Origin of the sequence: Pandoraea cepalis (assembly GCF_902459665.1) — a bacterium.
Classification (GTDB): domain Bacteria; phylum Pseudomonadota; class Gammaproteobacteria; order Burkholderiales; family Burkholderiaceae; genus Pandoraea; species Pandoraea cepalis.
The window spans coordinates 115,344-171,510 of the sequence record NZ_CABPSL010000005.1; the positions used below are offsets into that span (position 1 = coordinate 115,344).

Below are 56,167 nucleotides of genomic sequence, written 5' to 3' on the forward strand. Positions count from 1 at the left end.
GCGGCCTCGCGCCGGACGCATTCATGAAGCGCTACTGGCACAAGCGCCCGCTCCTCATCCGCCAGGCCATTCCCGGCTTCACGGCGCCGCTCTCGCGCGACGCGCTGTTCGCGCTGGCGGCGCGGGACGACGTTGAATCCCGATTGATCAGCCATGCCCGCAAACGTTGGCAACTCGAACATGGGCCGTTCGATGCCGATGATCTGCCCCCGTTGAGTCGCAAGCAATGGACGCTGCTCGTACAGGGGGCGAATCTCCACTCGCCGGCGGTCGACGCGCTCATGCAACAGTTTCGCTTCGTTCCCGACGCGCGTCTGGACGACGTAATGATCAGCTACGCCACCGACGGCGGCGGCGTCGGCCCGCACCTCGATTCCTACGACGTTTTTTTGCTGCAGGCGCATGGCAAGCGACGCTGGCGTATCGGACCGCAGCGCGACACCACGTGGCTCGATGGCGTGCCGTTGCGCATCCTGAAGCACTTCGAGGCCGAAGAGGAGTGGGTACTGGAACCGGGCGACATGCTGTATCTGCCGCCGGGCTATGCGCACGATGGCGTAGCGCAAGGCGAGTGCATGACCTACTCAATCGGCTTTCGCGCGCCGCTGGAGCAGGAAATGCTTCAGAACTTTCTGTACTACCTCGCGGAAAACGCGCCCGCACTACCGTTCGCCCGCCATTTTGCGGGCCGTTACGCCGACCCGGGACAATCGGCCGTCAAACATCCGGCTGCGCTACCCGATGCCATGATCGAGACGCTTGTGGCGCAGCTCGAAAAAGTGCGTTGGGGACAAAAAGAGGTCGAGGATTTCCTTGGGCGTTGGCTGAGTGAGCCCAAGTCGCATGTGTTTTTCGATCCGCCGGAAACCCCGCTTTCGGCAACAAGATTCGTGCGCGAAGCGGCCGCGCGCGGCTTGACCCTCTCGCCCAAGACGCAATTGTTGTATCGACGCAACCGATATTACGTCAACGGCGAGCCGCTCGACGTCCCTGTCGATGCGCGCGCGACCTTGCGGCGCCTCGCTGACCGTCGTCAGTTAAATGCAGGCGAATGTGCGAATTTGGGGCAAAAAGACCAAGAAATCGTCGAAATTCTGTACGATTGGTATGCTTCCGGGTGGCTGCAGGTGGAAAGTGACCGGAAGACCCCGCTAAAGTTGCGCGCCGTAAGGAAAAAAGCGGAGAAATGACGCGAGATTGACGTGACGGGTTGGGGAAAACCCAATATAATTTCTCGCCAAGCAGCTTGCATGACCAAGGGTAATCCTCAATTGCCAATGTCTCGCAATCGGCTTTGCGCTGGCAAGAGCGTATTACCGTAATTAATATTCATTCGCTTGTCTTCTACCATAAAAGGACGTGATCATGAAGAAGTCTCTCCTCGTCGCTTCGTTGTTGGCTATCGCCCTGACCGCCTGCGGCAAGAAGGAAGAAGCCGCTGCACCGGCCGCTGACACGGCTTCGGCTGCTGCCGCTGCTGTTGCTGATTCGGCTGCTTCGGCTGCTTCGGCTGTCGGCGCTGCTGCTGACTCGGCTGCTTCGGCTGCCGGTGCTGCTGCTGATGCCGTTGCTTCGGCTGCTGACGCTGCTGCCAGCAAGTAAGCGCTCGCTGCCGCAAGGCAGTTGAGAAAAAAGCCGGTCGAAAGACCGGCTTTTTTGTTTGTCGCAACGCTTCGCGCTCAACGCAGGCACCCTGCCTGCATCAAGGCACGTCCTGTATCGCTAGCACGTCAGCCAATCGAAGCCCCCCGCCTGCGTCGCCACGAGGATCTCGGTGCCCGCCGAGCCGATGACTGACGACATCGCCGCCATCGCCAGCTCGGGCGTATTGTTCTGCTCGCTCAAATGCGCACCGATCACGCGCTGCAGCTTCCTCCGGTCGATCGCTCCCAGAATCTCCGCCGCCGCGTCGTTCGCCAGATGGCCATAGGTGCCGCCAATGCGCGCCTTGAGCGATGCCGGATACTTGCTGTTCGCCAGCATGTCTCGGTCGTGGTTGCATTCGAGCACCAGCGCATCGCAGCCACCCAGTGCCGCGACCAGATGCGCCGTCGCGCACCCCGCATCCGTGAGCACACCCAAACGGCGTGCGCCGTCGGAAAACACGAACTGCAGCGGCTCGCGCGCGTCGTGAGGCACCGTGTAAGGATGAAGCTCGATAGCGCCCACGGCGAGCCGCTCATCGGCGCGGCACCAGCGCACGAGGGCCGCGTCGCCCTCGCCCTTGAGCGTGGCGTGAACTTTGACGGCCTGCCCCGTTCCCCAGCTCATGATGAGGGGAATCCGGTACTTGCGAGTGAGGGAAAGTGCGCTGCCGATGTGGTCGGCATGCTCGTGGGTGATGACAATGGCGTCGAGCGACGCCACGTCGATCGCGCGTGCCGTCAGGCGCCGCTCGACCTCCCGCATCGAGAAACCGCAATCGAGGAGAATGCGTGTCGTGGAGGCGCCTTCCGACGCCTCCACCAGCAGGGCATTGCCTTCGCTGCCACTGCCAAGACTGGCGAACCGCACGCCCCGCCTTAACGGAGTTGGTTGCCGATCACACTGATGATCGTCTGTGCGATCTGCGAGTTATCGACGTTACCCTTATCGTCGAGCACCTGCACACGAGTCTGGCTATCGCCGCGCCCCTGCACGTTCACGCTAAGCTTTTTGGCCTTCTTGCTGTCCTGCACTTCCTTCGCATGGAACAAGCTGTAGAAGAAACCGTTGTCCTTCGCCAGCGATGCCGGATCCACGTAGCTCACGAAGTAAATGCCCTTCGCGCGGTCGCGATCGTCCACGGTGAAGTTACCGCGGTCGAGCGCGACACCGACACGGCGCCAGGCCCGATCGAACGGCTCGTTGATGTCGAGATACGCCGCATCCGCCGTCTTCACGATCTGGCTCGACGGGCCGCCCGCCTTGGCGCCTTCGACTTGCGCCTGGGCTTGATCGGCCTGCACGCCGAAGCGCTGCATCAGCTTGGTCAGGAAGATCGCCTCGAGACCTGGATCGTTCGGCGCCGGTTCCCACTTGGTCGTGTCCTTCTGCGCGTTCGTGAACACTTCCACCATGCGACGGTGCGTGATGTAGATGTCCGTGCCACCGTTCGGATCACGCTCGACGCGAGTGCGGAAGCGGTCACGTTCGCCGGTCGAATACAGACCATCCAGCACCTTGCCGAGCAGATCGCGGATGATGTCCTGATTCAGCTTGGCGCGGTTTTCCGCCCAATCGGTTTCCATCACGCCCGTGTCCGGCGAATCGATCGTCAGCACAAAGCCGTTCTCTTGCCAGAATTCACGCAACGTCGGCCACAGGTCGCTCGGTGCCTTCTGAATCACCAGCCAGCGCTCGTTGCCGTCGCGCACGACCTTCATACCGGGCACCGCCGGCAGCACCGTGTCCGTCGGGTTGGCCGCGACGACCTTCTGCTGGTTCTCGTAGGTCGACAGCGTGGCGATGCCGGCCGGCGACACGTACTTCCGGTCGGTCGCCTGGACGTTCGTCAGATCCGGCGGGACGTCGAGCGAGGGGCCGGTCTTCGAGCTCTTGTAATCGACCTTGTCGGAGGACAAGGCGCTCGAGAGCGAACTGCATCCGGCGACGAGGGCCAACGAGGCAATAGCGGCCCATGCCAGCACGGGACGAGCTACGGAATTACTGACGATTCGTTTCATGAGTCGCAAAAAAAGGGGTGGGCAATCGAACCCGGGTGCCGGAACGACCGGTTAGACAACGGCGATGTTGGCCGACTTGAGGGCACCAAGCACCGTATCGTGGTAAGGCTGCGCCAGCGGCGTGAGCGGCAGGCGGATGCCCGACGCGATCATGCCCATCTGTTGCAGCGCCCACTTCACGGGGATCGGATTGGCTTCGACGAACATGGCGCGGTGCAGTTCGAACAACTGGAATTGCAGTTCCCGCGCCTTGGCCACATTGCCGGCCAGCGCAGCCACGCACAACTCGTGCATCGCACGCGGTGCCACGTTGGCAGTGACCGAGATATTACCCTGACCGCCCATGAGCATGAGCGCAACAGCCGTCAGGTCGTCGCCGCTGTACACGGCGAAGCTCTTCGGGGCACGCCGGATCAGGTCGATGCCGCGATCCAGATTGCCCGTGGCGTCTTTCACGCCAACGATGCCAGGCACTTGCGCCAGGCGCAGCAGCGTGTCGTTGCTGGCATCCGCCACGGTGCGGCCGGGCACATTATAAAGAATGACCGGCAGCTCGACGGCTTCGGCAATGGCGCGGAAGTGCTGGTACTGGCCTTCCTGCGTGGGCTTGTTGTAGTACGGCACGACCTGCAGCGACGCGTCGGCGCCCACCTGCTTTGCATGTTTCGTAAGTTCGATGGCTTCCGCCGTCGAGTTGCCGCCCGTGCCGGCAATCACCGGCAGTTTGCGACCGCGCGACTCGCCGGCTTGTGCGGCTTGCTGCACGGCGATCTCGATGAGTTCGCAGTGCTCCTCGACGTTGACCGTCGGCGATTCGCCCGACGTGCCGACGATCACGATGCCGTCGGTGCCTTCGTCGGCGTGCCAGTTGATCAGGTTGCGCAGTGCTTCACGGTCAAGGCTGCCGTCCTCTGCCATCGGGGTGACGATCGCGACGATACTGCCTTGCATCGGAGTTTGGGTAGTCATGGTTGATCGAACAATTCAGCGATAAGGGTGGATTGTAGCGGATTCCGCCGCCGGCTCGTACAGGGCGGCATTGCCGGGGTTTTCCCCGGGGGCGGCACGCGTGGCGCACACGCGCTGCACGCACGCCGCACGCGGCGCCGCCAACGTGACATCCTCGAACCCCGCCACACGCAAGCCGGCCTCGCGCGCCACGTCGAACAATTCACCGGGAGCCAACAGAAACTGCGGATTGGACGGCTTTCCGTACCGTTCGTTTCCCTGCGCAAAGGTTTCGTAAATCAGCACGCCGCCCGGCGCGACACTGGCCGCGATACGCGAGAAGAGCGGTCGATGCAAATAGTTCGTCACGATGACGGCATCGAAGCGCTCGCCCTCGGCCAACGGCCACGGCGCGCCTTCCAGGTCGGCCGTCAGCGCCGTCACGTTCGTCAGCATTGACATCGTGGCAAGCGCCGCCTCGTCGCGATCCACGGCGATGACATGCATGCCGCGAGACGCGAGCCAACGCGCGTGGCGTCCTTGACCGCAGGCCAGATCGAGTGCGCGGCCGCCCGACGGCATCAGATGCGCCCAGCGCACCAGCCACGGCGACGGCGCGCCAGTACCGTGCGCACTACCGCCGTGCAACACGCCGGGAGCGAGCGCCTTCGTCATGAATATTGCAGCCCCATCGCTTCACGCACGTCGCGCATGATCTCCTGCGCCGACCGTCGCGCCTTCTCACATCCATCGGCCACGATGGCGCGCAGCAGCGATGGATCGTCGACGTACTTCTGGGCGCGTTCGAGCATCGGTTGCTGCTCGCGCAGAATGCCTTCGATGACCGGCTGCTTGCACTCGATACACCCGATCCCTGCGCTGCGGCAGCCCTTCTGCACCCAGTCGCGCGTGTCGTTGTCGCAATAGACCTGATGCAGTTGCCACACCGGACACTTCTCCGGGTCGCCCGGATCGGTTCGACGCACGCGCGCGGGATCGGTCGGCATCGTGCGCACCTTCTTGGTGATCGATTCCGCGTCTTCGCGCAAGCCAATGGTGTTGTTATACGACTTCGACATCTTCTGGCCGTCGAGTCCCGGCATGCGCGACGCCGGCGTGAGCAGCGCCTGCGGCTCGACCAGAATCAGCTTGCGTGCGCCTTCGAGATAGCCGAAGAGTCGCTCGCGGTCGCCCATGGACAGCGACTGCGACTCGGAGAGCATCGCGCGTGCCTGTTCCAGCGCTTCGTCGTCGCCCTGCTCCTGGTACGCCGTACGGAGCTCGAGATACAGCTTCGCGCGCTTGCCGCCAAGCTTGCGTGCGGCGGCCAGCGCCTTTTCCTCGAAGCCGGTTTCACGGCCGTAGAGATAATTGAAGCGGCGCGCAATTTCGCGCGTCATTTCGACGTGCGGCACCTGGTCCTCCCCCACCGGCACGTGCAGCGCGCGGTAGAGCAGAATGTCGGCCGCCATCAGCACCGGATACCCGAGGAAGCCGTATGTCGAGAGATCCTTCTCCCTGAGCTTCTCGATCTGTTCCTTGTACGTCGGCACGCGCTCGAGCCAGCCCAGCGGCGTGCTCATGCCGATGAGCAGCGCCAGCTCGGCATGCTCGGGCACCTTGCTCTGGATGAAGAGCGTGGCCTGATTCGGATCGATCCCTGCGGCAAGCCAGTCGATCAGCACGTCCCATACGTTCTGTTCGATGACTTCCGGCGTCTCGTAGTGCGTGGTGAGCGCGTGCCAGTCGACCACACAGAAGTAGCACGGGTATTCCGACTGAAGCTGAATCCAGTTCTTGAGCACGCCATGATAATGGCCGAGGTGGAGACGACCGGTCGGTCGCATGCCGGAGAAAACGCGTTCGGGATACATGGTCTCGTTATGTTCTGCAAAAACTTCAGGAAATCAGCGACAACAGCGGCGTGAGCATCCAGACGATGAAGTCACGCCCCCACTGAATCAGCGGCCACAGCCAGACACGGCCGAGCACACCGCTCACCACCAGGGCCATCACGATGAAGAACCCATAGGGCTCGACGCGGGAGAGGCGATAGGCTGCGCGCGCCGGCAGCAGCGACACGAGCACGCGGCCGCCATCGAGCGGCGGTACCGGAAACAGGTTGAACATGCACATCACGAGGTTCACCAGGAGACCGGCCTGCGCCATCATCATGAAGAACGGCTCGTGAACGCCGGCGATTTGCAGCCCCACACCGAACACAGCCCACAGTATTGCCTGGACGAAGTTGCACAACGGACCGGCCAGCGCCACCCAGATCGTATCGACGCGCGGATTGCGCAGGCTGCCGAACGCCACCGGCACTGGCTTGGCATAGCCGAACAGAAACGCCCCGCTCGTCATGAAGTAGAGGGCAAGCGGCACGAGCACCGTGCCGATCGGATCAATGTGCTTGAGGGGATTGAGCGTCACGCGCCCCATCAGATAGGCCGTGGGGTCGCCAAAATACTTTGCGACATAGCCGTGCGCGGCCTCATGCAGCGTAATCGCGAAGAGGACGGGGAGCGCGTAGACCGCAACGGTCTGGATCAGGTCTGCATTCATAGCCGCGTATTGTAGCAAGCCGACCTGCGCGCCAGTATTACCGCGTATTGCAAGTCGGGCGACACGCGCCCGTTCACGACAGGCCGAACGGCGCCAGCGAGCCGCGACCGCGACGCAGCACCTCGGGCGGCGTCACCGTCAGGTCGACCACCGTGGACGGTTCTTTAGGACAGGCCCCGCCGTCGATCACCAGATCCAGTTGCTTTTCCAGGCGCTCACGAATCTCGTCGGGGTCGTTCAGCGGCTCGCTTTCGCCCGGCAGAATCAGGGTGGTGGCGAGCAACGGCTGCCCCAGCGCCTCGAGCAGCGCCAGCGTGATGGCATGATCCGGCACCCGCAGACCGATCGTCTTTCGCGACGGATGCGAGAGCCGGCGCGGCACCTCCTTCGTCGCTTCGAGAATGAACACGTAGGGCCCCGGCGTCGTCGCCTTGATCAACCGGTATTGCCGGTTATCCACCATGGCGAACTCGGCCAGCTCCGACAGATCGCGGACCAGGAGCGAGAGCAGTTGCTTGTCGTCGAGACCGCGAATACGACGCAGGCGTTCAACGGCCTGCCGGTCGTCGATATGACAGGCGATCGCGTAGCTGGAGTCGGTCGGCAACGCCACGATGCCGCCCTTATCGATGATCTGGGCGGCCTGCTTGATGAGTCGTGACTGCGGATTTTCCGGATGGATCTGGAAGAATTGCGACATAGCGTCGAAAAGTTACTGCCAGCGGCTCCAGACCGGGGTGAGATCGTCGGGCAGCGCAGGCAGCTTGCCGAGCAGCGCACGGCTCTCGGTCGGTCCATGGAAATCCGAGCCACGCGACGCCAGAAAATCGTAGCGGCGCGCGACGTCGGCATACTCGCGGTACTGATCCGGCGTATGGCTGCCGGTCACCACTTCGATGGCCTCTCCGCCCAGTTCGCGGAACTGATCGAACAGTACCCCGAATTCGAGCGGCGTGAATTTGTAGCGTCCCGGGTGTGCCACGACGGCAATGCCCCCCGCCCCGCGGATCCAGCTCACGGCATTCTCCAGCGTGGCCCAGCGGTGCGGCACATAACCCGGCCGCCCCTCCGCGAGATATTTCGAAAACACGTCGGAAACCGACGTGCATTTGCCGATTGCCACGAGATATCGGGCGAAGTGCGTACGCGAAATCAGATCGGGATTCCCGACGAAACGCAGCGCACCCTCGTAGGCGTGCGGAATGCCCGCGGCCGCCAATTGCTCGCTCATCTGCTGGGCTCGCAACGCCCGGCCACCGCGCGTGGCCGCCAGTCCATCGATCAGCGCGGGATTATCGGGATCGAGATTCAGCCCGACGATATGCACCGTGCGGTTGGCCCACGTAATGGAGATTTCCACACCGCTCACGTACCCCATGCCGAGCGCTTCGGCCGCCGCGCGCGCTTCGCGCTGGCCACCGATCTCGTCGTGGTCGGTCAGCGACCAGAGGTCGACACCGGCCTCAAACGCCACCTGCGCCACCTCCGACGGCGCTAGCGTGCCGTCGGACACTCGGGAATGACAATGAAGATCCGCGTTAAGCATGATGAGCCGCCGGGGGGGATGACATATCGCGTCCGCCCGGCACCGCCGTATGACGTGGTTGTGACGCCCTCATTCTACCGCTCAAGTGCCCGCGGCGCGAGTGACCCGCGGCCTCACTCCCGGCAGAAGTCGTCAATCAACCGGGCCACGACGTCGGGTTGGTCGTGATGCAGCATATGACCGGCATCCTCCACGAAAGCCTCCGTCAAATTCGGAAAGACCTCGAAGCGCTCCCGGAACGCCGCCGTGCCCTGCGCCCCGACGAAATGTCGCAGCACGTCCGAGTCCGTGGCTTCCACATGCAGGACGGGCGCGCTCACGTTGCCCCATACCGCCATCGCTTCATCGAGCCGGTACGGGTAGGGATTGGCAATCTTGTGCGCCGCATCGGCAAGCAAATGCCATTGTCCATCGGCGTCCTGGCGTGCCCATCGTTGTGCCAGCCAGTCCGCCCGCGCCTGCGTGAGGCGCGGATTGGTCTTGCGCAGCCGCGCCACCACCGCGTCGAGCGTGGCATAAGGACGCAACGTCGGCGCATGCTGCAAATCGTCGAGCCAACGGCCGAGCTGACGGATCGCCGCGATCGGCTGCGACGGCGGCAGACCGAAGCCCTCCAGATTCACGAGACGCCGAACCCGCGAGGGCCGCACCCCGGCATACAGGCACGCGACGTTGCCGCCCATGCTGTGGCCAATCAGGCGGACCGCTTCGCCGGGCTCCGTGTAGACGTCGAGCAGGGCGTCGAGATCGGCGAGGTAGTCTGGAAACCAGTAGCTGCCGCAGCGGCCTTGCGCCACCGGCCAGTCGGTGAGGCCGAAGCCGCGCCAGTCCGGGGCGAGCACATGCCAGCGCTGCGCCAGCGTTTGCGCGACGAACTGGAACGACGCCGACACGTCCATCCAGCCGTGCAGCGCGAACAGCTTCGGCGCACCGGGCGCGCCCCACTGCCGGACATGGTGGCGCAGGCCGCGCACCGTCAGAAATTCGGATCGCGAATCGGTCATGGCGCAGGCAGAAAGTGAAGATCGAAACGATTGAGGAACGCCGAGTCTATCAGCGTCAAAAATGACGAATCGGCCGCGCCGTTACGCGAGCGCCTGCAGCGCGGCCAGTTCGTCGTCGTCGAAGCCCGCCGCCCGGCGGGCCTCCAGGTTGAACGGCCCGCGCAGACGCGGCGCACCATATTGCGCCGCGAGCCGGGCATAGGTCTCGATGGGATCGCATCCGGCGCGCTCGCAGCCCCAGCGATACCAACGGTTCCCGATGGCGACATGCCCGATCTCGTCGCGCAGGATGATATCGAGAATGGCGGCCCCGGCGGCATCGCCCGCGCTCGCCAGCTTGGCCTTGATCGGTGGGCTGGCGTCGAGCCCGCGCGCCTCCAGGGTGCGGGGCACCAGCGCGAGGCGAGCCAGCCAGTCGCCGGACGTCCTGCGCGCCATCTCCCATAAGCCATCGTGCGCCGGGAAATAGCCGTAGCGGTAAGGCTCACCGAGCGTCTCCAAATGCTGGGCAAGCAGAGAGAAGTGATACGCCTCCTCCGCCGCGACCTGAAGCCAGTCGTCGTAATAACCGGTGGGCAGGCCGTTGAAGCGCCACAGGGCGTCGAGCGCAAGATTGATCGCGTTGAATTCGATGTGGGTGAGCGCGTGCAGCAAGGCGGCGCGGCCCTCGACGGACGTCGCGGCGCGGTGCTTCAACTCGCGCGGCGACACCAGCCGAGGCGCGGCGGGCCGACCGGGAATGCCGGCCTCCCCCGCGCGCGTCGGCGTCGCCGGCTCGGCCACCTCGAAGCGACGCTCGGGGTGCCAGCGCGCGCGGCCGTCTCGCACTGCGTCGCGAAGTGCTGTCACGCCGTGCGCCTTCTCATACGGATCGCACAGGCGCAGGAGCGCAAGCGTGTGCTCGCGGGCACACAACGCACCGGCGAATCCGGGATGCGCGTTGCCGGACGTGCACGCTTCGCTGGAATGGCCGGGGTCGGCGTTGCGCGCGGCACCGCCGCTGGGCGCGGGAGTGAAATCGGTCATGACGTTACAATAGCTAATTCATCGATTTTAACCGCGAACCGAAGCCGCCATGCCGATCTACAAACTTGGAGACAAGACCCCCCAGATCCACGAGAGTGCTTTCGTGGCCGACACCGCCAGCATCATCGGAGATGTGATCCTCGCCGAGAACAGCAGCGTGTGGCCGGGGGTCGCGATTCGCGGCGACAACGAGCCGATCAAGGTCGGCGTGGGGACCAACGTGCAGGAAGGTGCCGTTCTGCACGCCGATCCGGGGTACCCGCTCACGCTGGCCAGCGGCGTGAGTATCGGCCATCAGGCGATGCTGCACGGCTGCACCGTGGGCGAAAACTCGCTCATCGGCATTCAGGCGGTGCTACTCAATGGCGCGGTCATCGGCCGCGACTGTCTGGTCGGTGCGGGCGCGCTGGTCACCGAGCGCAAGACGTTCCCTGACCGCTCCCTGATTCTGGGTGTGCCCGCCAAGGTCGTGCGCGAACTGACCGACGAGGAAGTCGCGAACCTCAAGCGCAACGCCGAGGGCTATGCGGCACGCCGTCAGGTCTTCAAGGAACAGTTGGTGCGCATCGGCTGATCGCCCCGCCGGCGTGTTGAAAATGCGGTACGCGCCCCCAGATTACGCAGTATTGACGCGCCAACCACCGGCGTTCGTGCAGCATCCGGCGCGTATCTGCGCGGTCGTTACCGCGCAACGCGGCCCGCCACGACAACCGCCGTTGCCGCATTTTTCAGGAATTCAACCGTGTCCGATCAACTTCAGAAATTCATGTTCGACGCCGCCCCGGTACGCGGCGAATACGTCAGCCTCGACGCGACGTGGCGCGCCGTGCTCGAGCGTCACGACTACCCGGCGCCGGTACGTCATCTGCTCGGTGAAATGATGGCCGCGGCCGCGCTGCTCACGGCCAACGTCAAATTCGACGGCGCCCTGATCCTGCAACTGCACGGCGATGGACCGGTCGCCATGATCGTCGTCGAATGCAACGCCGACCTGACGATGCGCGCCACGGCAAAGTACAGCGGCGAGATCCCCGACGACGCGACCCTCAAAGCGCTCGTGAACGTCGACGGCCGCGCACGCTTCGCCATTACGCTCGACCCGCGCGTGAAGCAACCGGGCCAACAGCCTTACCAGGGCGTGGTGCCGCTGTCGGATGAACACGGCCCCCTGCCCGATCTGGCGTCGGTGCTCGAACACTACATGCATCACTCGGAGCAGCTCGACACACGCCTGTGGCTCGCGTCGGACGACCGCCACGCGGTGGGCATGCTGCTGCAGAAACTGCCCGGCCATGGCGGCACGGCCGGCACCGGTGCCGAGCGTGCGCCGGAGCAGGACGAGGACATGTGGAATCGCGTCTGCCAGCTCGGCAATACGCTCAAGCGAGACGAAATGCTGAGCGTCGATCGGGAAACGCTGCTGCAGCGCTTGTTTTGGGAAGAAACGGTGCGCGTGTTCGAGCCGGCGGTCACGGCGTTTCGCTGCACGTGCTCGCACGAGCGGGTCACCAACATGCTGCGCACGCTCGGCGAAGCAGAAGTCATGAGCGTATTCGACGAGCGTCCCGATCTTGAAGTGGCGTGTGAGTTCTGCCGCCAGACCTATCGTTTCGACAAGGTGGATGCGGCGCAGCTCTTTACGGAGCAACTGCACGCCGCGCCGTCCGCGCAACATTGAGCGACGCGGAGATCGCGGGCGTGCGCCGGACCGACCTCACCAGACACCGCATGCAGGATGTGGCGTGCGGTCGTTCGGCTCGCCACCCCGCTAGCGCGCTCGGCGCATCGCTCATGCCGCGACTCGCGTTCAACGCCAGCGCTACACGCTCCACGCGTGAACGCCCCCCTCGGCTTGTCGTCGGCGCCCTCGGTGTCCTCGGCGCGCTGCTCCTGATGCTCGCCGCAGGCTGTGCGCAACTGCCACCGCCTGACGCGCCTGCGGCACGTCTGCCGCAGACGCAAGACATCCCGGCAATGACCAATGCCCAGCAGCAGGACCTGACACGCTTGAACAAGCGCATCTACGACGAGCAGGAAGCGACCATTGAGCACGAACGCGCACAGCGTGCCATCGAGGCTGCGCTGCGCAGCAACGCCAACAACGCGTATTTCTACGGTGGTTGGGGCGGTCCTGCGTGGTATGGCCCGGGATGGTACGGACCGGGATGGTACGGACCGGGCGGATATGGCGGCTATGGCCCACGCGCATCGGTGGGTGTGGGCATCGGCTTCTAGTGGGCGGCACCGCGAGATGACATAAAAAATGGCGTTCCCATGGGAACGCCATTTTGTCGTACTGTCTGCGCGCCGTACCGGCGACGCATCAGTGATGCTGAGCCTTGTGCGCCGCCTGCGCCCCGCGCTTTGCTGGGGACGAAGTCGGCGGTGCCGGCGGCGCCGCCGCGACCGACTTGTGTGCCGGCTCGGTCGACGAGACCAGTGGAGCACCCGCGGCGGAAGCGGCCTGCGGACCGCCCGAGCCGTCCGGCGCCACGAACTGAACGAACACTTCGCCGTCCTTGACCATACCCAGCTCGAAACGCGCGCGCTCCTCGATCGCCGACGTACCGTCCTGCAGATCCTGCACTTCGCCGGCAAGACGATCGTTACGTTCTTTCAACTGCTCGTTCTTCTGCTGTTCGGCGCTCAACTCGTCGCGCAGTTCGTGCACGTAAAGCCAACCACCGTGGCCGAACCAGAGCGGATACTGGATCACCGCCAGCAGCAGCACCAGCAGCAAGGTCACCATTCGCATGCTTTCGCCTGGCAAGAATGCCGAGAAGCGCGCCTCGACAGCCGTCGGGGCGCAACCTCCCGGGAAACGGAATTAGCGCAGATTGTAAAACGCTTCCTTGCCCGGATACGAGGCGATATCGCCGAGATCCTCTTCGATGCGCAGAAGCTGGTTGTACTTGGCGATACGATCGCTGCGCGAGAGCGAGCCGGTCTTGATCTGGCCCGCGTTCGTGCCAACGGCGATATCGGCAATCGTCGAGTCTTCGGTTTCGCCCGAACGGTGCGACACGACGGCCGTGTAGCCGGCGCGCTTGGCCATTTCGATGGCGGCGAACGTTTCGGTGAGCGTACCGATCTGATTGATCTTGATGAGGATCGAGTTGGCGACGCCCTGCTCGATGCCTTGCTTCAGGATCTTGGTGTTGGTCACGAACAGATCGTCACCGACCAGTTGCACCTTGTGGCCGAGCTTTTCGGTCAGGACCTTCCAGCCGGCCCAGTCGTCTTCCGACATACCGTCTTCGATCGACACGATCGGGAACTTGTCGCACAGGTTGGCGAGGTAGTCGGCGAACGCTTCCGAGGTCAGCGACAGGCCTTCGCCGGCCAGCTCGTACTTGCCGTTCTTGAAGAATTCGGTCGAGGCGCAGTCCAGCGCCAGGAGCACGTCGTCGCCCATGCGGTAGCCGGCGTTCTCAACCGCCTGCTGAATGGTCGTCAGGCACTCTTCGTTCGACGCGAAGTTCGGTGCGAAGCCGCCTTCGTCGCCCACGGCCGTGCTCATCCCCTTCTCGGCGATGAGTTTCTTCAGCGCGTGGAAGATTTCGGCGCCGCAACGCAGGGCTTCGCGGAAGCTCGACTGGCCCACGGGCATCACCATGAATTCCTGGATGTCCAGGCTGTTGTTGGCGTGCGCGCCGCCGTTGACGATGTTCATCATCGGCACCGGCATTTGCATGGCGCCCGAACCGCCGAAGTAGCGGTACAGCGGCAGGCCGGCTTCTTCCGCCGCGGCCTTGGCCACGGCCATCGACACGGCCAGCATGGCGTTTGCACCGAGGCGCGACTTGTTGTCCGTGCCGTCGAGTTCGATCAGCGTCTTGTCCAGGAAGGCTTGTTCCGCCGCATCCAGGCCCATGATCGCTTCCGAAATCTCGGTATTGATGTGCTCGACGGCCTTCTGCACCCCCTTGCCGAGATAGCGACCCTTGTCGCCATCACGCAATTCGATCGCTTCGCGCGAACCGGTCGATGCGCCCGACGGCACTGCCGCACGGCCCATCACGCCCGACTCCAGCAGCACGTCGCACTCGACCGTCGGGTTGCCGCGCGAGTCCAGCACTTCGCGCCCGATGATATCTACGATTGCACTCATGTATTCCTCGGTATCTGTATGACAAAAACGCTAAAGGGAACCTGCTTCGCGCCGCGGCCCGTCACCTGCCCTGTTCACGTCGGGCGCTCGCGCCGAACCCTGACGTGGACGCCGGTGCGGCGCTCAAGCGCGCAACGACGGGGTACTGCATGGACGGGGAAACAACGGCACCTCGAAATAAGGTACGGCGGCCTGCGGGATGACATCGATGTCGACGGTGCGCTCGGCGTACCGCACGCGGGCATCTCCTTGTGGGCTTGCCCTCGCGGCGACTTCCGACGACCGCTGCGCGACAAGCTTAACGACTCGACGCCACGCTGCCAAGGCATCCGAGCGCTATACCCGTCCTGTGGGCGTGCTGATAGTGGCCCCAGGACGGCGTGAATCATTTCAATTGAAATTATTTTCCAGAAACTCGCCCTGCTTCACCGCCGCATCGATCGTCTTGAGCGTGGTGAGCAGTTCGCGCATGCGCCCGAGCGGCACGGCGTTGGGGCCGTCCGAAAGCGCACAGGCCGGATCCGGGTGCGTCTCCATGAACAGGCCCGACACGCCCACGGCCACGGCGGCACGCGAGAGGACCGGCACGAACTCGCGCTGACCGCCCGAGCTGGTGCCCTGGCCGCCGGGCAACTGCACCGAGTGCGTCGCGTCAAACACAACCGGCGCACGGGTCTCGCGCATGATCGCCAACGAGCGCATGTCCGAGACCAGATTGTTGTAGCCAAACGAAACGCCACGCTCGCAAGCCATGAACACGTCATCGGGCAGGCCGGCCTCGCGCGCGGCGTCGCGGGCCTTGTCGATGACGTTGATCATGTCGTGCGGGGCAAGAAACTGCCCCTTCTTGATGTTCACCGGCTTGCCCGACTGGGCGCAGGCACGAATGAAATCGGTCTGGCGGCACAGGAACGCCGGCGTTTGCAGCACATCGACGATAGGCGCGGCCACGGCCACATCCTCTTCGGTATGCACGTCGGTGAGCACCGGCACGCCGAGTTGGCGGCGCACTTCCTCGAGGATCTTCAGGCCCGCCTCGCGCCCAGGGCCGCGAAACGACTTGCCGGAGCTGCGATTCGCCTTGTCGAACGACGACTTGTAAATGAACGGAATGCCCAGCGCGCTCGTTATTTCCTTGAGCTGTCCCGCGACGTCGATCGTCATTTGCTCCGATTCGACGACGCAGGTACCCGCGATCAGGAAAAACGGCTGGTTCAGGCCAACCTCGAAACCGCACAGTTTCATGAGAACTCCTTATGTCTCGCTCGCGGCGGGCGGGGCCTCAGGCGGCCTTCTTGCGCGACTGCTGACCCACCAGCGCCGCCTCGACATACGCCTTGAACAGCGGATGGCCATCGCGCGGCGTCGAGGTGAACTCGGGGTGGAACTGAACGCCCACAAACCACGGGTGCACCTGCTGCGGCAACTCCATCATCTCCGGCAGGTTCTCGCTCGGCGTGCGCGCCGAGATCACCAGACCGGCGGCTTCGAGCTGCGGAACATAATGATTGTTGACTTCGTAACGGTGGCGATGACGCTCATTGACCGAATCGCCATAGATGCGCGACGCAAGCGTTTCCGTCTTGACGGGCACGCGCTGCGAGCCCAGGCGCATGGTGCCGCCCAGATCCGAATTTTCGGTACGCTGCTCGATCTTGCCGTCGCGGTCCTGCCACTCGGTGATGAGGGCGACGACCGGATGCGGCGTCGACGGCTCGAATTCCGTGCTGTTGGCGTCGGACAGCTTGGCCACGTCACGCGCGAATTCGATCACGGCGAGCTGCATACCCAGGCAGATGCCGAGATACGGCACGCGGTTCTCGCGCGCGTAACGAATCGCCTTGATCTTGCCTTCGGTACCGCGTCGGCCGAAACCGCCCGGCACGAGAATGGCGTCCAGATGTTTGAGCGCGTCCGTGCCGTCCTTCTCGATCTGTTCGGAATCGATGTACTCGATGTTCACACGCGTTTCCGTGTGGATCGAGGCGTGACGCAGCGCTTCGATAAGCGACTTGTACGACTCGGTCAAATCGACGTACTTGCCGACCATACCGACAGTGACCTCGTGCTTCGGGTTCTCGACGGCTTGCACCAGATGCGTCCACATGGACAGGTCGGCCGGCTTGGCTTCGATCTTCAGTTCGTCGCAGATGATCTTGTCCATGCCCTGGTCATGGAGCATCTGCGGGATCTTGTAGATCGTGTCGACGTCCCAGACCGAAATCACGGCGTCCTGCGGAATGTTCGCGAACAGCGAAATCTTGGCGCACTCGTCTTCCGGAATCTGACGGTCGGCACGGCACAGCAGCACGTCCGGCGAAATGCCGATCTCGCGCAGCTTCTGCACACTGTGTTGCGTCGGCTTGGTCTTCAGTTCGCCAGCCGTCGCAATGTACGGCACGAGCGTCAGGTGCACGAAGGCCACGCTGTTGCGGCCCAGGCGCAGGTTCATCTGACGCGCGGCTTCGAGGAACGGCAGCGATTCGATATCGCCGACCGTGCCGCCGATTTCAACGATGGCGACGTCGGGATGGCCGTCCCACGTCGAACGCGCACCGCGCTCGACGAACGCCTGAATTTCGTTGGTGATGTGCGGAATGACCTGAACGGTCTTGCCGAGATACTCGCCACGGCGCTCCTTACGGATCACCGATTCGTAGATCTGGCCCGTCGTGAAGTTGTTCGCACGACGCATCTTGGCGCTGATGAAGCGCTCATAATGGCCCAGATCGAGGTCGGTTTCCGCACCGTCCTCGGTGACAAACACCTCGCCGTGCTGAAACGGGCTCATCGTGCCCGGGTCGACGTTGATGTAGGGATCAAGCTTGAGGAGGGTGACTTTGAGGCCACGCGATTCGAGAATCGCGGCCAGAGATGCGGCAGCAATTCCCTTACCAAGAGAGGAAACCACGCCGCCCGTGACAAAAACAAATTTGGTCATCGCAGTAATTGCTCGCGGGAAAGCCGGATTATACCCGAAAGCGGCCCCGCCCTCGACGTGCGGCGCGGCAAATTTTGACCTTGACAGGCGCCCTGCGCGCCGCTCCGCACGACCGGCGTATCCCTCGCGCCCGGCAAGCAGGCGCCCGGATCGGACACCCCGCGACGCAAGCCCCGTCCGGGTGTCTCAGGCGGCCAGCGAACGCCGGCGCTCGCCGCGCAGTTCCGCGAGCATGTCGCGCACGGCGACGGCCGTCTCCAACGGACGCTCCATCGGAAATAGGTGGGTGCCCTGCACGTAACGCAGATGGGTGCCGACGATACGGCGCGTCGCCCCGATCCCGGCTTGCCGTAGCTCGCGTGACTCCGTGCCCGCGAGAAAGCCGACCGGCACCGGCACGCCACGCATCGCACGCACGGCGAGCAGCGGCGGCAGCGTCAGATAGATCCGATATTCGATGTCGCGCGCAAACGCCAAGCGCCGTGCCTCGCCCTCGCCGGTCGGCATCGTGCCGCAGTCGATGTAGTCACGCAGCACGTCCGAATCCCAGCCGGCGAACACCGGCTTGCTCGCGAAATGCTGCCAGGCCGTTTCCCAGTCGGGCCAGTGATCGCGACGCCGCTTGGTCACGCCCGCAGGCGACATTCGCTCGTACAGTCCGGTGAGCATGCCCAAGCGGAGCATCTGCGTGCGCCAGCCGGGCGTAACGATGGGCGAATCGATCATGACCACCCCGCGCACGCACTGCGGTGCCTTGAGCGCGGCCATCAAGCTCAGGAAGCCGCCGAGCGAATGTCCGACGAGCCAGACCGGCTCACCGCGGTATTCGCGCATGAGGGTGTCGACCAGTTCGTTGCGCAGATAGCGCCAGCCCGGCGTGACGGGATAGTGCGGGTCGTGACCGATGCGGTCGATGGCGCGAACGTCGTATTCGTCGGCCAGCGCGCCCAGTAGCTTGCGATAGACGCCAGCGGGAAAGCCGTTGCCGTGCGAAAAATGAAGGATGTCTCTTGTCATGGCATTCGTTGTCGTGGCGGGCCGGCCTTGGGCGAAATGTGCTGAAATGGGCCGCCCGGCGGCCACTGAACACCAGGGACGGCAGCCTGCGGCAATCGGTGCCGATCGACGGGAATCACTGTGTGGGTCAGGCCCAGCCGGTGCATGCACGAGCGGAGCGCAATCCGGCGCATCGGGCCATTCTAGCGAACCGCTCGTTAAGTACCGGTAGAGGTTTCCGTCGAATCGCGACGCCCGGACACACCCCGTGAGCACGTGGCGAAGCGGCAGAATGCCCTTGTCGGCCGGCCACATGACATCGATGTCATGACGTATCCGGCACTTCCGCGTGCCAGTACCGTCGATATTGCTCGCGGTAAGACTGCGCCTCGATCCCGTCCTTCGTGAACGAAAACCGGACGCCCCCGTGCGTTACGCTCTGCCAAATCCGCACGCCGGCGGCCTGATAACGGGCCACGACCTCGGGCCTGGGATGTCCAAAGCGATTGCGGTAGCCCGCCTGAAACACCACATGGGCTGGCGATACGGCCTCGATGAACACGGCCGTCGACGACGTCAGGCTGCCGTGATGCGGTGCCAATAGGACGTCCGAACGCAAACCGGCACCGAAGCGTGCCAGCATGGCCCGCTCCTGCGGCGCTTCGGCATCCGCCGCGAGCAGCGCACTGTGCTGGGCGTTCGATACGCGCAGCACACAACTGACGCTGTTCGGTCCCACGCGCCCCGCCCAGCCCTCGCGCAACGCCCCTTTATCAGGGTGCAGGAAGCGAAACGTGACGCCGTCCCACATCCATTGCTGCCCGGCCAGGCAAGTGCGATGAGCCGCTGCGGCGCTTCGCACGCCATGCGTCGCCGGCAGCGACGACAGTACCTGCGCCGACGGATACGCCCGCAGCACGCTCAGTGCGCCGCCGAAATGATCGTCATGCGCGTGGCTGATCACGAGCCGATCCAGCCCCCGGATGCCGTGCGCGCGCAGATAGGGAACGATCACGCGGCGCCCGGCATCGCTGTGTCGCCCCAGCGGCGGCCCGGCGTCGAACAACAGCGTACGCGACGCGGTCTCGACGAGCACCGCGTTGCCCTGCCCGATATCGAGCAGGGTGACCCGAAACTCTCCGGTGCCCGGCCGCGGCGACGACGCGAGCAACGCCGGCCCCAGCAACGCGAAACCGGCAATACGCACACCAACGCGCCACACCCTCAGCCGACGCATCGCGGCCGGCCAAGGCATCAGACAGAGCAGCACGCCGCCGACAGCGGCCGCCTGCGCCCAAGCCGGCGCAACGGCCGCTCGCCACACCGCCCAGGGCCACGCTGCCAGCATGCCAAGCCAATCGGCCAGCCAGACGACCACCGCGTGCGCTACCGCCAACGCCCAATGGGCCATCGTCGCGGGCAGCATCAGGCTCGCCAACGCCAGCGGTGTCACGATCAACGTCATCACCGGTATGGCAATCGCATTGGCCAGCGGCCCAAGCAGTGGCACCGACCCGAACCATGCCAACGTCAATGGCACCAGTCCTATCGTGACCGCATATTGTGCCCGCGCCGCAGGCCCCAGACGGGCCAGGGCCGCCGCCGGCCAGCGGCGGATCGCTCCCTCCTGAGGGTCAGCGTCCTGACGGTCAGCGCCACGACGTTTGCCTGCCTGACGCCTCCCATCCCAACCCCGACAGTCGCCCGCCCGACGCTCATCGCCCTGACGGTCGCCGCCGTGACGCCGAACGTCCTGAGCTTCGCCTAGTCGACGCACATCCGCCAACGCGTGCCCCATCGTGCTCGCTGTTGACGGCGACCGCGCCCCCTCCGGGATGCCGCGTCGACGTGCCGCCCGCAGTGTCTGCGTTCGCCCAGCGCCCAGGACCAGTGCCGCGACCGCGCCAAACGAGAGCCACAGGCCAGGCGTCACGACGGCCCACGGATCGAGCGCGACGACGGTGGCCAACGCCCACGCCAGCACGTACGACGGCGCCGCCATACGGCCATTGAGCAAGGCGAACACCAGAATCGCCACCATGCCGACGGCGCGCCGCACCGGAACGCCCCACCCCGCCACCGCCCCGTACGCCACCGCCGCCAGCAGACCGGCGACGGCCGCCGCCTTGGGCGCAGGCCACCATAGCGGCAAACTGAAGCGCCGTGTGCAAGCGCGCCGCCAGAGCGTGCCAACCAGTGTCGCGAGCACACCCGCCACGAGCGACACATGCAATCCGGAAATCGCCAGCAAGTGACTTACACCGGTATCCGCAAAAACCTGCCAGTCGTCGACCGCGATATCCCCCCGCTCCCCCAGCGCCAGCGCGATCAAGACACCGCCGTATCGCGCCGACGGCCCGAGTCCGGCACGAAGTTTGTCGCGCAGCTGTTCTCGCCAGGCTACGAATCGATAACCGGGCACAGTCTCGGCTTGCAGACGCAGCGGGCCCTTTGTCCTTGTTGCTTCGCCTCTGCCGCTCAACGCCCGCACGTATCCCGTCGCGCGAATGCCGCGCACCAGCGCCGTCAACTCGGCATCGGCCCCATGCCAATTCGCAAAACCTCTCGGCGCTTTGAGCCGCACCGGCAATCGCCACCGCTCACCCGCGTGCGGACTTCCCGCCGCCGCCCCACCCGGGCCCCATTTGCCGCCGAACCGCGAGCGCCCCGGCCACACCAACTCAATGGCCTTCGGCACGCGCACCTCCCGGCACAGCGCTGCGCGGGTATCGGCGTCGCTTCGATCGCCGCGCATATCCGACATTGAGCGCACCGTCGCGGACACCGGCATCTCACATCGTTCGTCCAAGACGTACGCGCGCTCCGCATCGAACGCGAACCGCTGCCCATCGTCCGTCGGCGCAGGCAGTCCGGCCACGACACCGACGACCATCAAGTCGCGCCCCTCCAGTTCGACGGGCAGCCGATCGTTCAATCGCGCCTCCGCCCGAAGCGCTGCCCACGAATAACCGAAAACACCCGCGCAAAGCGCCAGTACGGCCACCACGCTCCGGTGACGCCAGCGCTCGCAGGCGTGCGCGCCGCTTCGTGCGAAGCGTGCGCCACCGTCCCGCGTCGTCAGGCTGGCGCGCGCAGCACCGCGATCGCGCCCTACGACGCCCCGGATCGCCCACACCGCCCACAGGGCAAACACGCCCGCGGCAACGCCGAGCGCGGCACCGAACGCTCGCCCCTGAGGCAACACGGACGCCTGCTGCAGCCACCAGACGCCGGCGACCCACGCAAGCAGCACAAGTCTCATGACGTCACCACGTCATGTATTCGCGACCGCGCAACGCCGCAGCGTCAGCGCGCCAAGCCGTCAGAGATATCGGAGACGTCGGCGATCAGAGAAACGCCGGTAACCGGCCCGTCGCCCGGCGCCATGGCCATGGCGCCAGCCAGACGCGGCAGCACGCGCCAGGCATTGCGGCAAGTCGCCTGCGCCAGGGCTGCAGTCGTCACCCCGCGCAGGTCCGCCAGCACTTGCGCAATGCGCGGCAACTCGACCGGGCTATTACGCTGCTTGTAGCGCCATTGCGGCGCAATATCGGGCGCGTCGGTCTCCAGCACGAGCGCATCGAGCGGCAGATCCGACGCGAGACGCCGGATCTGCAGGGCGCGCTCGAACGTCATCTGCCCGCCAAACCCCAGGCAGAAGCCACGCTCGACGAACGTGTCTGCTTGCTGCCGGCTGCCGTTGAACGCGTGCGCGATGCCGCCGCGCGGGGTGAAGATGCGCAGTTGCTTGAGCAAGGCATCCTGCGAGCGACGCACGTGAAGGATGACGGGCAAATCGAAGTCGCGCGCGATCTTCAACTGCTCGACATAAAAGAATTGCTGACGCTCGGGGTCCAGCGTCGTCACGAAGAAATCGAGACCGATCTCGCCGATACCGACGAAGCGCGGATCGCCCATCGCCCGCACGACGGCACGGCGCAGCGTGGCGATGTCCTCGTCGCGCGCGCGTGGCGTGTAGAGCGGATGAATCCCCAGCGCGTAAGCGCCCCCGGGGATTGCGCGAGCCGCGGCCCGCGCCGCGTCGAACGTTGCGCATTCGACGGCGGGCACCACGAGCCCCACCACGCCGGCAGCAGTGGCGTCAGCGATCACGGTCGCACGGTCGGCGTCGAACTCGGCCGCATCGAGATGGCAATGGGTATCGATCCACATGGTCAAAGGTCCTTGAACGTCAATTCTACGGGTCGTTGACAAGGCTCGCACACCGTTCTCGCGATGACCATCGGACGACGCCGCGTTACGGTCTAGGACGTTGCCGAAATCGACGGCGGCCGCCGCCTCGCGAAATGCGAAACGCCGGGGAGAACCCCGGCGTTTCGCGCACGTCAGCCGCCGCTCGCGCTAATGCGCTTGCACCACGGTCATGCCGGTTCCAGCACCCCATCGCGCAGTCGCAGGGCACGATCGCAGCGCTTCGCTAGATCGATGTCGTGCGTCACGATCACGAAGCTGGTCTTCAGGGTCTCCGACAACTCGAGCATCAGTTCGAACACGGTCTCGGCGGTATGCCCGTCGAGGTTGCCGGTCGGCTCGTCAGCCAGCACGCAAGCCGGCTGCGTGACCAGCGCGCGCGCCATTGCCACGCGCTGACGCTCCCCCCCCGACAACTCCGACGGACGGTGCTTCACACGCGAGCCGAGCCCGACACGCTCGAGCATGGCCTGCGCCACCGCTTGCGCCTGCTCGGTCGGCAAGCGGCGAATGCGCAGCGGCATCGCCACGTTATCGAGCGCCGAAAACTCGGCCAGCAGGTGGTGGAACTGATAGACGAAGCCGAGCGATTGATTGCGCTGCGACGTCTTTTCGCGCTCGCGCAACGACGAAAACGGTTTGCCGAGCAGCGACACCTCGCCGCGCGACGGATCGTCGAGCCCGCCCAACACGTGCAGCAATGTGCTCTTGCCCGATCCCGACGCGCCCACGATGGCCACCTTCTCGCCGGGGGCCACGTCGAGACTCGCGCCGTTGAGCACCGTCACATTGAGCTGGCCTTGACGGAACGTCTTGTGCAGATCGCGCGCGCGCAGCACCGGTCCGTCATAGGCAAGGTTCGGCACACCGGCCAACGATGCATTCGCTTGATTCTTGGCGTTACTCATAGCGCAGGGCCTCCGCCGGTTTGACGCGCGAGGCGCGCCAGCTCGGGTAGATCGTCGCCAGCGCCGAGAGGATGAACGAAATCACCCCGATGCGGATCACGTCCGACGACTGCAGATCCGAGGGCAATTCGGAGATGAAATAGATGTCTTGCGGCAGGAAGTGGATACCCAGCAAGTGCTCGATGAATGGCACGATGGTGCCGATATTCACCGAGATCAGGCAGCCCAGCGCCACGCCGAGCAGCGCTCCGGCAAAACCGATCGTCACGCCCTGCACAATGAAGATCTTCATGATCGAGCCGGGCTGTGCGCCCAGCGTGCGCAGAATGGCGATGTCCGCATATTTGTCGGTCACCGTCATCACCAGCGAGGACACCAGATTGAAGGCCGCCACGGCGATGATGAGCGTCAGGATGATGAACATCATGCGCTTTTCGGTCTGCACCGCGATGAACCAGTTCTTGTTCTGCTGCGTCCAGTCGCGCACCCACATATTGCCGGACAGGGTTTTGGCCAGCTCGCGCGCCACGAGCGGCGCCCGCTCCATGTCATGGATCTTCAGCCGCACGCCGGTCGGGCCGTCGAGTCGGAAGAGCGTCTCGGCATCGTGCAGATCGATGAGCGCCAGCGAGCTGTCGTATTCGTAGTGCCCCGCCGTGAAAACGGCCACCACCGTGAACTGTTTCACGCGCGGCAACACGCCCGCGGGCGTGATCGTCCCTTGCGGGGCGACGAGGGTGATCTTGTCGCCGATGCTCACGCCCAGCGCCCGCGCCAGTTCGCGACCGAGCACGATACCGAAGCTGCCCGGCGTGAGGTTGGCGAGCGAGCCCTCGGTAATCTGCTTGCCGAGATCGGACACCTTGGCTTCCTCGCTCGGAACAATGCCGCGCAACACCACGCCGCGCACGTTGTCCTCGCGCGTGAGCATGGCCTGCTCGCCCACGTAGGGCGCCGCCGCAATCACATTCTTGTTCTGCAACGCTTCAGCCGCCGTGCGGTGCCAGTCGGGCAGATTGCCGTCGACCGCGAAGACTTCGATGTGCGCAAGCACGGAGAGCATGCGGTCCCGCACTTCCTTCTGAAAACCGTTCATCACCGACAGCACCACGATGAGTGCCGCCACGCCGAGCGCAATGCCGGCCATGGAGATGAATGAAATGAAGGAAATGAAACCGTTGCCGGATGATCGCTTGCCGGTGCGCGTATAGCGCCAGCCGATCTGCCATTCGTATGGGAATTTCAAACGGATTCCTGATTCTTGATAAGGATCGATCGGAGCGTTCCAGCGCCAGTCCGCACCGGTGCCCAGCCCCCATGTATCTGACCGCCACGTGGCCCCATGTCGTCGCGGCCCGGCGGCCACCCGACCTGAACCCGGCTCGACACATGGCTCGTTCAGCCCCCGACGTGAGGGTCAGCCAACTGCCAGCGCGAAGTTTGCCATACAATTCGCCTCGATATGGATACACCTGCCCTGCACTTTCTCTTGCCGTTCGCGTTGCCCGCGTCGGCCCATTTGCCCGCACTGCTGGCCAACTTGGAGTTGCCTGCGCTCGAAAAGTTGCTCGCGCGCGGCGTCCAGGCTGCGCAGGACGTGCCAGCCGACCCGTTTGTCCCCACGCTGCCCCATGAACGCTGGCTGACCGAAGCCTTCGGGCTGCCCGGCGGGCCGTCGCGCGCGCCGCTCGCGCCTTTCATGCTGTTCGAGGACAGCGGCATGCTCGACACCCGGTTCTGGTATTGCGCGCAGCCGGCGCACATCCACATCGCCACCGACCACCTGGTACTGACCGATCCCGCCGAACTCGCATTGAGCCACGAGGATTCAGCCGCCCTGTTCGCCACCGCACACGCCCTGTTCGCGGAGGTCGGCGGCGACCTCGTCGCCCCGCGCCCGGACCGGTGGTACCTGAGCGCGCCGGCGCTGGGCGACCTGCTCACCGCGTCGCCCGCGCGCGCGGCCGGCCGCAACGTCGACATCTGGCTGCCGCAAGGCAAGGCCGAACTGACCTGGCGCAAATGGCAGAACGAAGTCCAGATGGCCTGGTACGACCATCCGGCCAATCAGGCGCGCGAAGCTCGCGGCCTGCCACCGGTCAATGCCATCTGGCTGTACGGCGGCGGTCAGCGCATTGCCGCGCCGCGCCTGAACCGGCCCTGCGTGACGATCCTGGCAGACGCTCCCGCCACTCGCGGCCTGGCGAACCATCTGCAAATCGCCTTGCACGGCACCGACGCCGGCCTTGCTGCCGCGAACGGCAGAACCGTCGTGCAACTCGACACGCTCACGCCGTATTTCCTGACGGAAGACTGGGCGCGCTGGCGCGATGCCCTCGTCGACATCGACCGCCACTGGCTCGCGCCGGCGCTCGCGCGTGTCGCCCAGGGCCAGGCCCGCGAAGTCTCGCTCACGTTGTGCGGCGACAGTCACAGCGTGACGATGCGCTCGCGCGGCGGCGACTTGCGCAAGTTCTGGCGCCGTCAGGCGCTCGCCACCCGCATGGTGCCGCTCGCGCGGCTTGGCGAGGAAGTCGCATGACCGACATCGTCACCCGTCATGTCGACGACGCGACGGCCAACGCCCTCGCGCGCGACGGCGTCCACCCGGTGCTCGCCCGCCTGTTCGCGTCGCGCGGCGTGGCCGAGACCGCAGAGACCGAAACGGCGCTGGCCCGGTTGATCCCCCCGACCCAGCTCAAGGGCGCGCAAGAGGCCGCCGCCTTCCTTGCCGACGCCATCGCCGCCGGCAAGCGCATGCTCGTGGTGGCCGACTACGATTGCGACGGTGCGACCGCCTGCGCCGTGGCCGTGCGCGGCTTGCGCATGTTCGGGGCGAAGGTCGAGTACCTGGTGCCGAACCGCTTCGAATACGGCTATGGCCTGACGCCCGAAATCGTGGCCTTGGCCGCGCAAGGCAAGGCGGGACCGCCCGACGTGTTGATCACCGTCGACAACGGCATCGCCAGCCTCGACGGCGTGGCCGCCGCGCAGGCGCTCGGCATCGAAGTCGTGGTGACCGATCACCATCTGCCGGGCAGCGAATTACCCAACGCGCGTTGTATCGTCAATCCCAACCAGCCGGGCTGCGCATTCCCGAGCAAGAACCTCGCCGGTGTCGGCGTGATGTTCTACGTTCTGCTCGCGCTGCGCGCCGAGTTGCGCACGCGCGGGGCGTTCGAGGCGCGCGAACAACCCCGGCTCGATACGTTGCTCGACCTGGTCGCGCTGGGCACCGTCGCTGACGTGGTCAAGCTCGACGCCAACAACCGCATCCTCGTGGCGCAAGGGCTGTCGCGCATGCGCGCCGGGCGCATGCATCCGGGCATCAATGCGCTTTTTCGCGCGGCCGCCCGCAATGCGCGTCAGGCGGGCAGTTTCGATCTGGGCTTCGGCCTCGGGCCGCGTCTGAACGCCGCCGGACGCCTCGCCGACATGTCGCTCGGCATCGAGTGTCTGCTGACGGACGACGACGCCCGCGCCTGGACGCTCGCGCAGGAACTCGACGCGATGAATCGCGAGCGCCGTGAGATCGAGGCAGGGATGCAGCAGGAAGCCCTGGCCGATCTGGCGCGCTTCGACCCTCGTGCCGCCACGACGCTGTGCGCGTTCAACGAGACCTGGCACCAGGGCGTGATCGGGATCGTGGCCGCGCGGCTCAAAGAAAAGTTCTACCGTCCGACCATCGTGTTCGCCCCCGGCGACGATGGCCAGATCAAGGGGTCCGGCCGCTCGATTCCGGGTTTTCACTTGCGCGACGCGCTCGATCTCGTCACCAAGCGCGAACCGGGTCTCATCGGCAAGTTCGGCGGTCACGCGATGGCCGCGGGCCTCACGATCGCCGCCGACGCCCTGCCGCGCTTCCAGTCGGCATTTGAAGCCGTGGGACAGGCGTGGCTCGACGAGACGACGCTCTCGCGCGTGATCGAGACCGACGGCGACATCGGCGACGAGTGCTTCGTGCCGCCCTTTGTCGCCCTGCTCGACGCACAGGTGTGGGGACAGGGTTTCCCGCCGCCCGTGTTCTCGGGCGAGTTCGATGTGCTCTCGCAGGCCATCCTCAAGGACAAGCACCTGAAGTTGCAACTCGGTCGCGGGCGCATGCGCTTCAACGCCATCTGGTTCAATCACGCCGATACCTTGCCGAGCCGTGCGCGATTTGCCTATCGGTTGGCCGCCGACACCTTCAACGGCGTCTCGCGCGTGCAGATGATCGTCGAGCACGCTCAGGGCTGACCGTCGGCGGCGCCAGGACCGCCTGTCTTGCGCGCGGACGGCGGTGGCCAGCCGTCCGGAACGCGTCATCCGCCCGGGAAAAGTGGGGAAACGGGGGCTTCGCTGCGCTATAATCCTCGTTTCCCCGAATTCGCCCCTGTCAAAGCTCATGGAAGCCGAACGCCTAAACGCACTTGAATCCCTGCTCGCCGACCTGCGCACCCGCGTTGGCGAGCTCAGGGGGTATCTTTGACTTCGATGTCAAGCAAGCTCGCCTGATTGAAGTCAACAAAGAACTCGAAGACCCCAACATCTGGAACGATTCCAAGCGTGCTCAGGCACTGGGCAAGGAAAAGAAGGCGCTCGACAGCATCGTCAGCAACCTGACCGAACTCGACGCCAGCCTTTCCGATACGCAGGAACTGTTCGAAATGTCGCGCGACGAGGGCGATGAAGACTCGTTGCTGGCGCTTGAGCATGACACGCAGGGTCTCGCCGCTCGTGTGGGCGAGATGGAGTTCCGCCGGATGTTCAACACCCCGGCCGACCCGAACAACTGCTTCATCGATATCCAGGCCGGCGCCGGCGGCACCGAGGCCAACGACTGGGCCGGCATGCTGCTGCGCCAATATCTGCGCTACTGCGAACGCAAGGGCTTCAAGGCCGAAGTGCTCGAAGTGTCGGACGGCGATGTCGCGGGCATCAAGAGCGCCTCGCTGAAGGTCACCGGCGACTACGCTTACGGCTATCTGCGTACGGAAACCGGCGTGCATCGTTTGGTGCGCAAGTCGCCGTTCGACTCGTCGGGCGGTCGCCATACGTCGTTCGCCAGCCTGTTCGTGTACCCGGAAGTGGATGATTCGATCGACATCGAAATCAATCCGGCCGACGTGCGTACCGACACGTATCGCGCCTCCGGTGCAGGCGGCCAGCACATCAACAAGACCGATTCCGCCGTTCGCCTCACACACATCCCGACCGGCATTGTCGTCGCCTGCCAGAACGACCGTTCGCAGCACCGCAACCGCGCTGAAGCGTGGGACATGCTCCGCTCGCGCCTGTTCGAACATGAAATGCGCAAGCGTCGTGCCGAGCAGGACAAGCTGGAGTCGAGCAAGACCGATGTGGGCTGGGGCCATCAGATTCGCTCGTACGTGCTCGACCAGTCACGCGTCAAGGACCTGCGCACCGGCGTGGAAACCGGTAATACCGGCAAGGTACTCGACGGCGACCTGGACGACTTCATCTCCGCGAGTCTCAAGCAGGGAGTGTAAGGAATGGCGTTTGTCCGCACGCTAGCCGTGTGGGGGGTGAGCGCGCTGTGTCTGCAGTGCGCCGCCGTTGCTGCCCCGGCCAGTACACCGGGCGCACCGGGAGCCAATCCCGAGACGGGACCGTACCTGCATGAATTGCTCAAGCGCCCGGACTTCTCGGGGGCCTATGCGCGCATCACCACGCCACGCAACGTTCCCGCGTGGGTGCGTCAGGGTGGCACGTCGACGCCGTCGCAACGCGTGAGCGTCGCCGGCAAGCCCTGGTTGCTGGTGCAGAGCTGCAAGCCGCACGATTGCCCGAGCGAGTATGTCCACATTTTGTATGAGCCGCGCTCACAGGCGATCGCGGCGCTGTTCGTGCGGGACCCGAGTGCGGCGGCCAATGCCGGACCGCATCAGGACCGCACCGAATTGATCTGGCTGGGCACGCCCGACGGCTTGCTCAAGAATGCCCTGCTGCACACGCTGCGTTTTACCGAATAACTTCATCGCTCGCACCATGACCGATCACAATACTCCGGCCCACACGGGCACCCCGGCGGGCGACCTGCCGCACGACGACAACAAGCTCATCGCGGAGCGTCGCGAGAAACTGCAGGCGCTGCGTGCCAACGGCGTGGCGTTCCCGAACGACTTCCGTCCCGAACAGCACGCCGGCGACCTGCAGGCGCGCTATCAGGACGTGGACAACGAGGTGCTCGAAGCCGATCCCGTCCCCGTGTCGGTGGCCGGTCGCATGATGCTCAAGCGCGTGATGGGCAAGGCCGCCTTCGCCACCGTGCAGGACGGCAGCGGTCAGATCCAGTTCTTCATCGGCCGCGACGACGTCGGCGCCGATGCCATGACCGCCTTCAAGGGCTGGGACATCGGCGATATCGTCGCCGCGACCGGCACGCTGTTCCGCACGCGCACAGGCGAACTGTCGGTCAAGGTGAAGGCACTGCGTCTGCTCGCCAAGGCGCTGCGCCCGCTGCCGGACAAGTTCCACGGCCTGTCCGACCAGGAGACGAAGTACCGTCAGCGCTACGTCGACCTGATCACCTCGCCCGAGACGCGCAGCACGTTCCGCGCCCGCGCGAAGGCCATCGCGTCGATGCGCAAGTACATGACGGACGCCGACTTCATGGAAGTCGAAACGCCGATGCTGCACCCGATTCCGGGCGGCGCCGCGGCCAAGCCGTTCATCACGCACCACAACGCGCTCGACATGCAGATGTATCTGCGTATCGCGCCGGAGCTGTATCTGAAGCGCCTGATCGTTGGCGGCTTCGAGCGTGTGTTCGAGATCAACCGTAACTTCCGCAATGAAGGCGTGTCGCCGCGCCACAACCCGGAATTCACGATGATGGAGTTCTACGCGGCCTACACGGATTACCGTTGGCTGATGGACTTCACCGAAGCGCTGATCCGCAACGCCGCACTCGACGCGCGCGGCACCGCGACCATCGAGTACCAGGGCCGCGAACTCGATTTGTCCAAGCCGTTCCACCGCCTGACGATCGTCGAAGCGATTCGCAAGTACGCGCCCGAGTTCACCGAAGCGCAACTGGCCGACATCGAATTCGTGCGTGGCGCGCTGGGCAAGTATGGCGTGAAGGTCGATGCGCCGCAGTTCAAGAACGCGGGCCTCGGTGCGCTGCAACTGGCCCTGTTCGAAGAGACGGCCGAGAGCCAGTTGTGGGAGCCGACTTTCATCGTCGACTATCCGGTGGAAGTCTCGCCGCTCGCGCGCGAGTCCGATACCGTGCCAGGCATCACCGAGCGCTTCGAACTGTTCATCACGGGCCGCGAGATCGCCAACGGCTTCTCCGAGTTGAACGACCCGGAAGATCAGGCCGCACGCTTTCGTGCGCAGGTCGAGCAGAAGGACGCGGGCGACGAAGAGGCCATGTATTACGACGCCGATTACATTCGCGCGCTCGAGTACGGCATGCCCCCGACGGGCGGCTGCGGCATCGGCATCGACCGTCTGATCATGCTGCTCACCGACAGTCCGAACATTCGCGACGTGCTGCTCTTCCCGCACCTGCGCCGCGAAGACTGAGTCGCTTGGAACGGTTGGAGCGCTTAGAAGGCCGGAACGCCGCGATAGGCGGACGGCCACTCCCCATCGAGCCGCAACCAGGTGCGCGCGATGGGGAGAATCGCACCGCTCGCCGCCCCTTCCACCAATTGCCGTAACGCCAGCGACGACAGCGTTTTGGCATCGGTCGGAAACGCGAGAAGCAATGTGCGATTGACGGGGACGGCCGCAAAGTCCGTCACCTCGAAATGCTCGACCATCGACTGGTAGAGATTGCCCAGCACCAGGCCGCCAGCCGGTGCCATCCAATTGCCGCGACAGCCGGCAATCGGCGTGCCGTCGTCAAGTCGCGCAATGCCGAACTCGAAATGCCCCGCCTTCCATGCGCGCGCGAGATTCGACGCGGCTTGCGCAAATGCCGCCTCGAACGTCAGACCGGCCGCGCGCAAATCCTCGCCCTGCAGCCGGCGTAGTCCAGCCGTGCCATCGAGCACGAGCGTCACGAAAACGTCGTCCGAAAACGGTTCGCTGACCTCCCCTTGCGGATCGTGGACGTCGACCCACGCGCGTTGTACCACGTACGGATAGAGGTGCGCGTGGCTTGCGGCGTCGAGCGGGGTATCCAGCGGCGGCAGCGTATCGATCATGGCGTTGGGACGAATCGGCAAGAAGGACGTTGACGGACAATGCGTGCCATTATGCGCGCGGCGCGACTTGTTTCAATTGTGATGACAACCGCGTACGATGACGGCGAAGCGCCCCGTCAACCGAGAAAAAACTTCATATTTTTCAATGAATTAGCAGTCAGTCGAAGGGCACTCGCCTGGGACTGCCGCGATGCACATCTTACATCGCGTTACAAAATGAAACGGATGCCGGGCCTGCCATGACGGAGACTTTTCTCATGCGAAGCCTCCCGTGCCTGTCAGCACGAAGAATGGGGTTCGCGACAACCGCACGATGGAGAAAAACCACATGAATAACGAACTTCAACCGCGCCGCATGCATCCGCTGGTCGCTGCCGCAGCCGGCAGTATCGTGGTCGTCAGCCTGCTCGGCGTTGCCGCCATCACGGGCGTGCTCCCTGTCGCCAAAAGCACCGACGGCCCCGCAACGACCGTCGATCATTCGCAGTACGCGCTGACGTCGGCCCAACAGCCGTCTTCGAACGCGATGCGCAGCTCGCAGGTGACGGAGCAGCCGACCCAGCAGCAGGCCCAGCAGACGCAATACGCGCCGCAGCAAGCTCAGTACGCGCCGCAGCGGGCGCCGGCACAACGGGCGCCGGCGCCTCAGCCGTCATATGCCCAATCCTCGGCCGCCCCCGCACAGCGTCAGGCGGCGACATGCTCGACGTGCGGCACGGTGCAGTCGGTGGAACCGATCAGCACGCAAGGTCAGGCCTCGGGCCTGGGCGCCGTCGGCGGTGCCGTTGCTGGCGGCCTGCTCGGCAACCAGTTTGGCGCGGGTAACGGCCGCACCGCGATGACCGTGGTCGGCGCGCTGGGCGGCGGTCTGGCCGGCAACGAAGTCGAGAAGCGCGTTCGCTCCGAAACCGTGTATCGCGTGTACGTGCGCATGGATACCGGCAAGACGCGCTACTGGACCTATCAGTCCGCCCCTGGCGTGCAGCCGGGGGATCGCGTGCGGCTCGAAAACAACGGGCTGGTGCGCGCGGGCTAAGGGCGTGGGATCCGCGTGACCCCGTTCGTGCCGCAACGGATCTCGCGTTAACGCAAAAGCCGCTCGTCATGAGCGGCTTTTGTATTTGCGGCAGCGTCGCGCGCCCTGCGCGATCGTCGGGTCAGACCTCGTCGATCCACGCCATCTGAATCGCTTCGAGCACCTTCTCACCGGCACGGTCAGGCGCGTCGTCAAAGCCGTCGAGAGCCATCACCCACTGATGCAGGTCGGTAAAGCGCACGTATTGCGGGTCGATGTCGGGATGCGCCTCGGTAAGCGCAATCGCGATGTCCTGAATGTCGGTCCATTTCATGGGCAGGGTCCTCTTCTTCTGACGTGTCGCCACGCAACGCCAAACGGCGTCGATCAGTGGCTTTCCTTGGCGTGATTGATCGTGTACTTCGGAATCTCGACGACCAGATCGGTGTCGGCGGGCATCTTCGTCTGGCACGACAGGCGCGATGTCGGCTCCAGGCCCCAGGCTTTGTCGAGCAGATCCTCTTCCTCGTCTTCGGCCGGCTCCAACGCCTCGAAACCCTCGCGCACGATCACGTGGCACGTGGTGCACGCGCACGACAACTCGCACGCGTGTTCGATTTCAATGCCGTTGTCCAACAACGCTCTGCACACGGTGGTGCCGGTCGGAACGTCCAGCACCGCGCCCTCGGGGCACAGCTCGACGTGAGGCAATACAACAATTTGAGGCATGGCTTTGGCTTTCCGTGTGTGTCTTACAGTTTGTCGATGTCCGCCACGCGCCGGCCGGCCAGCGCCGCGCGGATGCTCTTGTCCATGCGGCGCGCGGCAAACGCGTCGGTCGCATGCGAGAGCGTTTCGGTCGCCGTCTTGATGGCAATCTGATCGTCGCCGGACGCCTTCTGACGCAACTCGGCCAGCAAGCCGTCGATCTGTGCGCGCTCGTCGGCGTCGAGCAGTTCCGGGTCCGCCTGCAAGGCGCTGTCGATCGCGACCAGCAGACGCTCGGCTTCCACTTGCTGCTCGCGCAGCGCACGGGCGCGCATATCCGCTTCGGCCGAACCGAAGCTGTCTTGCAGCATGCGCGAGATATCGTCGTCCGCCAGACCGTACGACGGCTTGACCTCGATAGCGGCCGCCACGCCCGAGTGCAACTCCTGGGCGGAGACGGAGAGCAGCCCATCGGCGTCGACCTGATACGTCACGCGAATACGTGCCGCGCCGGCCGTCATCGGCGGAATGCCGCGCAATTCGAACCGGGCCAGCGAACGGCAATCGGACGCCAGCTCACGCTCGCCTTGCAGCACGTGAACGGCCATCGCCGTCTGTCCGTCCTTGAACGTGGTGAATTCCTGCGCACGCGCCACGGGAATCGTGGCGTTACGCGGAATGATCTTCTCGACGAGGCCGCCCATCGTCTCGACACCGAGCGACAGCGGAATCACGTCGAGCAGCAGCCAGTCGTCACCTTCCGCCTGATTGCCGGCCAGCAGATTCGCCTGCACGGCAGCGCCGAGCGCCACCACCTGATCCGGATCGAGATCGATCAGCGGTTCGCGTCCGAAGAAGGTCGCGACCGCGGCACGCACTTGCGGCATGCGCGTGGCGCCGCCGACGAGCACGACACCCTTGACGTCGTCCGGGCCCATGCCGGCGTCGCGCAGCGCCTTGCGCATCGGGCCGATCGTGCGTTGCACGAGCGGCGCGCCCAGCGCCGTGAATTGGTCGCGCGTGAGCGTCAGCGCGACGTTGCGCTCGCCAGACAGCGTCAGGGCGATCGTCGTTTGCGCGGCGTCGGTCAACGCTTCCTTGGCGGTGCGCGCGTGATCGAGCAATCCGCGCACATCCTCAGGCGTGAGCGAAGCCGCGTCGAGACCGGCCTCCGCCACCGCCCAGCGGAAGATCGCCTGATCGAAGTCGTCGCCGCCAAGCGCGGAATCGCCGCCCGCCGCGAGCACTTCGAACACGCCCTTCGTCAGTCGCAGAATCGAGATGTCGAACGTGCCGCCACCCAGGTCGTAGACCGCGTAAAGGCCTTCGGCCGCATTGTCGAGACCGTAGGCGATCGCGGCCGCCGTGGGCTCATTGAGCAGACGCAACACATTCAGGCCGGCCAGACGCGCGGCGTCCTTGGTGGCCTGACGCTGCGCGTCGTCGAAGTACGCGGGCACGGTGATCACGGCGCCCACCAGATCGTCGCCGAGCGTGTCTTCGGCGCGCTGACGCAACGTGGCGAGAATTTCGGCAGACACTTCCACCGGGCTCTTGACGCCGCCGGCCGTCGTCATCTGCACCATGCCCGGCGCGTCGACGAAATCGTACGGCGCGTTGTCGGCATGGGCAACATCGGCCAGACCCCGGCCCATGAATCGCTTGACCGAGACGATGGTGTTGCGCGGATCGCTGGCGGCAGCCGCACGGGCGTCGTAGCCGATCTGGGTACGGGGACCGCCCAGATAGCGCACGACGGACGGCAGCAGCACGCGGCCCTGTTCGTCCGGGAGCACTTCGGCCACCCCGCTACGTACAGAGGCCACGAGCGAATGCGTCGTGCCCAGGTCGATGCCCACGGCGAGTCGCCGCTGATGCGGCGCGGGGGACATGCCGGGTTCGGAAATTTGCAGAAGGGCCATGACTTTGCAATGCGGGCGGCGCGCTCGCGCGGCCGCCCTGTTCTCAAGCAGTTCTCAATGACATGTGACGGCGCCGCACCGGGCCGTCACGCGTTTTCCAGCATTTCGATGCGCTGCGCGATGTCTTCGTCGGCGCGCGCAATGAACATCAGTTGCCGCACGGCTTCGGCGGCCGGTTGCCAGGCCTGGCTTTCGAGCCAGTCGCCCAACTTGGCGAGCCGCACGCGACGATCCTCGCGCAACGATTTGGCAAGGGTTTCCAGAGCGCCGATATTGCGCGCGTCCACGGCGTCGTCGATGGCTTCGCGCCACTCCATCTGCTGCATCAGGAAATCGGGGGCCATCGCGGTGTTGTTCTCCGCGCCCACATCGATGCCCTGCAGCGTGAGCAGATACGTCGCGCGTTGCAGCGGGTCGCGCAGCGTGCGGTAGGCGGCGTTCGCCTGCGCGGCCCATTGCATGGCCACGCGGCGCTCGGCATCGCTCGCACTCGCGAATCGATCTGGATGCACGCGCGATTGCACGGCTCGGTAGGCCGCGTCGAGCGCGTCTGCGTCGAGCGCAAAGCGCTGCGGCAGATCGAACAGCGTGAAGTAGTTGTCAGTCAATGCACTCATCGCGCACTCATCATCCATCCAGGGCGCCCATGCGAGGGGACGTCGCGCCATGCGCGCCATGCCACCCACCGTCGGCCCGTAAAAAAAGCGGCTCGCGCCGCCTGGTTGCCTACGCTGCTGCTTCGGCGCCGAACCGTCCGAAGGTTCGGCGACCTATTTCGCTGCCATGGCGAGCGCCGCCGGGCGAGGCCCACCGCCTCACGCATCGGGCGGCTCGCCGCGCTCACATTTGCGGCAGCGCAACCGGCTACCGAGCATCGCGTCGCGGCCTGCCGCGCTTTGCGTCCATGTCCGGATCTGCCACGGGGGAAGATGCCGGACATGTTGCCCATGCCCGCACGCCAAACGCGCGACCCATTGGCCTTCGTCGTCCTGCCGGAACCCGACGATCTCGCGCAACGGCGCAGTGTCAGATCCGGAACGACTCGCCGCAGCCGCACTCATCCTTGACGTTCGGATTGTTGAAGCGAAACCCTTCGTTCAAGCCTTCGCGCGCGAAGTCCAGCTCGGTGCCATCGATATACGGCAGACTCTTCGGATCGACGATCACCTTCACGCCGTGGCTCTCGAAGACCGTGTCCTCGCCCGCCACGTCGTCGGCGTATTCCAGCTTGTAGGCCAGGCCCGAGCAGCCGGTCGTCTTCACGCCCAGCCGCAGGCCCACGCCCTTGCCGCGCCGCGTCAGATAACGCGAAACGTGCTGCGCGGCCTTCTCGGTCAATGTAATGGCCATGGTTGCCTGATTCCTTTATCCGTCGTACCGCTTACGCAGCCTTGGCCGGCTCGGCCGTCTGGCCGTGCTTCTGCTTGTAGTCGGCCACGGCCGCCTTGATGGCGTCTTCGGCCAGAATCGAGCAGTGAATCTTCACCGGCGGCAGCGCCAGCTCCTGCGCGATCTGGGTGTTCTTGATATCGAGCGCCTGATCGAGCGTCTTGCCCTTGACCCACTCGGTGACCAGCGACGACGACGCAATCGCCGAGCCGCAGCCGTAGGTCTTGAACTTGGCGTCTTCGATCACGCCGGCTTCGTTCACGCGAATCTGCAGCTTCATCACGTCGCCGCACGCCGGTGCGCCGACCATGCCCGTGCCAACGGCGTCATCGCCCTTTTCGAACGAACCGACGTTGCGCGGGTTTTCGTAGTGATCCAGAACTTCCTTGCTGTAAGACATGGCTAACTCCTTGAATGCTCAGTGTGCGGCCCACTGGATCGAATTCAGATCGACCCCGTCCTTGTACATTTCCCACAGCGGCGACAGATCGCGCAGCTTGCCGATCTTGGCCTTGAGCAGATCGACCACATAGTCGACTTCCTGCTCGGTCGTGAAACGACCCACCGTGAAGCGAATCGAGCTGTGCGCCAGTTCGTCGTTGCGACCCAGCGCACGCAACACGTACGACGGCTCCAGCGAGGCCGACGTGCACGCCGAGCCCGACGACACCGCAACGTCCTTGATCGCCATGATCAGCGACTCGCCTTCGACAAAATTGAAGCTGATGTTCAGGTTGTGCGGCACACGCTTTTCCATGTCGCCGTTCACATACACTTCTTCCATTTCCGTCAGACCGCGCAGCAGACGATCGCGCAGCATGCGCACGCGCTCGTTCTCCGTCGCCATCTCTTCACGCGCCAGACGGAACGCCTCGCCCATGCCCACGATCTGGTGCGTGGCGAGCGTGCCCGAACGCATGCCGCGTTCGTGACCGCCGCCGTGAATCTGTGCCTCGATGCGCACACGCGGCTTGCGACGCACGTACAGCGCGCCGATGCCCTTCGGGCCATAAGTCTTGTGCGCCGAGAACGACATCAGGTCGACCTTCAGTTTGGCCAGGTCGATGGGCATCTTGCCCGTTGCCTGTGCGGCGTCGACGTGGAAGATGATGCCCTTCTCGCGGCAGATCTCTCCGAGCGTCTCGATGTCCTGGATCACGCCGATTTCGTTGTTCACGGCCATGATCGACACGAGAATCGTGTCCGGACGCAGCGCGGCCTTGAAGACGTCGAGATCGAGCAGACCGTCGTCCTTGACATCCAGATACGTGACTTCGAAGCCTTCGCGCTCCAGCTCGCGCGTTGTGTCGAGCACGGCCTTGTGTTCGGTCTTCACCGTGACGAGGTGCTTGCCCTTGCCTTGGTAGAAGTGCGCCGCGCCCTTGATGGCGAGGTTGTTCGACTCGGTGGCGCCCGACGTCCAGACGATCTCGCGCGGATCGGCGTTCACCAGCTTGGCGACTTCCTCGCGTGCCTCTTCCACGGCCTGCTCGGCAGCCCAGCCGAACGAGTGGCTGCGCGATGCCGGGTTGCCGAACTGCTCGCGCAGGTACGGCAACATCTTGTCCACGACGCGCGGGTCAATCGGCGTCGTGGCGCTGTAATCCATGTAAATGGGGAGGTTGAGGGTGTCGTTTTTCATGGGTGCTCCAGGATCGTGCCGTGGCGCCAGTTAAGAACGGGCCATATCGAAGACCGAATTGGGAATGCGCGTGGCAATGGTCTGGCTGGGTGTGCCGGACTCGCGCGTGTCGTGCAGCACGGCCTGTTGGGCCTGCTTGCTGCGCTGCTGCTCGACGAGGTCGCGCAGCGAAACCGAATCGAGATACTCGACCATCTTCTGGTTGAGCGTTGCCCACAGCTCGTGCGTCATGCAGTGGCCGCGATGGCCGTCCTGGCCCTTCTCGCAATTGCCCTTGCTGCCGCACTGCGTGGCGTCGAGCGGTTCGTCGACCGCGATGATGATGTCCGCGACCGTCACCTCTTCCGCGCGACGCGCCAGACTGTATCCGCCGCCCGGCCCACGCACGCTCTCCACGATCTCGTGGCGGCGCAGCTTGCCGAACAACTGTTCCAGGTAAGAGAGGGAAATCCGTTGACGCTGACTAATGCCCGCAAGCGTCACGGGACCCGCGTCCTGGCGCATGGCCAGGTCGATCATCGCCGTGACGGCGAAACGGCCTTTCGTGGTAAGTCTCATGAGGATGCAGGGGATTAATCTCGACTATTTTCGTCAAGTATAAATTCCCTACGAAATCAGTCAAGTACTTCTGGCCCATTTTTTGCAAAAGTTCCGTCGTCCATTTGGGAAATTTGCTAATTTTCGGGACGCGCGTTCGCCTGGGGGGCGCGCAGAGGGAACAGCAGCACCAGCGGATTGCGTAGCACGGCGCGCCAGAGGGCACGGTGAATGTGCCGGCGGTCGCCCATTGGCAGGGGACGCGATCTGAGCGCCATATGGAATGCTAACGCGAAACTCACACCGACGTTGAGCAGCGCCATCGACCCGACACCGGCAACGGCCAGCCAGAGCGCCGGATCGCGCAGCACCGGCATGCCCAGCACGCCGATCGACGTCGCGATCGCGCCGGTCGACAGCGTGACGTGGCGCACCTCGAACGGCAGTGCGAACGCCGTCAGCACCGCCGGCACGAGACCCAGCATGAAGCCGAGCGTCAGATTCCCGAGCACCGGCGCAATGTGACGGCGGCACGCGTCTGCCAGCCGCGCCGCCCCGTTCCGTCCGAAGACGAAGCGCAGTCGTCGGTTGTAGGCCAGCACATCCCCGATGCCGTGCAGCGCAAACCAATTGTCGGCCCAGCCTGAAATCAGACTGGAGAACCACAACAGCACCGCCGTCATGGCCGCGAACAGCGGCGTGATACCCAATATCGAGAACGAATTCAGCGTCGCATGGGCTTTTTCGGGTGGAATCGTGTTCATGCCAAGCGCCGCCGACACTGTCCATTGCACCAGCAGGCAGAACGGGAACACCACCGCCAGGTTGCCGAAGATAGCGGCCGCTTGCGTACGCACGAGAGCGATGACCTCGCCCACGAAGGCGTCCATACCGGCGGGCGTGTCGACATCGTCGAGCTTGCGGGCGATGGCCGGCGCGGTCATGGCCGGCTGCTTGGTCGCGAGCGTGAAATGGCAGAAGTGCATGAACAGGAAGCAGAGCGCGTAGTTGGCCCCGGCGAGGAAGCCTTCGACGACCGTCGGCAGGTGCGCGCTCGCAATCAGGAACTTGACGTAGACAGTGACTACCGTCACCAGCCCGCCGCCACACGCCATCTTCAGCATGGTGAAGTACTCGCTGCGATTGCGGGCGATGTAATGCTCGCCCGTTTCGGCGCTGCGCTCGACGACCTTGCGCGCCAACAGCCCGAACGACGTGCGCGCCAATTCGCCCACGCTCTGGCTCGCCCGGTTCGCGCGCACCAGATCGGCGAGGAGTTGCACCCGCGCGACGGCGCGATCGCCGCTCTCGCCGTGCGTCAGCCAGGCTTCGAGCAGACGCTCGAGCCGACGGATCCGCGCCTTGGTGCGTTCGACCTGAAACACGATGTCCACGCTCACGCCGTTTTCGTCCAGATGGGCATAGACCTGACGCGCCGCGCGCGCGCAGTCGTCGATCAGCGCGCGGAATACATTGATCTGCTGCACGAAGTGCTGCGACGGCGGCGCACCATGGGCGAACGCCTGCCCAGCCGATTCGAGCGCCTGCATGGCGCGTCCGATCTGGTAGAACGGCGATTCGGTGGCGCGCGGATACGCCAGGCGCGAGCGCACCGCCTGCGACAGCCCGGTCGACCCAATCTGGTCGACGAGGTGGTGCATCGCGACGAGCAAGTCTTCGCCGAAAGGGTTCCAGTCGGTGTTGTCATCCTCGTCCTCGCCTTCATGCAAGAGCGCGATGAGGTCGGCCAGCAATGCCGGCGGCATGGCGGCGATCCAGTCGGCGGCGTCGCCATCGGGAAACATCAGCGAGCACAGTGCCGAGAGATCGCGCCGCGTCGGCGGGGGCGGAATCAGCGCCTTCTCGACGCGCTCGACCAGCGCCCCCCAAAACCCCGGGCGCACCGGCATGCCGGTATCGCACAGCAGCGAAATGGCGTCGCTCTCGGCAACGACGCTGCGCAGCGTGCGCGCCACGGGGAGTCGCCATGCGGGGTTTCGCTCGAGCATCTGGAGCAGATAGCGCAGCCGCGTGTGCGGGCGATAGCGCGCCGCCTCCCCTTCCCCGCGCGCCTCGTTGACGAGGGCGCCGCGCTTTTGCACCCAGTGCGCCAATTCGATCAGCCATTGGTTGCGGACTGCCAGCGGCGCAGACGGATCGGCGTGCGCAAGCAGTTCGTCGAGCTGATGGCCGGCGTGACGCGAGGCACGCCATTTACGCCAGTACGAAGTGAGCGAAGTGAGCATCGATGGGAGACGAGGTGAAGGGGGAGGAGAAAAGCACAGTACTACAGGACAGACCGCGCAACGCAACGTCGCCGACGCTCAGAGGTGCGTTTCCAGATGGGCGAGCAGGCCGTCGAGCCCGTCTTCGATGTAGTCGAGCACCGTCTCGAAGCCCTTTGCACCGCCGTAATACGGATCAGGCACTTCGGTGGCGTCGTGCCGCGTGGCAAAGTCCATCAGACGCACGATCTTGTGACGATACTCAGCCGGACAGCGCGCCACGAGTTCGGCGACGTTGGCGTCGTCCATCGCCACGATCCATTCGAAGCGCACGAAGTCATCGGCATCGACGCGGCGCGCACGCAGCGCGCTCAGGTCGTAGCCTCGCCGCTCGGCAGCGGCCTGCGTGCGTTCGTCGGGCGCGTGACCGAGGTGATAACTGTGCGTGCCCGCCGAATCGACGGCGATCACGTCGGTGAGCCCAGCGGTGGCCAGCCGGTGACGAAAGATGCCGTCGGCGCTGGGGGAGCGGCAAATGTTGCCCATGCAGACGAAGAGAACGGAGGTCGTTTTCATGCCTTCGGCCCCAACTCCGCCTCGCTCGCCCCATCGGTGCCGAAGACCAGTGCCTTGACGTGCAACAACTGGTCGCGCGCCTTGGCGGCCTTCTCGAACTCCAGGTTGCGCGCATGCTCCTGCATCTGCTTTTCGAGCTTCTTGATCTCGCGCGCCAGCTGCTTTTCCGACATGTCCTGGTAGTGCGCCTGCTCCTTGGCTTCGGCCAGTTCCGCCTTGGCGCCCTGCGGGTCGTAGACACCGTCGATGATGTCCTTGATGCGCTTCTTCACCCCCTGCGGCACGATGCCGTGTGCCTCGTTGTGCGCCATCTGCTTGGCACGGCGACGCTCCGTCTCCCCGATCGCGCGCGTCATCGAATCGGTCATCTTGTCGCCATAGAGGATGGCCGTTCCATTGACGTTACGCGCCGCCCGCCCGATCGTCTGAATCAATGACCGCTCGGAACGCAGGAACCCCTCCTTGTCCGCATCGAGTATCGCCACCAGCGACACCTCCGGAATATCCAGCCCCTCGCGCAGCAAGTTGATCCCGACCAGCACGTCGAACGCGCCCAGACGCAGATCACGAATGATCTCCACGCGCTCGACCGTATCGATGTCGCTGTGCAGATAGCGAACCTTCACCCCGTTATCCGACAGATAATCGGTGAGCTGCTCTGACATGCGCTTGGTGAGCGTGGTCACGAGCACGCGCTCGCCCACGGCCACGCGCTTGTTGATCTCACTCAGCACATCGTCGACCTGTGTCTGCGCCGGACGCACGATGATGATCGGGTCGATCAAGCCGGTCGGACGCACCACCTGCTCCACCACCTGCCCGGTGCGCTTTGCCTCGTAATCGGCCGGGGTCGCCGACACGAAGATGGCCTGACGCATCTTGCGCTCATATTCGGCAAACTTGAGCGGACGGTTGTCGAGCGCCGACGGCAGCCGGAAGCCGTAGTTGACGAGGTTCTCCTTGCGCGCCCGGTCGCCGTTGTACATGCCGTTGAACTGCCCGATGAGGACGTGCGATTCGTCGAGGAACATCAACGCATCGGGCGGCAGGTAGTCGACGAGGGTCGGCGGCGGCTCGCCCGGCGCCGCGCCGGACAGATGCCTCGAATAGTTCTCGATGCCCTTGCAAAAGCCCAGCTCCTGCAACATCTCCAGATCGAAACGGGTGCGCTGCTCAAGGCGCTGCGCCTCGACCAGCTTGCCTTCCTTGTAGAAGAAGTCGAGGCGCTCGCGCAGTTCGTCCTTGATCGTCTCGATGGCGCGCAGCACCGTATCGCGCGGCGTCACGTAGTGAGAGGACGGGTACACCGTGAAGCGCGGCACTTTCTGCCGCACGCGCCCCGTGAGCGGATCGAACAGTTGCAGCGTATCGACTTCGTCGTCGAACAGGTCCACGCGCAACGCCAGTTCGGCGTGTTCCGCCGGGAAGATGTCGATGGTGTCGCCGCGCACCCGGAATGTGCCGCGACCGAAGTCGGTCTCGTTGCGGGTGTACTGCATGGCGATCAGGCGCGCGATGATCTCGCGCTGCCCCAGCTTGTCGCCCTGCCGAATCGTCAGAATCATCCGATGGTATTCGCTCGGATTGCCGATACCGTAAATCGCCGAGACCGTCGCCACGATGACCACGTCGCGCCGCTCCAGCAGGCTCTTCGTTGCCGAGAGACGCATCTGCTCGATGTGTTCGTTGACGGACGAATCCTTCTCAATGAAGAGATCGCGCTGCGGAACGTAGGCTTCCGGCTGGTAATAGTCGTAGTACGAGACGAAGTACTCCACCGCATTTCGCGGGAAGAACTCGCGGAATTCCGAGTAGAGCTGCGCGGCGAGGGTCTTGTTCGGTGCGAACACAATGGCCGGCCGCCCAAGCCGCGCCAAGACGTTCGCCATGGTGAACGTCTTGCCGGAGCCGGTGACGCCGAGCAAGGTCTGGAAGGCGAGCCCGTCCTCCACGCCCTCGGTCAACTGAGCGATAGCCGCCGGCTGATCGCCGGCCGCGGCAAATGGGCAGTAGAGCTGATAAGGCGAATCCGGAAACGTCAGGAACTTGCTTTCGTCGAGATCGTTGTCTGCCGCAGGAGTCATGGCGAGGGCGCAAGCGTGAGGGACGTAATCCGGCATTTTAGCGCGTCGGACGATTCCCTGAGGCCCATGGGTGACAACCTATCCGACTGCGACGCGAGGCTGGGGCGACGATGTCGCCTCCTGACGCATGGCACGTCAATGTCGTCAATTTCTGGCAATACGTGGCAGTTTTCGTGTCAAAGGGAGGCGATTTCGCGCGCGCACGCCTGTGTTTCCCACAAGCGTGGGGAATCTTCGTTAAAATGTCGCGTTGAGCTGATCGCGCGTCTGATACCGCCGACCCGCCGCGTTTTCCTACTACCTGCCTCGAGCCGTCGAAATGACCCTGTTCTCCGCTGTCGAACTCGCCCCGCGCGACCCCATCCTTGGCCTGAACGAAGCCTACAACGCCGATCACCGCACCGAGAAGGTGAACCTGGGCGTGGGCGTGTATTTCAACGCGGAAGGCAAGCTCCCCCTGCTCAAGGCCGTGAAGGCCGCCGAAGAACAACGCGTGGCCGCCGGTCTGCCGCGCGGCTACCTGCCGATCGAAGGCATTGCCGCCTACGACAAGGCCGTGCAGGAAATGCTGTTCGGCAAGGAATCGCCCGTGCTGGCCGAAGGCCGCGTGGTCACCGCGCAAGCCCTGGGCGGCACCGGCGCCCTCAAGATCGGCGCTGACTTCCTCAAGCAACTGAACCCGAATGCCACCGTCGCCATCAGCGATCCGAGCTGGGAAAACCACCGCGCGCTGTTCAGCCAAGCCGGCTTCAACGTCGTCTCGTACCCGTACTACGACGCCGACTCGCATGGCGTGAATCTGGCGGGCATGCTCGACATGCTCGGCAAGGAACCCGAAGGCACCATCGTCGTACTGCACGCCTGCTGTCACAACCCGACCGGCGTCGACCTGTCGATGGACCAGTGGGCACAAGTCGTCGAGGTCGTGAAGGCTCGCAAACTGGTGCCGTTCCTCGACATCGCCTATCAAGGTTTCGGTGACGGCATCGATGCCGACGCCGCCGTGGTGCGCCTGTTCGCCTCCACCGGCCTGGACTTCTTCGTGTCCAGCTCGTTCTCGAAGTCGTTCTCGCTGTACGGTGAACGCGTGGGTGCCCTGTCGATCGTGACGGGCAGCAAGGACGAATCGGCCCGTGTGCTCTCGCAACTCAAGCGCGTGATCCGCACCAACTACTCGAACCCGCCGACGCATGGCGGCTCGGTCGTCGCCGCCGTGCTGGGCAGCCCCGAGCTGCGCGCGCTGTGGGAAGAGGAACTGGCCGAAATGCGTGAGCGCATCCGCGCGATGCGTCTCGCCCTGGTCGAGAAGCTGCGTGCGCATGGCGTGGAACGCGATTTCTCGTTCGTGATCAAACAACGCGGCATGTTCTCGTACTCGGGCCTCACCGCCGACCAGGTCGAACGCCTGCGTGAAGAGTTCGGCATCTATGCCGTGAGCACGGGCCGTATCTGCGTGGCCGCGCTCAACGACAAGAACATCGACCGCGTCGCCTCGGCCATCGCCCAAGTGCTGCGCTGAGCCCATCCGGCATCGTCGAAGTCGAAGCCCGCCACCCGGCGGGCTTTTTTTGCACCCCAATTTGTTGCAGCGCAGCAACGATAATTGAAAACAATTGTCAGAATAGTCAAAAACTATCGCAATGATGCAGAAATGCCATATATCAGGGTTATGCTGCGTTGCACAGCCGCGATAAACGGTTGCATAATTCGCTCACCATCCGCCTCTGGGCACACAACATGCTGTATCAGATTCACGAATACAACCGTGCGTGGTTGAACCCCCTGACCACCTGGGCCAAGGCAGCGGCGACCACGTTCGTCAATCCGGGCAGCCCGTTGGCCATGATGCCGGGCGCGCCCCGCATCGCCGCGGGATACGAGTTGCTCTACCGGCTCGGCAAGGATTACGAAAAGCCCGAATTCAATATCAAGGCCGTCGAAGTCGGCGGTCACAATATTCCGGTCGTGGAAGTCACCGCGATGGAAAAGCCGTTCTGCCGCCTGCTGCGCTTCAAGCGGTACGCCGACGACGCCAGTGCCGTCGGGCAGCTCAAGGACGACCCGGTCGTGCTCGTGGTCGCGCCGCTCTCCGGCCACCACGCCACGCTGCTGCGCGACACCGTCAAAACGCTGCTCAAGGACCATAAGGTCTACATCACCGACTGGATCGATGCGCGCATGGTGCCGCTCGAAGCCGGCGCGTTCCATCTTGACGACTACGTCGCGTACATCCAGGCGTTCATTCGCCACATCGGCGCGGAGAACCTGCACGTCATTTCGGTGTGCCAACCCACCGTGCCGGTGCTCGGCGCCATCTCGCTCATGGCATCGAACGGCGAAACGACGCCCAAGACCATGACGATGATGGGCGGCCCGATCGACGCGAGCAAGAGTCCGACGTCGGTCAACTCGCTGGCGACGAACAAGTCGTACGAGTGGTTCGAGAATCACGTGATCCATCCGGTGCCCGCCAATTATCCGGGCTCGGGCCGGCTGGTCTATCCGGGCTTCCTTCAGCACGCCGGGTTCGTGGCGATGAACCCTGACCGTCACCTGACGTCGCACTGGGATTTCTATCTGGACCTGGTACGCGGCGACAACGACGACGCCGACTCGCATCGTCGCTTCTACGACGAGTACAACGCGGTGCTCGACATGGCTGCCGAGTACTACCTCGACACGATCAAGACCGTTTTCCAGGACTTCAGCCTCGCGCGCGGTACGTGGGACGTGGCTGGCCAGCGGGTTCGTCCGCAGGACATCAAGACCACGGCGCTCTTCACCATCGAAGGCGAGCTGGACGACATTTCGGGCAGCGGACAGACCCAGGCCGCGCATGAGCTGTGCATCGGCATCCCCGCCAAACGGCGGGCGCATTTTACCGCCCCGGCTTGCGGCCATTACGGCATTTTCTCGGGCAGTCGTTGGCGCAACGTGATTTATCCGCAGATTCGCGACTTCATCGCCAAGCACGCCTGAACCTTCACCGGTTCGCCGAGCGGCCATGACAAAACCGCCGCGGGGCTTCGGCCCTCGCGGCGGTTTTGTTTTGACGAGCCTACGGCAAGCGCCACATGCTCAATCGGTCATCGCGTACGCAATGAATCCAGCAGCATTTGCGTATTGAAGGACGAATACGACGTGCGCGCGTCGCCGGCCATGAAATCGCGCCCCATCACGATGGACAGCGTGTGGCGGTTCGACATCACGTAGTAGCCCATCGCCGAGATCGTCACGTACAGATCGACCGGATCGACGCCCGGCCGGATTTCGCCGCTGGCTTCGCCGCGCTTGAGCGTCTGCGCGAGCAGCTCGACAATCGGTGAGACCTGTTGGCGAATCTCGGTCGACTGACGCATCGACTTCGCGTCGTGCAGATTCTCGTTGTTGATGAGCCGAATCAGTTCCGGATGGTCGGCGTAATAGTCCCACACGAAGTGGGCCAGTTCGGCCACGGCGTCGAGCGGCGCCAGCACATCCAGCCTGAGCGCGTGTTCGGCGCGATTGAATTCGCCATAGACCTCCTCGAGCACCGCCAGATAGAGCTGGTCCTTGTTGCCGAAGTAGTAATACAACATGCGCTCGTTGATGTCGGCTCGGCGTGCAATGCTGTCCACGCGCGCACCGCTTGAACCCCGCTCCGCAAACTCCTCGATCGCCGCAGCAAGAATGCGCTGACGCGTGCGTTCGGGGTCGCGTTTGATCTTGGTTTGAGGTGTAGTCATGATCGGCCGGTCGTTCTCATCGGGCGGAATTATGGCACATCGGTTTCAGTGTTTCCGGAAAATGCAGGATAATTCGACTTTCCGCCGAATCCCCCTCAAACGACGTGTCCGAAGTTAGCGCGCTCGCGCAGCGCATCGATGCCCTTTTGCCCCAGACGCAGTGCACCAAGTGCGGTTACGCCGGGTGCCGCCCGTATGCCGATGCCATCGCCAGCGGTCAGGCCAGCTACAACCAGTGCCCGCCCGGCGGCGCCGAGGGCGTGGCGCGTCTGGCCAAGCTGCTGGATCGCCCCATCATCGCGCTGAATCCGGACAACGGCGCAGAGCGTCCCCGGCCGCGCGCGGTCATCGACGAATCGCTGTGTATCGGTTGCACGCTCTGCCTGCAGGCCTGCCCGGTCGACGCCATTATCGGCGCTGCCAAACTGATGCACACCGTGATCGAGGACCGTTGCACCGGCTGCGATCTCTGCGTGCCGCCCTGCCCCGTCGACTGCATCGACATGGTGCCGGTCACCGGCGAGCGCACCGGCTGGGACGCCTGGTCGCAAACGCAAGCCGACGACGCGCGCTCGCATTTCGAGGTGAATCAGGCCCGTCTCGCGAAGGATCGGGCGGCGCGGGAAGCGCGGCTGGCCGCGCGCGCGGCGCGGGTTGCCCCCGCAGCGCCCGGCACGCCTTCGGCGCCCGCCTCCGGGCAAGAGGTGTCGCCGGTAGCGCAAACGGGCGACGTGGCGCCGGCGCCGTCCCCCGTAGCCGATGAAGCCGCTGCGGCGGCGGCTCGCAAGCAGGCCATCATTCAAGCGGCTTTGGCGCGCGCGAGAGAGAAAAAGGCCGCGCTGGCGGCCGAAGGCCTCGCGCCGAAGAACACCACGCACGTTTCGGCCGCCGTGCAGGCACAGATCGACGAAGCGGAAGCCCGTCGCAAACGCCTGGGCCTCAGCCCAGACGACGATGCGGCCCCCTCGGGGGCCGACAGCACCCCGCAAAAGGTCTAGGCGGGCAGCCGCACACACCGTCACCTGATAACAAGACAGACGCTCCAACCCACGCGCCACCCGCCATGAACGACGCCAAACGACGCGCCCTGTTCGAAACGTTGCAGCAACTGAATCCGCATCCGACGACGGAGCTGGAGTACACGTCGCCATTCGAGTTGTTGATCGCCGTGCTGCTTTCGGCCCAGGCGACCGACGTCTCCGTCAACAAGGCCACACGCAAGCTCTACGCGGTGGCCAACACCCCGGCGAAGATGCTTGCGCTGGGCGAGGCCGGGGTTGCCGATTACATCAAGACAATCGGGCTGTACCGCACCAAGGCCAAGAACGTCATCGCCACCTGCCAGTTGCTGCTCGACGCGCACGGCGGCGAAGTGCCCCGCTCGCGCGAAGCGCTCGAAACGCTGCCGGGCGTCGGTCGCAAGACGGCCAATGTGGTGCTCAATACCGCGTTTGGCGAAGACACCATTGCCGTCGATACGCACATCTTCCGCGTGGCGAACCGCACGGGTCTCGCACCTGGCAAGGATCCGCTGGCCGTGGAACTGGCGCTGGAGCGCGTCATCCCGCGCGAGTTCAAGCACGATGCCCACCACTGGCTCATTTTGCACGGCCGCTATGTGTGCAAGGCGCGCAAGCCGGAATGCTGGCATTGCGCCATCGAGCCGTTGTGCGACTTCCGTCCCAAGACTCCCGCGCCGAAGGGCTGACCGGCGCTTCCCCGGCAACGCCGTCGCAATCGACGCAGACGACACAAACGACAACGGGCGGTCCCGACATCGGGACCGCCCGTTTGTTCTGTACGCGCCGAAAATGCGCGCGGCGCGCGACAAATCCTGCTTAGATGATGCGCGCCGCCTCGTCGAACGACAAGCGCGGATTGCGCGGGAACAGCTTGCCGTGATCGCCGTAGCCCAGATTGCAGATGAAATTCACACGCCACTCGGTACCGCCGAAGAAGGTGTCGTTGACCTTCTGTGCGTCGAAACCGGCCATCGGGCCGCAGTCGAGGCCCAGCGCGCGGGCGGCGAGGATGAAGTAGCCGCCTTGCAGCGAGCTGTTCATGTGCGCGGCACCGGCAGCCTTGGCGGGGTCGCCCGAGAACATCGGCACCATCTTGTCGGCCCCGTTCGGGAACAGCTTGGGCAGGTGCTCGTAGAACTTCAGGTCGTACGCGATGATGGCCGTCACGGGCGCCGTGCGGGTCTTGTCCACGTTGCCCGGCGCCATGCATTCAAGCAGCTTGTTCTTCGCTTCCGGGCTCTTCACGAAGACCACGCGCGCGGGCGTAGTGTTGGCCGACGTCGGGCCCCATTTGACGAGGTCGTACAGCTCACGCAGCGTTTCATCGCTGACCGTTTTGTCTAGCCACACATTGTGCGTGCGGGCATCGGTGAATAGTTGGGCGATGGCTTCTTTGGCGATGATGCTCATGACAATGGACCTCGGGAGATGAGTGGCGAATGACCGGCGATTGTACCGTTGCCGCGCGACACGCGCTGACGTAGCAAAAATGCCCGCGACATCAGGGGGTTGCGGCGGCGCCACGCGCCGACAGCCAGACCACGCCCGCCAGAATCAGCACGCCGCCGCCCAGCTGTGCCGCCGTGAGCGTTTCGCCCAGCAGCATGGCCGCGAGCAGCACCGTGACGACCGGCTCCAGCGTCGAGAGCATGGAGGCGCGTCCCGCCCCCAGTCGTTGCAAACCAGCGAAGAAGGTCAGAATGGCGACGACCGTCGAACACACGGCAATGGCCGCGAGCGCCGCCCAGCCCCCGGCGCCTGCGGGCCATTGCAGCGGCAGCCCTTGCGTGGTTCGCACCGCCGCCATCGCCCCGAAGGAAACGGTGGCCGCCAGGCAGACGAGCGTTGCCGTGGCGCGGGCATCGACACCGCGTGTCAACCGCGCGCCGATCACGATGTAGCCCGAATAGATCAACGCCGCCGCCACGGCCAGCGCCATGCCCAGCGGCTGCCCCTGCCCACCCCCGACGGTGAGCGCCGTGCCCAGCGAGCAGAGCGCGAGCGCGCCGAGCGTCACGGGCGTGAGGCGTTCATGGAGGAAAATGGCCGCCAAAATCGTCACAAAGACCGGGTAGAGATAGAGCAGTAGCGCGACGAGCGACGCCTGCGCATATTGCAGCGCGCCGAAATAGCAAAGCGACTGGCCGACGTAGCCGATGCCGCCCATCAGCGCAATGCCGAGCGCCTGACGGCGCGACGGGAAGCGCACCCGCTGCAACCGACACCAGGCCAGCAGCAGGACCGCGGCGACGAAAAAGCGAAACAGCAGCATCGCGAAGATGTCCGCGCCAGACGCCGCCGCGGCCCGCGCGAAGATGGCCATGGCGCCGAACGCGGACGCCGACACGGCGATCAGCGCGACGCCGGTCCAGGCCGAGGGACGGGGGGCCTGCGGCATGACGGCGGCGTTGCCGGTGGGCGCGTGCGCGCGAGGGCTTTGCGACATGACTGGATAAATTGAGCGACAATACGGCGAGATTTTCAGGCGTTGGCGGCGCGTTTCCCCTACGCCTGGCACGATGCACGGCAGCGATCGATCCGCCATTGTAGTCAAGGGGCGGCGCGCCGCAAGCGGCGACATCAGAACCCCACGGAGTCCCCATGTTCAATCCGAGCCGCGATGAAGTCCGGCAATTCTTCTGCACCACCTGGCAAAAGCAGCGCAGCGGCAGCATTCTCACGCCGCTCGAGACCATGGCCGCCGACTGGATCCAAGCCCATCCCGAGTATCACGATGCGCTGTCCGACACCGAAGACGCCAACGAGCGCGACTACTCGCCCGAGGCCGGGCAGACCAACCCGTTCCTGCATCTGTCGATGCACCTGGCGATCAGCGAGCAGGTCTCGATCGACCAGCCGCCGGGCATTCGTGCCGCCTACGAGAAACTGAGCCAACGGCTCGATTCGCCCCATGAGGCGCAGCACCGCATCATGGAGTGCCTGGGACAAACGCTCTGGGAAGCCCAACGCAGCGGCCAGCCGCCCGACTCGGACGCCTACCTGCAGCGCATCGAGCAGCAAGCGTCGCGCTGAGCACTGACGACGACGGTCCCCCTGAGGGTCACCGTCGTGCCTGATGCCGATGCCGGATATTGCGGCCGGACCGCTTATTTCTTCGTGACGAGATCGCCGGGCAGCGATTCGACATAGGCCGAAATATCACGCAACTCCTGCGAGGTGAACGGACGCGGCTTGCCGTCCTTACCGACCGTGGCAGGATTGGACATGACCTGCGTCTTCATGATCGCGTTGCTGCGACCGTAAATCAGGCTGGTTTCGTTCTGATACGCCCGCAGCGCGTTATAAACGTAGTCTGCGTACTGACCGGCCAGCTTAGGATACTCGGGGCTGATCGGCGCGTTCAGATTGGCGCCGTGGCAGCTCACGCACATGCCTTTCTCGACGAGCGCGCGTCCATTGGCGACGTTGCCGGCGGCAAACGCCGAGCCGACCCCACCCGCGAGCAAGGCGCCGAGCGCCAGGGATGCCGCCGCGGCGGCCTTTACCATCGAATGCTTCATCGTGTTCTCCTCAGCCACGCACGTTTTACTTCTGGGGATTGACCGGCGTCGACGCCGTCTGCGCCGCGTAGTAGGCGGCAATGTCGACGATGTCCTGCTCGGTCAACGTGGCTGCGATGCCATGCATCGTCTGGAACTTGCGGTCGCCCTTGGCGTACTCCTTCAGGGCGTTTTCAAGGTACTTCGCATTCTGTCCGCCGAGCCGGGGCACGTGATAGACCTCGGGAAACGCGGTGCGATAGTCGGGAATGCCGTGGCAGCCAATACACATGGCGACCTTGTCCTTCGCCGCGTCGAGATTGGGCTTGAGATCGGCCGCATGCGCCGCGCCGAGCGACATGAACGACGTGCTGCCGAGCGCCAGCGCCATCATCGTGAGGAACTTTTTCATGGTCTTCTTGGGAACGTTTTTGGTTGGAATACCGGCCCGCAACACGCAGGGCGACGGCCCGACTCCAAGGCCACCGTCCTGTGAAAAAAGCAATCGATTGTAACCCACAGCCTTCGGTCCGCAAACTCGGGGCTGACCCGCACAGTTCTCCGAAGTTTTCCCGCAAGCCTTTGATGTCACAGCCAATTTCCACTGCCCGAGCGCGCCGTATGCGCAATGTCTTATACTGAACTTTTTCCCTGCCCGGCCGGTAGGCCGGCTGTTTGCGGACGGCTCAGACAATGCGCTTCGAAGGCTCTTCCCAGTACGTCGCGACCGACGACCTCAAGCTCGCCGTGAACGCGGCGGCCACGCTGCAACGACCGCTGCTCATCAAGGGCGAACCCGGCACCGGCAAGACGATGCTCGCGGAGGAAGTCGCCGCCGCGCTCGACATGCCGCTGCTGCAATGGCACGTGAAGTCCACCACCAAGGCCCAGCAAGGCCTTTACGAATACGACGCCGTCTCGCGACTGCGCGATTCGCAGCTGGGCGACGAGCGGGTGCGCGATATCGCCAACTACATCGTCAAGGGCGTGCTCTGGCAGGCCTTCGAGGCCGACCAGCCCGTCGTGCTTCTGATCGACGAAATCGACAAGGCCGACATCGAATTCCCCAACGATCTGCTGCGCGAACTCGACCGCATGGAGTTCTATGTGTACGAGACGCGCCAGCTCGTGAAGGCACGCCATCGCCCGCTGGTCATCATCACGTCGAACAACGAAAAGGAGCTGCCCGACGCTTTCCTGCGCCGATGCTTCTTCCACTACATCAAGTTCCCCGAGCCGTCGACGATGCAGTCGATCATCGACGTGCATTTCCCGAACATTCGCCGCGAGCTGGTGAACGCCGCGATGGCGACCTTCTTCGAGGTACGCGATATTCCCGGACTCAAGAAGAAGCCGTCGACCTCGGAGCTGATCGACTGGCTCAAGCTGCTGATGGCCGAGGAGATCGGCCCGGAAGCACTGCGCAGCGCCGACAACAAGCTCGCAATTCCGCCACTGGCCGGCGCCCTGCTCAAGAACGAACAGGACATGCACCTGTTCGAGCGCCTCGTTTTCATGAATCGCGCCAATCGGTAAGCGCGCCGCCGTCATGCTGATCGACTTCTTCTATACCTTGCGCGCGGCGAAGCTGCCGGTCTCGGTCAAGGAATACCTGACGCTGCTCGAAGCGCTGCAGCGTCAGGTCATCGCGCCCTCGCTCGACGAGTTCTACTATCTGGCGCGTCTATCGCTCATCAAGGACGAGAAGCACTACGACAAGTTCGATCAGGCCTTCGGTGCGTACTTCAAAGGCGTGCAACACATCGTCGACGCCTCGGGCGAGGTGCCGCTCGAATGGCTCAAGAAGCGCATGCAACGCGAATTGTCGCCCGAAGACAAGGCGCGCATTCAGGCGTTGGGCGGGATCGACAAGCTCATGGAGCGCCTGAAGCAACTGTTCGACGAGCAGAAAGGCCGCCACGAAGGCGGCAACAAGTGGATCGGCACCGGCGGCACCTCGCCGTTCGGCAATGGCGGCTTCAACCCCGAAGGCATCCGCATCGGCGGCGAGAGCAACGGCAATCGCACGGCGGTGAAGGTGTGGGACCAGCGCACTTACCGCGACTACGATGACGCCGTCGAACTCGGCACGCGCAACATCAAGGTGGCGTTGCGGCGTCTGCGCAAGTTCGCGCGCGAGGGCGCCGCGGAGGAGCTGGACCTCGACGACACCATTCGCTCGACGGCGGCCAACGCGGGCTGGCTCGACCTGAAGCTCGTGCCGGAGCGTCATAACAACGTGAAGGTATTGATGCTGCTCGACGTGGGCGGTTCGATGGACGACCACATCGCGCGTACCGAAGAGCTGTTCTCCGCGGCGAAGTCCGAATTCAAGCATCTCGAGTTCTACTACTTCCACAACTGCGTCTACGACTACCTGTGGCGGCAGAACCGACGCCGCCACAACGAACGCTTCGACACATGGGACGTGCTGCGCAAATACCCGCCCGACTACAAACTGATCTTCGTGGGCGACGCGACGATGAGTCCGTACGAAGTGCTGCAGGCGGGCGGCTCGGTCGAGTACAACAACGCGGAAGCCGGGGCGGTGTGGCTACGCCGCTTCATCGACCGCTACCCGCGTCACGCCTGGCTCAATCCGGAGCCCGAGGCGATATGGCAATATCGCCAGTCGATCTCGGTCATTCGTCAGCTATTCGCGGGCCGCATGTATCCGATCACGCTCGCCGGACTGGAGTCGGCCATGCGCGCGCTGAGCAAGTAAGGCTCGCCGCCCGGCGTCGCAGGGCGCGGCAAGGCAACGCACCAACAACGTAACAAGAACCCAGAGACCGCTTCCCATCATGACGTCCAGCACGACTCCCCTGCCACCGCTCCGGCCGTTGGCGGACACGTCGCCGTCGGCCATCGTCGCCGGCTTCGTTGCCATGATGACGGGCTACACCAGCTCGCTCGTCCTGATGTTCCAGGCCGGACAGGCCGCCCATCTCACCCCCGCGCAGATTTCGTCGTGGATCTGGGCGCTCTCCATCGGCATGGGCGTGACGACCATCGGGCTATCGCTGCGCTATCGCACGCCGGTGGTCGTGGCGTGGTCCACGCCGGGCGCCGCGCTACTGATTACTTCGCTACCGGGCGTGCCCTATGGCGAGGCCATCGGCGCGTTCATCGTCTGCAATGCCCTCATCGCCCTGTGTGGGCTGACCGGGGGCTTCGAGACGATCATGCGCCGCGTACCGCCAGCGCTGGCGTCTGCGCTGCTCGCGGGGATCCTGTTTCGCATCGGGCTGGAGATCTTCGTCGCGGCGCAGCACCAGACGGCGCTCGTGCTTGCGATGTTCTTCACGTATCTCGTCGTCAAACGGTTTGCGTCGCGTTACGCCATTCTGCTGGCGCTGATCGTAGGCACTTCGGTCGCGGGCGGCGCAGGCTTGCTCGATTTCAGCCACTTCCACATCGCGCTTGCGAAGCCCGTGTGGACTACGCCCTCGTTCTCGCTGTCGGCCACGATCAGCATCGCGATCCCGTTGTTCGTGGTGGCGATGGCCTCGCAAAATGTGCCCGGGCTCGCCGTGCTGCGTGCCGACGGTTACACCGTGCCGGCCTCTCCCCTCATTTCGACGACGGGGATCGCCTCGGTGCTGCTCGCGCCGTTCGGCTCGCACGGTATCCATCTGGCGGCCATCACGGCAGCCATCTGCACCGGACGCGAAGCCCACGAGGACCCGGCCAAGCGTTACACGGCCGCCGTATGGTCCGGCGCGTTCTATCTGATCGCGG

The 56,167-nt window shown here is 64.6% G+C and carries 56 protein-coding genes (2 of these 56 only partly in view); 19 read left to right on the forward strand and 37 right to left on the reverse strand.

What is annotated here, in order from left to right:
- Both PCE31106_RS09005 and PCE31106_RS09010 read left to right on the forward strand, forming a co-directional pair.
- Positions 1–1,190, forward strand: the 3' portion of a protein-coding gene (locus tag PCE31106_RS09005) for a ribosomal protein uL16 3-hydroxylase (RefSeq protein ID WP_150563054.1). The gene continues 34 nt to the left of window position 1, outside the view; only the last 1,190 of its 1,224 coding nucleotides appear in the window; the start codon falls outside the window, past its left edge; its stop codon occupies positions 1,188–1,190.
- Between the two features lie 175 nt (positions 1,191–1,365).
- On the forward strand, positions 1,366–1,602 hold the full coding sequence (locus tag PCE31106_RS09010; protein ID WP_083902237.1) for a hypothetical protein: 237 nt from the start codon (positions 1,366–1,368) through the stop codon (positions 1,600–1,602).
- Positions 1,603–1,722: 120 nt separating this feature from the next.
- Here PCE31106_RS09010 and PCE31106_RS09015 read toward each other — a convergent pair whose 3' ends face one another.
- The 10 genes from PCE31106_RS09015 to PCE31106_RS09060 form a co-directional block, all read right to left on the reverse strand.
- Positions 1,723–2,514, reverse strand: coding sequence for an MBL fold metallo-hydrolase (locus PCE31106_RS09015; RefSeq protein ID WP_017233001.1), 792 nt, complete (start codon positions 2,512–2,514; stop codon positions 1,723–1,725).
- A gap of 8 nt (positions 2,515–2,522) precedes the next feature.
- Positions 2,523–3,665 carry an NlpB/DapX family lipoprotein gene (gene bamC, locus PCE31106_RS09020; protein ID WP_150563055.1) on the reverse strand — a complete coding sequence of 381 codons (1,143 nt, stop codon included), beginning with the start codon at positions 3,663–3,665 and terminating at the stop codon, positions 2,523–2,525.
- Between the two features lie 51 nt (positions 3,666–3,716).
- Positions 3,717–4,634: a 4-hydroxy-tetrahydrodipicolinate synthase gene (dapA, locus tag PCE31106_RS09025; RefSeq protein WP_150551442.1), complete on the reverse strand. Its 918-nt coding sequence runs from the start codon at positions 4,632–4,634 to the stop codon at positions 3,717–3,719.
- A 15-nt stretch (positions 4,635–4,649) separates the two neighbouring features.
- Positions 4,650–5,288 carry a class I SAM-dependent methyltransferase gene (locus PCE31106_RS09030; RefSeq protein ID WP_150563056.1) on the reverse strand — a complete coding sequence of 213 codons (639 nt, stop codon included), beginning with the start codon at positions 5,286–5,288 and terminating at the stop codon, positions 4,650–4,652.
- Positions 5,285–6,487 (reverse strand): tryptophan--tRNA ligase, encoded by a 1,203-nt coding sequence (locus PCE31106_RS09035; RefSeq protein WP_150551440.1) that lies wholly within the window; start codon positions 6,485–6,487, stop codon positions 5,285–5,287. Before PCE31106_RS09035 ends, PCE31106_RS09030 begins: the two co-directional genes overlap by 4 nt.
- A 25-nt stretch (positions 6,488–6,512) precedes the next feature.
- The gene (locus PCE31106_RS09040; protein ID WP_017232996.1) at positions 6,513–7,178 is read right to left on the reverse strand and encodes a site-2 protease family protein; all 666 of its coding nucleotides are present in this window, start codon (positions 7,176–7,178) and stop codon (positions 6,513–6,515) included.
- 73 nt (positions 7,179–7,251) lie between these two features.
- The gene (locus PCE31106_RS09045) at positions 7,252–7,878 is read right to left on the reverse strand and encodes an L-threonylcarbamoyladenylate synthase (RefSeq protein ID WP_017232995.1); all 627 of its coding nucleotides are present in this window, start codon (positions 7,876–7,878) and stop codon (positions 7,252–7,254) included.
- Between the two features lie 12 nt (positions 7,879–7,890).
- Complete coding sequence (locus PCE31106_RS09050; RefSeq protein WP_026131773.1) at positions 7,891–8,724, reverse strand: 3',5'-nucleoside bisphosphate phosphatase; 834 nt, start codon at positions 8,722–8,724, stop codon at positions 7,891–7,893.
- Positions 8,725–8,837: 113 nt separating this feature from the next.
- Positions 8,838–9,728 carry an alpha/beta fold hydrolase gene (locus tag PCE31106_RS09055; protein WP_150563057.1) on the reverse strand — a complete coding sequence of 297 codons (891 nt, stop codon included), beginning with the start codon at positions 9,726–9,728 and terminating at the stop codon, positions 8,838–8,840.
- A gap of 81 nt (positions 9,729–9,809) precedes the next feature.
- Positions 9,810–10,754 carry a ferritin-like domain-containing protein gene (locus PCE31106_RS09060; protein WP_150563058.1) on the reverse strand — a complete coding sequence of 315 codons (945 nt, stop codon included), beginning with the start codon at positions 10,752–10,754 and terminating at the stop codon, positions 9,810–9,812.
- A gap of 49 nt (positions 10,755–10,803) precedes the next feature.
- On the opposite strand from PCE31106_RS09060, the gene PCE31106_RS09065 reads away from it, so the two are divergent.
- From PCE31106_RS09065 to PCE31106_RS09075, 3 genes are all read left to right on the forward strand, one after another.
- Positions 10,804–11,328: a gamma carbonic anhydrase family protein gene (locus PCE31106_RS09065; RefSeq protein ID WP_130025569.1), complete on the forward strand. Its 525-nt coding sequence runs from the start codon at positions 10,804–10,806 to the stop codon at positions 11,326–11,328.
- Between the two features lie 168 nt (positions 11,329–11,496).
- Positions 11,497–12,432 (forward strand): Hsp33 family molecular chaperone HslO, encoded by a 936-nt coding sequence (gene hslO, locus PCE31106_RS09070; protein WP_017233774.1) that lies wholly within the window; start codon positions 11,497–11,499, stop codon positions 12,430–12,432.
- A gap of 20 nt (positions 12,433–12,452) precedes the next feature.
- Positions 12,453–12,989: a hypothetical protein gene (locus tag PCE31106_RS09075; RefSeq protein WP_150563059.1), complete on the forward strand. Its 537-nt coding sequence runs from the start codon at positions 12,453–12,455 to the stop codon at positions 12,987–12,989.
- An 88-nt stretch (positions 12,990–13,077) separates the two neighbouring features.
- Here the strand turns inward: PCE31106_RS09075 and ftsB are convergent, their stop codons facing one another.
- The 9 genes from ftsB to PCE31106_RS09120 all read right to left on the reverse strand — a co-directional run bounded on the left by ftsB (position 13,078) and on the right by PCE31106_RS09120 (position 25,168).
- Positions 13,078–13,509 (reverse strand): cell division protein FtsB, encoded by a 432-nt coding sequence (gene ftsB, locus PCE31106_RS24475; protein WP_039830300.1) that lies wholly within the window; start codon positions 13,507–13,509, stop codon positions 13,078–13,080.
- Positions 13,510–13,581: 72 nt separating this feature from the next.
- Positions 13,582–14,865 carry a phosphopyruvate hydratase gene (gene eno / locus PCE31106_RS09085; RefSeq protein ID WP_017233777.1) on the reverse strand — a complete coding sequence of 428 codons (1,284 nt, stop codon included), beginning with the start codon at positions 14,863–14,865 and terminating at the stop codon, positions 13,582–13,584.
- A gap of 390 nt (positions 14,866–15,255) precedes the next feature.
- Positions 15,256–16,110 carry a 3-deoxy-8-phosphooctulonate synthase gene (kdsA, locus tag PCE31106_RS09090; protein ID WP_017233779.1) on the reverse strand — a complete coding sequence of 285 codons (855 nt, stop codon included), beginning with the start codon at positions 16,108–16,110 and terminating at the stop codon, positions 15,256–15,258.
- A gap of 37 nt (positions 16,111–16,147) precedes the next feature.
- On the reverse strand, positions 16,148–17,806 hold the full coding sequence (gene pyrG / locus PCE31106_RS09095) for a CTP synthase (protein WP_017233780.1): 1,659 nt from the start codon (positions 17,804–17,806) through the stop codon (positions 16,148–16,150).
- A 186-nt stretch (positions 17,807–17,992) separates the two neighbouring features.
- A complete protein-coding gene (locus PCE31106_RS09100; RefSeq protein ID WP_150563060.1) occupies positions 17,993–18,823 on the reverse strand; it encodes an alpha/beta fold hydrolase in 831 nt (276 codons plus the stop codon).
- 304 nt (positions 18,824–19,127) lie between these two features.
- On the reverse strand, positions 19,128–22,064 hold the full coding sequence (locus tag PCE31106_RS09105; protein ID WP_150563061.1) for a DNA internalization-related competence protein ComEC/Rec2: 2,937 nt from the start codon (positions 22,062–22,064) through the stop codon (positions 19,128–19,130).
- Positions 22,065–22,108: 44 nt separating this feature from the next.
- A complete protein-coding gene (locus tag PCE31106_RS09110) occupies positions 22,109–22,975 on the reverse strand; it encodes a TatD family hydrolase (RefSeq protein ID WP_150563062.1) in 867 nt (288 codons plus the stop codon).
- A gap of 209 nt (positions 22,976–23,184) precedes the next feature.
- Positions 23,185–23,922 (reverse strand): lipoprotein-releasing ABC transporter ATP-binding protein LolD, encoded by a 738-nt coding sequence (lolD, locus tag PCE31106_RS09115; protein ID WP_017233785.1) that lies wholly within the window; start codon positions 23,920–23,922, stop codon positions 23,185–23,187.
- Positions 23,915–25,168 (reverse strand): lipoprotein-releasing ABC transporter permease subunit, encoded by a 1,254-nt coding sequence (locus tag PCE31106_RS09120; RefSeq protein WP_130025562.1) that lies wholly within the window; start codon positions 25,166–25,168, stop codon positions 23,915–23,917. Before PCE31106_RS09120 ends, lolD begins: the two co-directional genes overlap by 8 nt.
- Before the next feature lie 216 nt (positions 25,169–25,384).
- Here PCE31106_RS09120 and PCE31106_RS09125 point away from each other — a divergent pair, with 216 nt between their 5' ends.
- The 5 genes from PCE31106_RS09125 (at position 25,385) to lysS (ending at position 31,455) form a co-directional block, all read left to right on the forward strand.
- Positions 25,385–26,464, forward strand: coding sequence for a regulator (locus PCE31106_RS09125; RefSeq protein ID WP_150563063.1), 1,080 nt, complete (start codon positions 25,385–25,387; stop codon positions 26,462–26,464).
- The gene (gene recJ, locus PCE31106_RS09130) at positions 26,461–28,158 is read left to right on the forward strand and encodes a single-stranded-DNA-specific exonuclease RecJ (protein WP_150563064.1); all 1,698 of its coding nucleotides are present in this window, start codon (positions 26,461–26,463) and stop codon (positions 28,156–28,158) included. Before PCE31106_RS09125 ends, recJ begins: the two co-directional genes overlap by 4 nt.
- 148 nt (positions 28,159–28,306) lie before the next feature.
- A protein-coding gene (gene prfB, locus PCE31106_RS09135; RefSeq protein ID WP_174975058.1) for a peptide chain release factor 2 occupies positions 28,307–29,411 on the forward strand; the annotation gives its coding sequence in 2 pieces (ribosomal slippage) (positions 28,307–28,378 and positions 28,380–29,411; 1,104 coding nt in all).
- A gap of 3 nt (positions 29,412–29,414) precedes the next feature.
- Positions 29,415–29,894: an Ivy family c-type lysozyme inhibitor gene (locus PCE31106_RS09140; protein WP_017234973.1), complete on the forward strand. Its 480-nt coding sequence runs from the start codon at positions 29,415–29,417 to the stop codon at positions 29,892–29,894.
- A gap of 16 nt (positions 29,895–29,910) precedes the next feature.
- On the forward strand, positions 29,911–31,455 hold the full coding sequence (gene lysS, locus PCE31106_RS09145) for a lysine--tRNA ligase (RefSeq protein WP_150563066.1): 1,545 nt from the start codon (positions 29,911–29,913) through the stop codon (positions 31,453–31,455).
- Positions 31,456–31,478: 23 nt separating this feature from the next.
- On the opposite strand, the gene PCE31106_RS09150 is transcribed toward lysS, so the two are convergent.
- The gene (locus tag PCE31106_RS09150) at positions 31,479–32,081 is read right to left on the reverse strand and encodes a DUF1444 domain-containing protein (protein WP_130025556.1); all 603 of its coding nucleotides are present in this window, start codon (positions 32,079–32,081) and stop codon (positions 31,479–31,481) included.
- A gap of 328 nt (positions 32,082–32,409) precedes the next feature.
- Here PCE31106_RS09150 and PCE31106_RS09155 point away from each other — a divergent pair, with 328 nt between their 5' ends.
- On the forward strand, positions 32,410–33,117 hold the full coding sequence (locus PCE31106_RS09155; RefSeq protein WP_150563067.1) for a glycine zipper 2TM domain-containing protein: 708 nt from the start codon (positions 32,410–32,412) through the stop codon (positions 33,115–33,117).
- A gap of 121 nt (positions 33,118–33,238) precedes the next feature.
- Here the strand turns inward: PCE31106_RS09155 and iscX are convergent, their stop codons facing one another.
- From iscX to uvrB, 12 genes are all read right to left on the reverse strand, one after another.
- Complete coding sequence (gene iscX / locus PCE31106_RS09160; protein WP_017234969.1) at positions 33,239–33,430, reverse strand: Fe-S cluster assembly protein IscX; 192 nt, start codon at positions 33,428–33,430, stop codon at positions 33,239–33,241.
- 53 nt (positions 33,431–33,483) lie between these two features.
- Positions 33,484–33,825, reverse strand: coding sequence for an ISC system 2Fe-2S type ferredoxin (gene fdx, locus PCE31106_RS09165; RefSeq protein WP_017234968.1), 342 nt, complete (start codon positions 33,823–33,825; stop codon positions 33,484–33,486).
- Positions 33,826–33,848: 23 nt separating this feature from the next.
- Positions 33,849–35,726 carry a Fe-S protein assembly chaperone HscA gene (gene hscA / locus PCE31106_RS09170; RefSeq protein WP_150563068.1) on the reverse strand — a complete coding sequence of 626 codons (1,878 nt, stop codon included), beginning with the start codon at positions 35,724–35,726 and terminating at the stop codon, positions 33,849–33,851.
- 86 nt (positions 35,727–35,812) lie between these two features.
- Positions 35,813–36,343 (reverse strand): Fe-S protein assembly co-chaperone HscB, encoded by a 531-nt coding sequence (hscB, locus tag PCE31106_RS09175; protein WP_017234966.1) that lies wholly within the window; start codon positions 36,341–36,343, stop codon positions 35,813–35,815.
- Positions 36,344–36,541: 198 nt separating this feature from the next.
- A complete protein-coding gene (locus PCE31106_RS09180; protein ID WP_150563069.1) occupies positions 36,542–36,787 on the reverse strand; it encodes a DUF3565 domain-containing protein in 246 nt (81 codons plus the stop codon).
- Positions 36,753–37,076, reverse strand: coding sequence for an iron-sulfur cluster assembly protein IscA (gene iscA, locus PCE31106_RS09185; RefSeq protein WP_017234965.1), 324 nt, complete (start codon positions 37,074–37,076; stop codon positions 36,753–36,755). The genes PCE31106_RS09180 and iscA overlap by 35 nt, the downstream gene beginning before the upstream one ends.
- Positions 37,077–37,107: 31 nt before the next feature.
- On the reverse strand, positions 37,108–37,515 hold the full coding sequence (gene iscU, locus PCE31106_RS09190; RefSeq protein WP_017234964.1) for a Fe-S cluster assembly scaffold IscU: 408 nt from the start codon (positions 37,513–37,515) through the stop codon (positions 37,108–37,110).
- An 18-nt stretch (positions 37,516–37,533) separates the two neighbouring features.
- Positions 37,534–38,757 (reverse strand): IscS subfamily cysteine desulfurase, encoded by a 1,224-nt coding sequence (locus PCE31106_RS09195; RefSeq protein ID WP_017234963.1) that lies wholly within the window; start codon positions 38,755–38,757, stop codon positions 37,534–37,536.
- Positions 38,758–38,787: 30 nt separating this feature from the next.
- Positions 38,788–39,315: a Fe-S cluster assembly transcriptional regulator IscR gene (gene iscR, locus PCE31106_RS09200; protein ID WP_017234962.1), complete on the reverse strand. Its 528-nt coding sequence runs from the start codon at positions 39,313–39,315 to the stop codon at positions 38,788–38,790.
- Positions 39,316–39,431: 116 nt separating this feature from the next.
- The gene (locus tag PCE31106_RS09205) at positions 39,432–41,540 is read right to left on the reverse strand and encodes a site-specific recombinase (RefSeq protein WP_150563070.1); all 2,109 of its coding nucleotides are present in this window, start codon (positions 41,538–41,540) and stop codon (positions 39,432–39,434) included.
- A gap of 78 nt (positions 41,541–41,618) precedes the next feature.
- Positions 41,619–42,095: a low molecular weight protein-tyrosine-phosphatase gene (locus PCE31106_RS09210; RefSeq protein WP_174975061.1), complete on the reverse strand. Its 477-nt coding sequence runs from the start codon at positions 42,093–42,095 to the stop codon at positions 41,619–41,621.
- On the reverse strand, positions 42,092–44,179 hold the full coding sequence (gene uvrB, locus PCE31106_RS09215) for an excinuclease ABC subunit UvrB (RefSeq protein ID WP_017234937.1): 2,088 nt from the start codon (positions 44,177–44,179) through the stop codon (positions 42,092–42,094). The genes PCE31106_RS09210 and uvrB overlap by 4 nt, the downstream gene beginning before the upstream one ends.
- Positions 44,180–44,498: 319 nt before the next feature.
- Between uvrB and PCE31106_RS09220 the strand changes: the two genes are divergently transcribed.
- Positions 44,499–45,698 carry an amino acid aminotransferase gene (locus tag PCE31106_RS09220; RefSeq protein ID WP_130025547.1) on the forward strand — a complete coding sequence of 400 codons (1,200 nt, stop codon included), beginning with the start codon at positions 44,499–44,501 and terminating at the stop codon, positions 45,696–45,698.
- A gap of 218 nt (positions 45,699–45,916) precedes the next feature.
- Complete coding sequence (locus tag PCE31106_RS09225) at positions 45,917–47,158, forward strand: polyhydroxyalkanoate depolymerase (RefSeq protein WP_051060260.1); 1,242 nt, start codon at positions 45,917–45,919, stop codon at positions 47,156–47,158.
- Positions 47,159–47,265: 107 nt separating this feature from the next.
- Here the strand turns inward: PCE31106_RS09225 and PCE31106_RS09230 are convergent, their stop codons facing one another.
- The gene (locus PCE31106_RS09230) at positions 47,266–47,904 is read right to left on the reverse strand and encodes a TetR/AcrR family transcriptional regulator (RefSeq protein ID WP_017234934.1); all 639 of its coding nucleotides are present in this window, start codon (positions 47,902–47,904) and stop codon (positions 47,266–47,268) included.
- Positions 47,905–48,008: 104 nt separating this feature from the next.
- On the opposite strand from PCE31106_RS09230, the gene rsxB reads away from it, so the two are divergent.
- Together rsxB and nth are read left to right on the forward strand one after the other, a co-directional pair.
- A complete protein-coding gene (rsxB, locus tag PCE31106_RS09235; protein WP_150563071.1) occupies positions 48,009–48,902 on the forward strand; it encodes an electron transport complex subunit RsxB in 894 nt (297 codons plus the stop codon).
- 65 nt (positions 48,903–48,967) lie between these two features.
- Positions 48,968–49,612, forward strand: a complete 645-nt coding sequence (gene nth, locus PCE31106_RS09240) for an endonuclease III (protein WP_017234932.1) — start codon at positions 48,968–48,970, stop codon at positions 49,610–49,612.
- A 130-nt stretch (positions 49,613–49,742) separates the two neighbouring features.
- Here the strand turns inward: nth and PCE31106_RS09245 are convergent, their stop codons facing one another.
- Together PCE31106_RS09245 and PCE31106_RS09250 are read right to left on the reverse strand one after the other, a co-directional pair.
- Positions 49,743–50,336, reverse strand: a complete 594-nt coding sequence (locus PCE31106_RS09245) for a malonic semialdehyde reductase (RefSeq protein WP_017234931.1) — start codon at positions 50,334–50,336, stop codon at positions 49,743–49,745.
- A 91-nt stretch (positions 50,337–50,427) separates the two neighbouring features.
- Positions 50,428–51,324: a DMT family transporter gene (locus tag PCE31106_RS09250; protein ID WP_150563121.1), complete on the reverse strand. Its 897-nt coding sequence runs from the start codon at positions 51,322–51,324 to the stop codon at positions 50,428–50,430.
- A gap of 203 nt (positions 51,325–51,527) precedes the next feature.
- On the opposite strand from PCE31106_RS09250, the gene PCE31106_RS09255 reads away from it, so the two are divergent.
- Complete coding sequence (locus PCE31106_RS09255) at positions 51,528–51,959, forward strand: DUF1841 family protein (RefSeq protein ID WP_017234930.1); 432 nt, start codon at positions 51,528–51,530, stop codon at positions 51,957–51,959.
- Positions 51,960–52,033: 74 nt separating this feature from the next.
- Here PCE31106_RS09255 and PCE31106_RS09260 read toward each other — a convergent pair whose 3' ends face one another.
- Complete coding sequence (locus tag PCE31106_RS09260) at positions 52,034–52,447, reverse strand: c-type cytochrome (protein WP_254440960.1); 414 nt, start codon at positions 52,445–52,447, stop codon at positions 52,034–52,036.
- Positions 52,448–52,472: 25 nt separating this feature from the next.
- Entirely contained in the window at positions 52,473–52,838 is a 366-nt protein-coding gene (locus PCE31106_RS09265) for a c-type cytochrome (RefSeq protein ID WP_017234928.1), read from the reverse strand.
- Positions 52,839–53,119: 281 nt separating this feature from the next.
- Here PCE31106_RS09265 and PCE31106_RS09270 point away from each other — a divergent pair, with 281 nt between their 5' ends.
- The 3 genes from PCE31106_RS09270 to PCE31106_RS09280 all read left to right on the forward strand — a co-directional run.
- Positions 53,120–53,962 (forward strand): AAA family ATPase, encoded by an 843-nt coding sequence (locus PCE31106_RS09270; RefSeq protein ID WP_130025543.1) that lies wholly within the window; start codon positions 53,120–53,122, stop codon positions 53,960–53,962.
- A gap of 13 nt (positions 53,963–53,975) precedes the next feature.
- Complete coding sequence (locus tag PCE31106_RS09275) at positions 53,976–55,151, forward strand: vWA domain-containing protein (RefSeq protein WP_150563072.1); 1,176 nt, start codon at positions 53,976–53,978, stop codon at positions 55,149–55,151.
- 79 nt (positions 55,152–55,230) lie between these two features.
- Positions 55,231–56,167 carry the 5' portion of a benzoate/H(+) symporter BenE family transporter gene (locus tag PCE31106_RS09280; protein WP_017234925.1) on the forward strand. 260 nt of this gene lie beyond the right edge of the window, so only the first 937 of its 1,197 coding nucleotides appear in the window; it begins with the start codon at positions 55,231–55,233; its stop codon lies beyond the right edge, outside the window.

Coding starts and splice junctions, on each gene's coding strand:
- PCE31106_RS09010 (WP_083902237.1), top strand. CDS start 1,366: ATGAAGAAGTCTCTCCTCGTCGCTTCGTTGTTGGCTATCGCCCTGACC.
- bamC (WP_150563055.1), bottom strand. CDS start 3,665: ATGAAACGAATCGTCAGTAATTCCGTAGCTCGTCCCGTGCTGGCATGG.
- dapA (WP_150551442.1), bottom strand. CDS start 4,634: ATGACTACCCAAACTCCGATGCAAGGCAGTATCGTCGCGATCGTCACC.
- PCE31106_RS09030 (WP_150563056.1), bottom strand. CDS start 5,288: ATGACGAAGGCGCTCGCTCCCGGCGTGTTGCACGGCGGTAGTGCGCAC.
- PCE31106_RS09035 (WP_150551440.1), bottom strand. CDS start 6,487: ATGTATCCCGAACGCGTTTTCTCCGGCATGCGACCGACCGGTCGTCTC.
- PCE31106_RS09040 (WP_017232996.1), bottom strand. CDS start 7,178: ATGAATGCAGACCTGATCCAGACCGTTGCGGTCTACGCGCTCCCCGTC.
- PCE31106_RS09045 (WP_017232995.1), bottom strand. CDS start 7,878: ATGTCGCAATTCTTCCAGATCCATCCGGAAAATCCGCAGTCACGACTC.
- PCE31106_RS09050 (WP_026131773.1), bottom strand. CDS start 8,724: ATGCTTAACGCGGATCTTCATTGTCATTCCCGAGTGTCCGACGGCACG.
- PCE31106_RS09055 (WP_150563057.1), bottom strand. CDS start 9,728: ATGACCGATTCGCGATCCGAATTTCTGACGGTGCGCGGCCTGCGCCAC.
- PCE31106_RS09060 (WP_150563058.1), bottom strand. CDS start 10,754: ATGACCGATTTCACTCCCGCGCCCAGCGGCGGTGCCGCGCGCAACGCC.
- PCE31106_RS09065 (WP_130025569.1), top strand. CDS start 10,804: ATGCCGATCTACAAACTTGGAGACAAGACCCCCCAGATCCACGAGAGT.
- ftsB (WP_039830300.1), bottom strand. CDS start 13,509: ATGCGAATGGTGACCTTGCTGCTGGTGCTGCTGCTGGCGGTGATCCAG.
- eno (WP_017233777.1), bottom strand. CDS start 14,865: ATGAGTGCAATCGTAGATATCATCGGGCGCGAAGTGCTGGACTCGCGC.
- kdsA (WP_017233779.1), bottom strand. CDS start 16,110: ATGAAACTGTGCGGTTTCGAGGTTGGCCTGAACCAGCCGTTTTTCCTG.
- pyrG (WP_017233780.1), bottom strand. CDS start 17,806: ATGACCAAATTTGTTTTTGTCACGGGCGGCGTGGTTTCCTCTCTTGGT.
- PCE31106_RS09100 (WP_150563060.1), bottom strand. CDS start 18,823: ATGACAAGAGACATCCTTCATTTTTCGCACGGCAACGGCTTTCCCGCT.
- PCE31106_RS09105 (WP_150563061.1), bottom strand. CDS start 22,064: ATGAGACTTGTGCTGCTTGCGTGGGTCGCCGGCGTCTGGTGGCTGCAG.
- PCE31106_RS09110 (WP_150563062.1), bottom strand. CDS start 22,975: ATGTGGATCGATACCCATTGCCATCTCGATGCGGCCGAGTTCGACGCC.
- lolD (WP_017233785.1), bottom strand. CDS start 23,922: ATGAGTAACGCCAAGAATCAAGCGAATGCATCGTTGGCCGGTGTGCCG.
- PCE31106_RS09125 (WP_150563063.1), top strand. CDS start 25,385: ATGGATACACCTGCCCTGCACTTTCTCTTGCCGTTCGCGTTGCCCGCG.
- recJ (WP_150563064.1), top strand. CDS start 26,461: ATGACCGACATCGTCACCCGTCATGTCGACGACGCGACGGCCAACGCC.
- PCE31106_RS09140 (WP_017234973.1), top strand. CDS start 29,415: ATGGCGTTTGTCCGCACGCTAGCCGTGTGGGGGGTGAGCGCGCTGTGT.
- lysS (WP_150563066.1), top strand. CDS start 29,911: ATGACCGATCACAATACTCCGGCCCACACGGGCACCCCGGCGGGCGAC.
- PCE31106_RS09150 (WP_130025556.1), bottom strand. CDS start 32,081: ATGATCGATACGCTGCCGCCGCTGGATACCCCGCTCGACGCCGCAAGC.
- PCE31106_RS09155 (WP_150563067.1), top strand. CDS start 32,410: ATGAATAACGAACTTCAACCGCGCCGCATGCATCCGCTGGTCGCTGCC.
- iscX (WP_017234969.1), bottom strand. CDS start 33,430: ATGAAATGGACCGACATTCAGGACATCGCGATTGCGCTTACCGAGGCG.
- fdx (WP_017234968.1), bottom strand. CDS start 33,825: ATGCCTCAAATTGTTGTATTGCCTCACGTCGAGCTGTGCCCCGAGGGC.
- hscA (WP_150563068.1), bottom strand. CDS start 35,726: ATGGCCCTTCTGCAAATTTCCGAACCCGGCATGTCCCCCGCGCCGCAT.
- hscB (WP_017234966.1), bottom strand. CDS start 36,343: ATGAGTGCATTGACTGACAACTACTTCACGCTGTTCGATCTGCCGCAG.
- PCE31106_RS09180 (WP_150563069.1), bottom strand. CDS start 36,787: ATGAGTGCGGCTGCGGCGAGTCGTTCCGGATCTGACACTGCGCCGTTG.
- iscA (WP_017234965.1), bottom strand. CDS start 37,076: ATGGCCATTACATTGACCGAGAAGGCCGCGCAGCACGTTTCGCGTTAT.
- iscU (WP_017234964.1), bottom strand. CDS start 37,515: ATGTCTTACAGCAAGGAAGTTCTGGATCACTACGAAAACCCGCGCAAC.
- PCE31106_RS09195 (WP_017234963.1), bottom strand. CDS start 38,757: ATGAAAAACGACACCCTCAACCTCCCCATTTACATGGATTACAGCGCC.
- iscR (WP_017234962.1), bottom strand. CDS start 39,315: ATGAGACTTACCACGAAAGGCCGTTTCGCCGTCACGGCGATGATCGAC.
- PCE31106_RS09205 (WP_150563070.1), bottom strand. CDS start 41,540: ATGCTCACTTCGCTCACTTCGTACTGGCGTAAATGGCGTGCCTCGCGT.
- PCE31106_RS09210 (WP_174975061.1), bottom strand. CDS start 42,095: ATGAAAACGACCTCCGTTCTCTTCGTCTGCATGGGCAACATTTGCCGC.
- uvrB (WP_017234937.1), bottom strand. CDS start 44,179: ATGACTCCTGCGGCAGACAACGATCTCGACGAAAGCAAGTTCCTGACG.
- PCE31106_RS09220 (WP_130025547.1), top strand. CDS start 44,499: ATGACCCTGTTCTCCGCTGTCGAACTCGCCCCGCGCGACCCCATCCTT.
- PCE31106_RS09225 (WP_051060260.1), top strand. CDS start 45,917: ATGCTGTATCAGATTCACGAATACAACCGTGCGTGGTTGAACCCCCTG.
- PCE31106_RS09230 (WP_017234934.1), bottom strand. CDS start 47,904: ATGACTACACCTCAAACCAAGATCAAACGCGACCCCGAACGCACGCGT.
- nth (WP_017234932.1), top strand. CDS start 48,968: ATGAACGACGCCAAACGACGCGCCCTGTTCGAAACGTTGCAGCAACTG.
- PCE31106_RS09245 (WP_017234931.1), bottom strand. CDS start 50,336: ATGAGCATCATCGCCAAAGAAGCCATCGCCCAACTATTCACCGATGCC.
- PCE31106_RS09250 (WP_150563121.1), bottom strand. CDS start 51,324: ATGCCGCAGGCCCCCCGTCCCTCGGCCTGGACCGGCGTCGCGCTGATC.
- PCE31106_RS09255 (WP_017234930.1), top strand. CDS start 51,528: ATGTTCAATCCGAGCCGCGATGAAGTCCGGCAATTCTTCTGCACCACC.
- PCE31106_RS09260 (WP_254440960.1), bottom strand. CDS start 52,447: ATGAAGCATTCGATGGTAAAGGCCGCCGCGGCGGCATCCCTGGCGCTC.
- PCE31106_RS09265 (WP_017234928.1), bottom strand. CDS start 52,838: ATGAAAAAGTTCCTCACGATGATGGCGCTGGCGCTCGGCAGCACGTCG.
- PCE31106_RS09270 (WP_130025543.1), top strand. CDS start 53,120: ATGCGCTTCGAAGGCTCTTCCCAGTACGTCGCGACCGACGACCTCAAG.
- PCE31106_RS09275 (WP_150563072.1), top strand. CDS start 53,976: ATGCTGATCGACTTCTTCTATACCTTGCGCGCGGCGAAGCTGCCGGTC.